The organism is Xylanimonas oleitrophica, from assembly GCF_003244315.1.
GTDB lineage: Bacteria > Actinomycetota > Actinomycetes > Actinomycetales > Cellulomonadaceae > Xylanimonas_A > Xylanimonas_A oleitrophica.
On record NZ_QKWH01000002.1, the window covers coordinates 1 to 55,814 of the forward strand.

Consider the following 55,814-nt stretch of genomic DNA (forward strand, 5'->3'; position numbering starts at 1 on the left):
GCCGCCCTCCAGCAGGCCGTGGCCGAGGCCGCCCGCTGACCTGCTGACGACCGGCTGAGAGACGAGTACGGCCGCGCCGCACGCCGCCTTAGCTCAGCTGGTAGAGCTCCCGTCTTGTAAACGGAAGGTCGTCGGTTCGAACCCGACAGGCGGCTCTCGTCTCGGAGGTCTCCTCGGAGGTCCCCCAGAGGTCTCCGTCAGAGCGGCTCGCCCGGCCGCGTGACCGGGTCGGTCACCGGGTCCGTCGGGGCCGCGGACGCGGGGCCCGGCTCCGGGCCGGGGATCGGCTCTGAGGCGGCCTCCGCGCCGGCGTCGGGGGAAGCCGCCGGGCGGCTCACCGACTCCTCGGACTTCTTGCCCACCCAGCGCGACGCCTCGGCGCCGAGGAGAGCCAGCGCGGCCCCCACGCCCAGCGCCCCGCCGAGGATCTTGCTGGAGGGGCGGTCCTCCGACGAGTACTCCACCGCCCGCTGGTCGGCACGCTCGCGGACGCTCTCGCTCCACCGGGCGGCCCGGGCGGCCCCGGACGCGACCCGGGGTGCGCCCTTGCTCTCCCACGCGGGCCGCGCCTTGCTCATCCCCTCGTCCGCGGCCTTGCGGATCTTCTCCGCGACCCTGTCGGCGGTGCTCGGACGCTGCTGATCGCTCATGGTGGCTCCCTGGTCGACGCCGTTCCCCACCAGGCTAGTGCGGGGGCTGGCGGCAGGAGCGGTGGAGGCGCGCTGCGCTAGGTTGGGGGCGCCGACCCCACGCGACGGAGGCCCCACGATGACGTCCCGCCACACCCGCCCTCACCGCTCGTCGTACCGTGCGATGCGTCTGCTGCGGCTCGGGCCCCTGCTGATCCTGCTGTCCCAGCTCGAGCCGCTGCGCCCGGCTGCGGCCGTGCTGTGGCTGGCGGCGCTCGTCACGATGCTCGTGACGGTCTCCGTCGCCACGCGGGAGCGCTACGCGCCCGCACCGGTCCCGGTCCGCGGCGACGGCGCCCGGCGGCCGGGCGCCTGACCCGGAGACGACGCAGGCCCGCTCCCCGTGCAGGGAGCGGGCCTGCGTGCGTGTCAGGCGTGCGGCCAGCTCGTCGGCTCCGGCCACTTCGGGGCCCGCCCGTCGCCGCTGGAGGTGCCACGGATGCGGCGCTGGACCCAGGGCACCACGTGCACCTTGGCCCACTCGGCGTCGGCCTTGGCCTTGTCCACGAAGGGCAGCGGCGGAGCCGGGTCGAGCGGCACGTCGAAGTCGGCGTCGTCGGGCTCCAGGCCGAGGCCCACGAGCGCACCGTTCATCACGCGGCGGTGCCCCTCCGGGGTGAGGTGGAGGCGGTCGTCGGCCCACAGCCGCAGGTCGCCGAGGCAGCGCATGCCCCACAGGTCGAGCACGTACGCGCCGTGCCGGCGCGCGATCGACCAGATGTTCGTGTTGAAGACGCCCACGCGGCCCCGCGTGAAGCTCAGCGCCCCGCCTGCCTTGAAGCCGGCGGCGAGCAGCACGTCGGCGCCGGTGGCGCGCACCCGCACGACGGCGTCCTCGAGCGCCTCGGAGATCAGGTCGACGTCGGCGTTCGGGCGCAGGATGTCGTTGCCGCCGCCGACCAGTGAGACGAGGTCAGGCTGTGCGGCCAGGGCCACGGGGAGCTGCTCGGCGATGATCGGCCGCAGCTGGCGCCCGCGGATCGCGAGGTTCGCGTACTCCAGGGGCGTCTGGCCCGCTGCGACGCGGCGGGCCGACAGGGTCTCGGCCAGCCGGTCCGTCCAGCCGCGCTGCACGGCGTCGGACTCGACGCCCTCCGGCGCGGGGGTGCCGTCCGGCGAGGGGTACGGGTCCCACAGGCCCTCGGAGAACGAGTCGCCGACGGCGACGTAGCGCGACCACCGGACCGGGTGCGGGTGCTCCTGGTGGGCGGCCGCTGCCGCCGACGCGTGGTCCGGGACGACGGCGGTGGGCTCGGAGGTGCTCGGGGGCGCGGGCTGCTGGTCCGGCTCGGTGGGGGTCACCCGGCCATTGTGCCCCCGGCCACCCGCGGTCAGGGCAGGCGCCAGTCCACGGGCTGCCCGCCCTGCGCCTCCAGCAGGGCGTTGACGCGGGAGAACGGCTTGGAGCCGAAGAAGCCGCGGTAGGCCGACAGCGGGCTGGGGTGCGGGCTCTCCACGTACGGGACCTGCCCGAGCCACGGCTTGAGGGAGGAGGCGTCGCGGCCCCACAGGATCGCCACGAGGGGGCCGCCGCGCGCCACGAGCGCCTTGATGGCCGCCTCCGTCACAGCCTCCCAGCCCTTGCCGCGGTGGGAGGCGGGCTTGCCCGGCTGGACGGTCAGCACCCGGTTGAGCAGCATGACGCCCTGGTCGGCCCAGGGGCGCAGGTCGCCGTTCGACGGCGGCGGAGCGCCGACGTCGTCCATCAGCTCGGTGTAGATGTTCGCCAGGGACTTGGGCACCGGCCGCACGTGCGGCTGCACCGAGAACGACAACCCCATGGGGTGACCTGGGGTCGGGTACGGGTCCTGTCCCACGACGAGCACGCGCACCTGGTCGAACGGCCGCTTGAACGCGTGCAGCACGTCCTCGCCCGCCGGCAGGTAGGGGCGACCCGCCGCGAGCTCCGCCCGGAGGAAGTCGCCCATCCGGTGGATCAGCGGCTCCACGTCGGCCAGCGCGGCCGCCCAGCCCGGGTCGATCACCTCGGCCAGGGGGCGGCGGCCCTGCGTCGGGCCCTGCGCCGGGGTCTGCGCCGGGCCCTGCGTCGGGCTCTCGGCGGGCTGGGGCGCGGTCGGTGCGGTCGGCTCGGTCGTCGGCTCCACGACGGCGAGGCTACCGGCGTCGACGGGTGAAAAGGGCGGCCACCCGGCACGGGACGGCGGCGAATGACACCGTTGTGGTTCGCGCCGTACCCTGGGGGCATGAGCGAGGCCATGGTGCACCAGGCGACGGAGGCTCCGGCCGACGCCGCGGCCGGGCTGTCGGAGCGCGACCGGGAGATCCTGGCCTTCGAGCGGCAGTGGTGGAAGTACGCCGGTGCCAAGGAGCAGGCCGTCCGCGAGCTGTTCGACATGTCGGCCACCCGCTACTACCAGGTGCTCAACGCGCTGATCGACTCGCCCGCGGCGCTCGCGGCGGACCCGATGCTGGTCAAGCGCCTGCGGCGGATGCGAGCCACCCGCCAGCGGGCGCGCTCGGCCCGCAGGCTGTCCGACGACAGGGCCTGACCGCCTCCCCTCGGACGGTCGGGGAGCGGCTACCCTGTCGGGCGTGAGCAAGAGCCAGTACCCGTACCCGCCCGACGAGTTCGACGTCCGCGGGCCGGATGACGCCCCGGTGGGCGTGCACCGCTCCCCGCGCAGCGGGTGGAGCAACGCCTGGCCCTTCCTCCTGGTCGCGGTCGTCTTCGCAGGCATCGCGATCGGCGCGGTGTCCCTGCTCTCCGACGACGGCGGCTCCGCTCCCGTGGCCGAGGGCGAGGTCACCCAGACGGCCCCGGCCGAGGGTGACGCGGTCGACCCGGGCGCCGAGGGCGATGCCGGCGAGGGTGCCGAGGAGCCTCCGGCCGAGGGTGGCACCGAGCTGCCCGAGGGCGAGGAGCCCCCGGCGGACGGCGAGGGCGCCGAGCCCGGGCAGGACATCCAGGCCCTGGTCGCTGCGGGCAGCACCAGCGCGCAGATCCGGGTGCTCAACGACAAGGGGCCGAGCGGCGAGGCCGCCAAGGGGAGCGAGGCGCTCGCCGCCTACGGCTTCACGAACCTCGAGGCCACCAACTACCCGGCCGGCGGTTCCGGCACCTCCGACACGGTGGTCTGGTACAACGAGGGCCGCAGCGACACGGCGGCCGCGGTGGCCGCCATCCTCGGCATCCCGAGCGAGAACGTGAGCCAGCAGAACGTGCGCAACGGCGACGTGGTCGTGGTGATCAACGGTCCGCTGACCCCCGTGCAGTGACCTGCCCGGGCCGCCGGCCGGCGTCGGCCCGTTGCCGAACCCCCAGGTCAGCGCGACGTGAGGGACGGTTCACGCTTTCCTCGTGTGACCGCGGCCACTAGGCTCGCCTCACTCCCGGACGGCGAGCGTCCTGGAGCTGGGAAGTACGAGGAGAAGTTTTCATGGCCCAGGGCACCGTCAAGTGGTTCAACTCGGAGAAGGGGTACGGGTTCATCACCCCTGCTTCCGGCGGTCAGGACCTGTTCGTCCACTACAGCGCCATCCAGACCGACGGCTACCGCACCCTCGAGGAGGGGCAGCAGGTCGAGTTCGAGCTGGGCCAGGGCCAGAAGGGCCCGCAGGCCGAGCAGGTCCGCCCCCTGTAAGGCCGGGCGCCCCGGACGGGCCGGTGCCTGCGGCGTGCTGCCGCGGGCACCGGCCCGTCGTCGTCCGGGGCGACGGTTCTGCCACCGGCGGAGCGTCTTGCACTCTCGTTGGGCGAGTGCCAATAATGGCGTTAGCACTCTCCGGGTCCGAGTGACAGCCCGCCGGCCGCGAGGCCGGGGCGGCTCGCCGCGGAGGGTGGAGTACAACGGCCGACAGGTGAGGCCCGCGTCCGGGACGTGACATGAACGCCCGGTCGCGAGCCGTCCGTCGCGGGCGCCTCGCCGGCCACGACAAAGCCATCCAGCGGAGGACAAGTCCCCATGGCCAAGATCATCGCGTTCGACGAGGAAGCTCGTCGAGGCATGGAGCGCGGGCTCAACGCCCTCGCCGACACCGTCAAGGTGACCCTCGGCCCCAAGGGCCGCAACGTCGTGCTCGACAAGAAGTGGGGCGCCCCCACGATCACCAACGACGGTGTCTCCATCGCCAAGGAGATCGAGCTCGAGGACCCGTACGAGAAGATCGGTGCCGAGCTCGTCAAGGAGGTCGCCAAGAAGACCGACGACGTCGCGGGTGACGGCACCACCACCGCCACCGTGCTCGCCCAGGCCCTGGTCAAGGAGGGCCTGCGCGTCGTCGCCGCCGGTGCCAACCCGATCGCCGTCAAGCGCGGCATCGAGAAGGCCACCGAGGCCGTGACCGAGCAGCTGCTCAACGCGGCCAAGGAGATCGAGACCAAGGACGAGATCGCCGCCACGGCCGCCATCTCCGCCGGCGACCCGGCCATCGGCGAGCTCATCGCCGAGGCCCTCGACAAGGTCGGCAAGGAGGGCGTGATCACGGTCGAGGAGTCGAACACCTTCGGCCTGGAGCTCGAGCTCACCGAGGGCATGCGCTTCGACAAGGGCTTCCTCGCCCGCTACTTCGAGACGGACCCGGAGCGCCAGGAGGCCGTCCTCGAGGACCCGTACGTCCTGCTCGTCGAGTCGAAGATCTCGAACGTCAAGGACATGCTGCCCATCCTCGACCAGGTGATGAAGCAGGGCCGCTCGCTCCTGATCATCGCCGAGGACGTCGAGGGCGAGGCCCTGGCGACCCTGGTGCTGAACAAGATCCGCGGCACCTTCAAGTCCGTCGCCGTCAAGGCCCCGGGCTTCGGCGACCGCCGCAAGGCCATGCTGCAGGACATCGCGATCCTCACCGGCGGCCAGGTCATCACCGAGACGGTGGGCCTCAAGCTGGAGAACGCGACGCTCGACCTGCTCGGCCAGGCCCGCAAGGTCGTCGTCACCAAGGACGAGACCACGATCGTCGAGGGTGCCGGCGACGCCGACCTCATCGCCGGCCGCGTCAACCAGATCCGCAGCGAGATCGAGAAGTCGGACTCCGACTACGACCGCGAGAAGCTGCAGGAGCGCCTCGCCAAGCTGGCCGGCGGCGTCGCCGTCATCAAGGCCGGCGCGGCCACCGAGGTGGAGCTCAAGGAGCGCAAGCACCGCATCGAGGACGCCGTCCGCAACGCGAAGGCCGCCGTCGAGGAGGGCATCGTCGCCGGTGGTGGCGTGGCCCTCATCCAGGCCGGTGCCGCCGCGTTCGAGAAGCTCGAGCTCGAGGGTGACGAGGCCACGGGCGCCCAGATCGTCCAGGCCGCCATCTCGGCCCCGCTCAAGCAGATCGCGATCAACGCCGGTCTCGAGGGCGGCGTCGTGGCGGAGAAGGTCAAGAACCTCCCGGCCGGCCAGGGCCTCAACGCCGCCACCGGCGTGTACGAGGACCTGCTCGCCGCGGGCGTCAACGACCCGGTCAAGGTGACCCGCTCGGCGCTGCAGAACGCCGCGTCGATCGCCGCGCTGTTCCTCACCACCGAGGCCGTCGTGGCCGACAAGCCGGAGAAGACCCCGGCTGCGCCCGCCGGTGACGGTGGCATGGGCGGCATGGACTTCTGATCCACGCCCGCTGAACGACGGAAGGCCCGTCTCCCCTCGGGGAGACGGGCCTTCCCTCTCTCTGACGCGGGGGTCAGCGGGTGGTGAACAGGCGGCTGGCCTGGGCCTCGGCGTCGGCGTAGGTGCGGGCCGCGGACGCGAGCGCCGCCTGGACGGAGTCGAGCGCCTGCTCCACCTGCACCTGCGCCGACTGCCACTGGGTCATGACCCCGGTGAACGCGGAGGCCGCACCACCGTGCCAGCTCGACTGCAGGTCCTGCAGATGGCGCATCATGGCGCCCACCTCGCCCCGGATGTTGGTGACCGATCCGCTGACCGCGGCGCTCGCCTGAGCCACCCGGTCGCTGTCGACGTCGTACCGCATGTCGTCCCCTTCGCGCGGGCGCTGCCCGCCGTCGTGACCCGGACGGTCCGGGCGACGACGACGCTAGGGCCGGCGGGCCTGCCGGCGCAGGCTTCCTCCACAGGCTGTGGATCCCGCGACGGCGGAGGTGCGGGTGCCGGTCAGCGGGGCGCGGCGGCCTCTGCCACGGCGTCGGAGCCCTCCGGCTCCTCCTCCGGCGGCAGGCAGCGCTGCTCCTTGAGCAGCCGCGCCAGCTCCGCCTCCATGTTCTGGCGGGCCGGGTTCTCCCAGGCCGCGCCCATGGGGCTCCAGAACAGGCGCTGGCGCTGCAGCAGCCGTTCGAGGATCCGGACGCGTGCCCGCAGGAAGTCGCGGGTGGGGATGTGCGAGTACTCCGAGCGCACCGCCGCCGCGTACTCCTTGTAACGCTGCGGCTCGGCGGCGAGCACCGACAGGTCGGCGTCGTTGAGCACCTGGCTGTCCGTGTCGCGCGGGTCCGGCGAGTGCGTCAGCAGGGAGTCCACCAGCGCCGCCACCCGGTCCACGTTGCGCTCCGGCATCCCCAGCTCGGTGAGCTCCTTGCGGGCCAGCTCGGCGCTGGCGGTGGTCTGCTCGCCGCCCTTGAGGTCGTACGTCGTCTTGCGGTCGGAGGAGAACACGGCGCCGTGGTACCAGGCCGCCAGGCGCACCAGGTCGGGCTCGTGCGTCTCCTGCGAGAGCTCGTCCACACGGTGCAGCACCGTGGCGAGGTGCTTGAGGTTGTGGAAGTGGCGGTCCGGTGCGGACCAGCGAGCGACGAGCTCGTCACCGAGGTCGGCGATCTCCCGGGCGGGAGCGGTCGCTCCCGCGCCCTGAGCGGCCCGGGAGAACGAGGAGCAGAACCACTGCGGTGCGTCAGTCCAGTTGACGCCCATGGCTATCAGACCTTCGGTCGGTGACTACGGCGTTGTCCTCGTCACCAGCGTATTACTCCCGGGTGCGCCCGTGGGGAGGCGTTACCCGGTCGTGACGGGGCGGTGCCCGCACGCCCGGGAGGGGCTCACGGCACCGGCCGCGGGGGTGACGACGACGGGCCATCGTAGCCATGCTCGGGACCCGGTGCGTCACTCGCTTCCACGCCCTGGGGTGCGAGGGGCAGCCGGACACGCACCGTGAGGCCGCCGCCGGGCGTGGTGCGGGTGTCCACGGCCCCGCCGTGCGCCCCCACGATGGCGGCCACGATGGCCAGGCCCAGACCGGACCCGCCCGAGCCGCGGTTGCGGGAGGAGTCCGCCCGGTAGAACCGCTCGAACATCCGCTGCGCCTGCTCCGGCGTCACACCCGGCCCGTGGTCGCGCACCTCGACGACGGCGGTCGGCCCCGCGAGCGGGTCCAGCACCTGCCCGAGCGCCACCTCGGCCGGGGTCCCCGCGGGCGTGTGCCGCGCCACGTTGCCCACGAGGTTGGTGAGCACCTGGCGCAGGCGGTCGCCGTCGCCGGTGACCACCAGCGACGCCGGTGTGCCGGCGCAGGGCGCCCCCGCGCCGTCGGGCCCCGGCGGAGGAGCGAGCGGGACGACCGTCACCGTGCGGGACGGGTCGAGGGCGCGCAGGTCCTGCACGGCGTCGTCGGCCAGCCGCACCAGCTCGACCGGGTCGTGCCGCAAGGGGCGACCCTCGTCCATGCGGGCGAGGTCGAGCAGGTCGTTGACCAGCGCGCCCATGCGGCGCGCGGCGTCCTCGATACGGCCCATGGTGTCGGCCACCTTGGCGTCGTCGTCCAGGGCGCCCATGCGGTACAGCTCCCCGTAGCCGCGGATCGTCGCCAGAGGGGTGCGCAGCTCGTGGCTGGCGTCCGAGACGAAGCGCCGCATCCGCTGCTCGGACTCCGCCCGGGCGGCGAACGCCTGCTCGATCTGGGCGAGCATCGCGTTGAGCGACGTCGCCAGCGAACCCACCTCGGTCGACGGCGGGGCCGCGGGCACACGGCGGGCCAGGTCGCCCGCGGCGATCGCTGCCGCCGTCGTCTCGATCTGCCGCAGCGGGCGCAAGGAACGGTGCACGAGCAGCCACGCCACGCCCGCACCCAGGAAGATGATGCCGATCCCCGTGGCGGACAGGGTCACCGCCAGGAGGTTCGACGCCTCGTGCACGCGCGTCAGCGGCAGCGCCACGAACGCCACCGCCGGGGTCTGCCGCGGCTCGACGGCCACGTTCACCGCCACCACCCGCCACTGCGTCGGGTGGCTGCCTCCGTTCGAGCCCACGGTGAACGGGACGCCCTGGCGCTCGTCCACCTCGTCCTGCGTCATGGGCGGCACGCTCGGCTCGCCGTAGAGACGCACCGTCGGGTCCCACGTCAGCCGCTGCGACCCGCCCGAGGCGTCCCGCAGCAGCACGTAGTAGTCGCTCGGCCCCGAACCGGAGCCCCCGATCGCCAGGTTGAGCGCACGAGCGCTCGACGCCGTGCGGTCCAGCTGCTCGTCGACCTGCTTGACCAGGTAGCGCGAGACGATCGTCTGCGTCGTCAACGCGGTCACGCCCAGGCCGATCGCCAGCAGCAGCGCGATGATCGTCACCAGGCGGGCGCGCAGGGGCACCGTGTGCAGCCACGCGACGGTCCGGGACACCACCCGGCCGACGGGTCCCGGAGGCGCGGGCGACCGGTCGTCGGTCACGTCAGGCGCGCACCTGCTGCGGGGCGCGCAAGAGGTAGCCGATGCCGCGCTTGGTGTGGATCAGCGGCGGCAGCGGCTGCTCCTGGCCGTCCGGCCCGGGCACCTTGAGCGCGTCGATCTTGCGGCGCAGGTAGGAGATGTACGACTCGACGATGTTGGCGTCGCCGCCCCAGTCGTACTGCCACACGTGGTCGAGGATCTGCGCCTTGGACAGCACCCGGCCAGAGTTGAGCATGAGGTAGCGCAGCAGCTTGAACTCGGTGGGGGACAGCTCCACCTCGACGCCGGCCCGGCGCACCTCGTGGCTGTCCTCGTCGAGCTCCAGGTCGCCCACGCGCAGCACCGCGTCGTCCTCCGGCTGGCCGGCGTGCGTGCGGCGCAGCACCGCCCGGATGCGGGCCACGACCTCCTCCAGGCTGAACGGCTTGGTGACGTAGTCGTCGCCGCCCACCGTGAGGCCCTGCACCTTGTCCTGCGTGTCGTCCTTGGCCGTGAGGAACAGCACCGGGGTGTGCCGGCCGGTCTCGCGCATGCGACGAGTCACCGTGAAGCCGTCCATGTCAGGCAGCATGACGTCGAGCACCACCAGGTCGGGCTCGAGGTCGCGCACCAGCTGGAGGGCGCCCGCACCGTCACCGGCAGCGTGGACCTCGAAGCCCGCGAAGCGCAGGGACGTGGACAGCAGCTCGCGGATGTTGGGCTCGTCGTCCACGACGACGAGCCGCGCCTCCGGGGTGGTGGTGCTCGACATGGATCCAGTGTGCGACCGGTCGCTGGGCGCTGCCTGGGAGAAGACCTGGGGAGAACCTGGGCGTGGCGCGGACCGGTGCTCCGGCCCGCCCGGACGTCACAGGTAGCGCAGCGGGTCGAACTCCTCGAGCGGGATGATCCGCACGCGGGGCAGCATCGTGGTGAACGCGTCCGCGTCACCCTCGAGGTCGAACGTCTCCATGCCGCGCGTCGTGAGCTCGGCGAACCGCGCGTTGACGAACTCGCGGAACGCGAGCAGGCCCACCCTGCGGCCGTCGCCCAGCAGCGCCTCCATCTGCGGCAGGAAGTCGCCGTCGTGGCTGGCGAGCAGCACGTCGCCGTCGCGGTCGGCCAGCGCCTCCAGGGTGCGCTGGATACCGACGTCCACCACCTTCTCCGTCCCGGACCCCGCCAGCGGGATGGGGCGGTACCCCATCGCCAGCAGCGCCTGCACGAACGGCATCGGCATCTGGCCGGACGACGCGTTGAGGAAGAACAGCGGGACGACGTCCTGCCCCCACACCTTGTGGGCGAAGGAGGTGATGCGGTCCCAGCGGGGGCGCTCGTCCGGGTTGGGGCGCCGGCCCAGCACGTTCATGCCCAGGGTGGCGTCGATGTTCTCGCCGTCGACCAGGAGGTACGTCTTGCGACCCCCGGGCCCGTCGGTGGCGGGCGGGGTGGCGGCGAAGGACTGCGACATGGCCCTCAGCGTAGTTGCGAAGCGGCCCGCGTGGTGGGCGGGACCTGCGTCCCGTCTCCGCGGGCCCTCCGGCCCGGTGTGCGAGCCCCCTGCGGGTGTCACCACCTGGGGGCTTGCCACGGGCGCCGGGGACGCGAGTACCTTGTTCGTTCGTGACCGACATCCTCGAGCGACCGGGCATCGCCGTCCCGACGGACGAGAACCTCGGCGGCACGCCCCGCATCACCGTCCTGCAGCACTCTCCCGACGTGCCTCTCGGGCTGCTGGCGTCCTCGCTGGGCGGCGGCGTCCGCGTCGTCCGCCTGGACCGCGGCGAGCCCGTGCCCGCGCTCGACGCGGTGGGAGCCGGCCTCGTCGTGCTCGGCGGGCCCATGACGGCGTACGACGACGAGGTCGCGCCGTGGCTGCCCGCCACGCGCGACCTGCTCGCCGCCGCGGCCCGGGGCGGGGTGCCGACCCTCGCGATCTGCCTCGGCGCGCAGCTGCTCGCCGTCGCCGGCGGGGGAGCCGTCCAGGTCGCCGCGCCCCCCGGGCGGGAGGCCGGCGTCATCGAGGTGCACTGGCGCGACGCCGCCCGGACCGACCCCGTGCTGGGCGCCGTCGTCGCCGAGCTCCCCGGGCCGGCGCACGCCGTCAGCATGCACGCCGACGCGGTCTGCGACCTGCCCTCGGACGCCGTCTGGCTGGGGTGGTCGCACACCTACCCGTACCAGGCGTTCCGCCTCGGCTCCGCCCTCGGCATCCAGTTCCACCCCGAGGCCGGCAAGTCGATCGCCCTGGGCTGGGCCCGGGAGCACGACGACGTCGACTCCGCGGCGGTGGACGCGCAGATGAACGCCCACGCGGCGGAGCTGGCGCGGCTCGTCATCACGCTGGGCGGCGCCTTCGCCGCCCAGGTGGACGCGTACGCCGCGCGCTGAGCCCACCTGGACTCCTGACACGGCAGCGCCCCGGACCTGTGCGGTCCGGGGCGCTGCGGCGTCGCAGAGGTCAGTAGCTCGACTCGGGCTCCGTGACCGACGTCGGCGAGATCTGCGGGGCCGGCGTGCTGCCCTGCTTGAGCGCCGCGAGGCGTGCCTCCAGCTCGATGTCGGCGTCCGAGGCCGCCAGCTCGGCGAACTGGGCGTCGAGCGACGAGGCCGCCACCTCGGCCTGCCCGATCGCCATCGCCTCCTCGCGGCGCACCGCGTCCTCGAAGCGGGCCAGCTCGCTGGTCGGGTCCAGCACGTTGATGGAGCTGATCGCCGTCTGCACCGTGCGCTGCGCCTGGGCCGACTTCTGCCGGGCCACGAGCTGGTCGCGGCGGCTCTTGAGATCGCCCAGCTTGTCCTTCATCGCGGCGAGGCCGTTCTTCAGCTTCTCCACCGTGACGCGCTGCTGCTCGATCATCGGCTGGGCCTGCTTGACCTCTGCCTCGGCGTCGAGCTGCTTGCGCAGCGCCACACGCGCCAGCTGGTCGAACTTGTCGGCGTTCGCCGTGTCGCCCGCGGCGCGGTACTCGTCCGCCTTGCGCGAGGCCGCCACGGCCTTGCCGCCCCACTCACGGACCGCGGCGACGTCCTCGTTGTAGTCCTGCTCCGCCAGGCGCAGGTTCCCGATCGTCTGGGCGATGGCCTGCTCGGCCTCGGCGATGTTGTTCGTGTAGTCGCGCACCAGCTGGTCCAGCATCTTCTGCGGGTCCTCGGCGCGGTCGATGAGCGCGTTGACGTTGGCCTTCGTGAGCTGGGCGATGCGCCCGAGGATGCTCTGCTTCTGCGTCATGGGTGGTGCCTTCCTCGTCCTCGATCAGGTGGTCCCGGAGGGACCAACGCTCGACGTGCCGCTCCCGGTTCCGGGAAGCCGGGAAGCCAGGGGCGCCGTGCGGGCCGGAGGTGCGGGCCGCACTAGAACCTGCCGCCGCGGGCGCTGCGCCCGCCCCCGCCACCGCGGCCCGCCGGGCGGCCCCCGCCGAACCCGGCACCGCCGAACCCGCCACCGACCCGGCCGCCGGGCCTGCCCGACGACCTGCCGGATCGCCCGTACGTGCTGCCGCCGAACCCGCCGCGACCGCCGCCGGAGCGCAGGATCGAGTCGAGCAGGATGCCGCCCAGCACCATGCCACCCACGTCGCCGCCACCCTGCTGCTGGCCCCAGCCCGCGACGTCCTGCTGCGCGGCGCGGGCCGCCGCCTGCGCGTACCGCTCCGCCTGCTGGGCGCGGGCCAGCGCAGCGGGCGGGTCCGCCGGGTGCAACGAGCGCGCCTCGCCCAGCAGCCGTGTCGCCTCTGCCAGGCGGGTGCGGGCCTCAGGCCCGACGGCGCGACGGCGCGTGGCCACGAAGTCCTCCGTCGCCCGCACCTGCGACTCGACCCGACCCACCGTGTCCCGCAGCAGGGCCGTCGCCCGGGCGTCGGCCTCCGCCTTGGCGCGCGCCGGCTCCAGCGCCTTGTCGAGGGCCGCCTCCGCCGCCGTGAGCCGCGCCAGCGCCGCCAGCGGGTCACCGCCGTCCCGCGCCGCGCGCGCCTCCTCGACGGCGGCGCGAGCCTCCGCCTCGGCCGGAGCGACGCTCGCGTCGCCCGCGGCGCTCACCAGGGGCGCCAGGCGGGCGGCGTCCGCGATGTCCTGCGTGATCGAGGCGATGCCGCGCTCCAGCCGCGGCCCCGCCTCCGCAAGGTCCTGCCCGGCACGATCGACGGCGTCCAGCAGCGTCACCGCCTGCCCGAGCGCGTTCTGCGCGCCCCGGGCGTGCGCCACCGCCGTGCCCCGGTCCCTCTTCGCGAGAGCGGCACGGCCCTGCTCCACCGCCGAACGAGCACCGTCCACCAAGGACGCCGCCTGGTCCGGGTTCGCCGACACCGACGCCAGCGCCGAGGCCGGGTACGTGCTCGACAACGTGGCGAGCGCCTGCCGGGAGACGTCGATCCGCGCGGCGATCTCGTCGGCCCGCTGCAGCGTCTCGTCCAGCACCTGCGGGGCCCGCTCCGCGATCTTGCGCAGGTCGTCGAACGCGGCCGTCTGCTCGTCCAGGGCGTCCGCCGCGCCGTCGCACAGCGTGACGATCCGCGTCAGCAGCTCCCGGCGCTGCGGCTCCGCCTCCTGCGTGGAGTCGTCCAGGTGCTGCCGCAGCGCGAACGCCTGCCGCACGTCCTCCCGGGCCTGCGCCAGCGCCCGCTCGAACGCCGTCGTCGCCTCCAGGCCGAACTCGGCCTGCGCGAACCCCAGCTCCTGCTCCGACGTCCGCAGCGCGTCGTCGATCGCCACCAGGGCGCTGCTCGCCCGCCGGTCCAGGTCCTGCGTGGGCAGCCCCGCCAGCTCGTCCGCCGACGACGCCGGGACGCCCCGCTCCTGGCGGCGCCGACGCCACCACAACCAGCCGCCCACGCCACCGGCCACCACGACGGCGCCCCCGCTCAGCGCGAGCGGCGAGACCTCAGGGCCGGAAGACGACGCCAGCGCAGCCCGCGTCGCGTCCGCAGCGACCACCGCCGCCGACCCCCAGTCGGCGTCATCGGCAGGCGCGTCCCCCACCGCCCGCAACCGATCGGCCACGGCGTCCTGGATCACGTCGACGTCCCGCTCCGACAGGTCACCACCGCTGACGTACGACAACCCGAACAGCCGCTCCGCCGGAGCGACCGCCAGCAGCAGGTCCTGCGCCCCCAGCCGGGCGTTGTTCGCGGTCGCGTTCGCCCAGCTCTCGCCGTCCATGTTCTCGAAGTCGTCCACGTACACGACGAACAGCTGGTACCTCGTCTCGTCCGCGAGCCGGTCCAGCGCCGCCCGCACCTGCGCCTCGTCGTCCCCCAGCACGCCCGCACGGTCCGTGATCGCGCCGTCCAGCGTCGTCAGCGGGGGCTCCGCACGCGCCACGCTCAGCAGCCCCGCAGCCGCTCCACCAGGCACGACGGCGGGAGCCACCGCCAGGGCAGCGCCCGTGAGGACGACGGCGGCGGTGGCGGCGAGACGGGCGGGCACGCGGGAGCGCACGTCCGGGAGGGGGCGGGTCACGTCCCGATGGTCGCCCGCTGCCTGCGGGGATGCAATCGCAGGCGGGGCCCGGCGTGTCACGGCCCTCGCGCCGGCCGGCGAGACCGCTCACGGGCCGGCCCTCCGTCCCGGAGCACCGGGCCGGGCCGTGAGCGGCGGAGGTCAGCCGCCCACCACGTCCGTGGTGACCGCCAGAGCCCGGCCGGCCTCGACGTCGGACCTGAGGCTCTGGAGGCGGGCCTCCGCGAAGCCGAGCGAGTCCGAGCCGAGGACCTGGTGCAGCGGTGCGCCTCCCGTGGTGGCGACGGTGATGATCGCGGCGGCAGCCTTCGCCGGGTCACCGAGCTGGGTGCCCGGCATCGCCTGGTGGGCCTCGGTCATCTCCCGGATCGCGGGGTAGGCGTCGCTCGTGGCGCTCGGCAGGCCGAGCGACTGCGGCCGCAGGAAGTCGGTCCGCATGTATCCCGGCTCGATCAGCGTGACACGGATGCCGTGGCCGGCCACCTCCGCGGCCAACGACTCGGTGAGGCCCTCCAGCGCGTACTTGCCGGCGCAGTACAGGCCCCAGCCGGGAAAGGACGTCAGCCCGAGGATCGACGAGACGTTGACGACGTGCCCGCTGCCCGCCTCCCGGAAGCCGGGCAGCACCGCGCGCAGCACGTTCCAGACGCCGAAGACCTGGACGTCGAACATGGCTCGCGCCTCCGCGTCCGTGACCTCCTCCACGGCGGCGAGGAAGCCGTAGCCGGCGTTGTTGACGACGACGTCGAGGCCGCCGAAGCGCTCCGTGGCCGCGGCGACGGCGTCGCGCACCTGCCGCTCGTCGGCCAGGTCCAGCTCCAGCGGGAGCAACCTGGCCGTGTCGACACCGTCGAGCGCCGCGGTGAGGCGCTCGACCGACCGGGTGGTGGCGGCGACCGCGTCACCCCGCTCGAGGAGCTGCGTGACGAGCTCGAGGCCGAGACCGCGTGAGGCCCCCGTGACGAACCACGTCGCCGGGCCGGTGGTGGGGTGGGTCATGTGCTCCTCCTGGAACGTGTACCTGGATCGTGTGCCGGCGGTCGATCGCGCCGTGGATCCAGCGTCACGCCTCAGCCAGGCCACCGGGGGCCCACAACCGGCCCGGCTCGTCCTGGGCGCAGCAACCTAGGACTCGGCGGGCCAGGTCCCACCCGCACCCGGTCTGCCAGCATGGGAAGCATGCCCACGCCGCACGAGGAGATCGCCGACTACCTGCGGCGTGCACGCGCCGCGGCGGACCCCCGGCGCGCCGGGCTGCCCGCCGACGGCCGGGTACGGCGCGTCCCCGGCCTGCGGCGCGAGGAGGTCGCGCTCCTCGCGGGCGTCTCGACCGACTACTACACCCGGCTCGAGCAGGGCCGCCGGATCGTGCCGTCCGTGCAGGTGCTCGACGCGATCGTGCGGGCCCTCGACCTCGACGAGGCCGGACGGACCCACCTGCACGACCTCGTCGCAGCCGTAGGCCGGCCGCGCCCCCGAGCACGCACCACCGTCCAGCGGGTCCGGCCCGGCCTCCACCAGCTCCTCGAGTCGCTCCACACCCAGCCGGCGATGATCCTCGGGCGCCGCACCGACGTGCTGGCCGCCAACCGGATGGCACGGGCCCTGTTCGCGGACTTCCCACGGATGGCTCCCCGAGAGCGCAGCTACGCCCGCTGGATGCTCCTGGCCGACGAGGCACGCGACCTCTTCCTCGACTGGGAGCTGCAGGCACGCAACGCCGTCGAGGCCCTGCGCCTGGACGCGGGGAAGACCCCCGACGACCCCGAGACGCAGCAGCTCGTCGGCGAGCTCTCCCTCGCCAGCCCCGAGTTCCGCCGCTGGTGGTCCGAGCACCAGGTCCACCAGCGCAGCCACGGCACCAAACGGCTGCGGCACCCCGTCGTCGGGGAGCTCGCCGTCGACTTCGAGACGCTCACCCTCCCCGGGGACGCCGAGCAGACCCTGTACGTCTACACGGCCGCCGCAGGCTCCCCCTCGCAGCAGTCGCTGGACCTGCTGGCGAGCTGGGCGCACCCGACGAGCGGCCTCGCCTCGGGCTCCGACGGCCCGCGGCGCACGACGACGGGCTGAGGGGGCTCACTTCACGACGCCCAGGTCCTCTGGGTCCGTGGGTCGGACCTGGGCTGTGTTCCGTGACGGGCGGGTGCCTCGCTGCGCTCGGCCCCCACCCTTCACTTCACGACGCCCAGGTCCTCCGCGTCCACGATGCGGTAGGCGTACCCCTGCTCCGCCAGGAACCGCTGCCGGTGCGCCGCGAAGTCCTGGTCCACCGTGTCGCGCGCGACGACGGCGTAGAAGTGCGCCGTGCGGCCGTCGGCCTTGGGCCGCATCACACGGCCCAGACGCTGCGCCTCCTCCTGCCGGGAGCCGAACGACCCCGACACCTGGATCGCCACCGACGCCTCCGGCAGGTCGATCGAGAAGTTCGCCACCTTGGACACCACCAGCCGCGTCACCTCGCCGGAGCGGAACGCGTCGAACAGGCGCTGGCGCTCGCGGACCGTCGTCGCCCCCGTGATGAGCGGGGCGTCCAGGTGCTCGCTGAGCTCCTCGAGCTGGTCCAGGTACTGACCGATCACCAGCACCTGGTCGTCCGGGTGCTGCGCCACGATCTGCTCCACCACCCGGTTCTTGCCCGCAGCGGTGGCCGCCAGCCGGTACTTGTCCTCCGGCTCGGCCGTCGCGTACACCATGCGGTCGTGCTCCGGCAGGGTGAGGCGCACCTCCACGCAGTCCGCCGGGGCGATGTAGCCCTGCGCCTCGATGTCCTTCCACGGGGCGTCGTACCGCTTGGGGCCGATGAGGGAGAACACCTCGTCCTCACGCCCGTCCTCGCGCACCAGGGTGGCGGTCAGGCCGAGCCGGCGGCGGGCCTGCAGGTCCGCCGTCATGCGGAAGATCGGTGCGGGCAGCAGGTGCACCTCGTCGTACACGACCAGGCCCCAGTCGCGAGCGTCGAGCAGCTCCAGGTGGCTGTACACGCCCTTCCGCTTGGTGGTGAGCACCTGGTAGGTGGCGATGGTGACGGGCTTGATCTCCTTGCGGGTGCCCGAGTACTCGCCGATCTCGTCCTCGGTGAGCGTGGTGCGGCGCACCAGCTCGTCCTTCCACTGCCGTGCGGAGACGGTGTTGGTGACGAGGATGAGCGTCGTCGTGCCGCTCTTGGCCATGGCACCCGCGCCCACGATGGTCTTGCCGGCACCGCAGGGGAGGACGACGACGCCGGACCCGCCGTGCCAGAACCCGTCCACCGCCTGCGCCTGGTAGGGGCGCATCTCCCACGGCTTGGGGGCCTCGTCCGGTGTGCGCGGCGCGGCGACGGGGGACAGCGCGATGGGGTGCTTCTCGCCGTCCACGTATCCGGCCAGGTCCTCCGCGGGCCAGCCGAGCTTGACGAGCACCTGCTTGAGGTGGCCGCGCTCGGAGGGGTGCACCACGACCGTCTCGTCGTCGACGCGCTCGCCCACGAGGCCCGCGGTCCGCTTCGACTTGAGCACCTCGGCGAGCACGGCCTTGTCGGTGGCCTGCAGCACCAGGCCGTGCGTCGGGTGGGAGGTCAGCGTGAGCCGCCCGTACCGCGACATGGTCTCGGCCACGTCCACCAGGAGCGCGTGCGGCACCGGGTACCGGGAGAACTCGATGAGGGTGTCGACCACCTGCTCGGCGTCGTGCCCGGCCGCGCGCGCGTTCCACAGGCCCAGGTTGGTCAGCCGGTAGGTGTGCACGTGCTCGGGGGCGCGCTCCAGCTCGGCGAACGGGGCGATCGCCCGGCGGGCCTCGTCGGCACGCGGGTGGTCGACCTCCAGCAGGAGCGACTTGTCGCTCTGGACGATGAGCGGGCCGTCGGCCAATGCGGTTCCTTCCGTCGGGGTACCAGGATGCCCAACACGGCGTGGCCCTCGGGTGTTCCGCGCTGCGACGGATGGGAGCAGGCGCGGCGCGGGCTTGTCGGGCCTCGGTCGGAGCGCATGGCGGGAAGGCGTCATCGTCATCCTTCCGCCTCACAAGTCCTCGAGTGCGGACCACTCGCCGCTTTATGGTCTGACCATAACGGTCAAGGGGTTCATTGGAAGGAGCGCACGTGCGATTCGGGAGCGTTGTACGGGCTATGGCGGCGGGCTGTGTCGCAGCCCTGCTCGGGGTTGCGTGGGCTGCAGTTGCGCAGGCTGAGCCTGAGTCGGGCGCAGTCTCGGAGGAACCAGCCTTCGCTGGAACGAACGGTGAGTACATCGAGGCCGACTCCCCGGAGGAGGCGGTGCGCGTCTATGAGCAGAGCCGCAGGGGTGGAGCTGCGGTCCAGGCCACCTATGAGAAGGCGCCGTGCAAGCTGACGACTCAACACATGCACACGCGGACATCAGGGAACAAGAAGACGATCGGTCACAAGCCCACCACGGCGTGCTCCGTGCGGGTCAGCAAGATCACGCACGGAAACAGCGCTGACTATCGATGGGGGCCCGGGCTCTGGGTGGCCGCGCACACGCAGGTTGCCTCCCGCAACAACCTGTCAAAGTGGACTCAGACAGATTTCGAGTTCACGTGCGGCAAGATCCCCAGCGAGAACACGTCATGGGTGGGATGGACGGCAGGGACCGTCTTGTGGAACGGCAAGAACTACCACTCGATCATCTCGACACCTCAGGCAGAGCTGAAGTGCAAGCCCTGAACGATGACGGTGCCGGCCCGGCGACGTGCTTCGCGGTGTACGCGCGGTCCCCGAGGAACGAACCCGTGGGCGATGTGCAGATCGACAACGTGGAGCCGGTCGTAGCGATCGCGGTCACCGAGGACGAGGCGCGGGAGCTCGCCGAGTCGATGGAGGCACGCTTCTCTGAGCTCGAGGGACGGTGGGAAGAAGTCCCCCGGGCCGTCGACGGGCACGGCGTCAAGGATGTCACCCACCTCGTCTGCGTGGGCGAACCGCGCATCGCCGACGTCGTCGCGGCATTCGATGATCTGCGAGCTGCCGCGGCGTTTGCCGAAGAGGAGACGGTGCGCCGTGGGGGGCCGGCCCACGTGCTGTCGATGGCTGTGCACGAGCTCCATCTCGAGCGAGTGCCTCGACGGACGAGGTGGGGTTGGCGGTAGCGGCTCGTGCGCGTAGGGGACGAGGCCTAGCCGCCCTCGTCCGGCTCGACCGACGCGATGCGGTGCACCGCCACGGTGAGCTCCGCGCCGCGCGAGGTGTCCAGGGCGCGCAGGCGGCCGGCCTCCAGCCGCAGCGGCCGAACGCGCCGCCGCGCCGGTCTCCCGTGGGCGTCCACCAGCTCGAGCCACACGTGCTCGCCGTCCCGCACGGCCTCCCGCAGGAGGGCCAGCGTGTCGCCCGCGACACCGTCCACCGCTCCCGTGCGGGCGAGGCGGTCGACGGCGGTGGGCGGCGGCAGGATCGCGTGCGCCGCGCCGTCACCCACCGTGGCGCGTGCGGCGTCGGCCCCGGCGGCGGTGCTGGAGAACGGGCTGCGCGTGCCCCCGCCGTCGGCCACCCGCAGGCGCTCCACCAGGGCGCGCCGGCCGTCGTCGGACACCGGCGCGGAAGCGACGGCGTACGCCGACCGCGCCCCTCGCCCGGGCCCGCGATCGATGCGTGGCGGGCGGCGCAGCCGGCCGAGCGGGCGGCCGTCGGGCCCTTCGAGCGCGGCCAGCAGCCCGCGCGAGCGCAGCGCGGCCTGCAGCTCCGCCGCGGGCACCGCTGTGGCCAGCACGGTGGGTGCCAGGCGCACCAGGCCGAGCGAGGCCAGCCGTGGGTCCTCGGCCAGGCCGGCCAGCACGGCAGGGTCGGCGGCACGCACGTACGAGGACGCGGTGCCCACCCGCAGCGCCTCGTGCCGGCGGGCCGTGTCCCGCACCAGGTACTCGAGCGGTTGCGGCACGGGCACGGGGGAGCGGCGGCCGAGCTCGTCGAGCAGGTCGTCCGCGCTCGCCCCCAGGTCGAGCGCCCGGGTCACCGACGCCGCCGAGAACCGCACCGTGGTGGCCCCGCCCCGCGACTCGACGTCGGCAGTCCGTCCGATCAGCGAGGCGAGCGCCCGCGACGGGCGGCCCGGCACGATCCCGGTCAGGTCGCCCTGCAGCAGCACCTCGTCCACCTCGGCCGGCAGCACGGCGCGCAGCGCGCCGGCCAGCGCCGCTGCCGCGCCGCCGTCCGCCGTCGGCTCGCCGGTGACCACGGGTAGCAGCGCGCGGCCGGGTGCGGCCAGGGACCCGGCCCCCGTGATCCCGAGCAGCGCGGCCTCGCGCAGCAGGCCCTCCACCGCGGGCTCGGGCGGCACCGCCCGGGGTGTCCGCCAGGCGAGGTCGGCCAGCACGTCTCCGGTCGACGGGGCGAGGCCCGGCATCCCCGCCAGGGCGGCGAGCACCTGGCCCCGCAGCCGGGGGACCCACGCCCGGTGCAGGTCGGCCGAGAGCGGCGCCCGCGTGGCTCCCTTCTCGTCCCGGGTGCCCGCGAGCCAGGGAGTGCGCCGGCTGGCCGCCCACGCCACGGCGAGCATCGCCCACCGGTCGGCGTCGTCCGCCTCGTCCCAGGCGTCGGCCACCGTGGTGGGCACGTACGACGCCGGGGCGTCGCCGTCGTCCGCCACGAGCCCCGCCGCGGCGGCGAGCTCCACCACCGCGGCCGCCGTCGCCTCGTCCACGTCCAGCGTCTGCGCCGCACGCCGCACGTCCCGCACGCCGAGACCTCCGGCTCGCAGCACGGGCGGCGGGTTCTCCTCCCACGCGGTGACCAGCACGTCCACCAGTCGCACCGCCTCCAGGGCGGCGCTCGCGGACTCGGCGTCGGCGGTGTCCTCGCGCACAGTGCGCGCCGACCGCGGGGCGGGCGGGGCGAGCGCGGGGTCACGGTGGGTGCGCCCGTCGCGCAGCGCGAGGCCGACGTCGCGCGGCAGCACCACCGTGCGCGCCTCGGCGCGCTGCAGCAGCCCGGCGTCGACGAGGGCGTCGACGGCGCGGCGCGCGGCCGTGCCGTCGGGGGGCACGACGCCGGCGGGAGGGCCCCACGCGAGCGCGTCGAGCACCTCGCGGGCGCCCGGGGGCAGCGCCGCCACGGCGCTGTCGAGGCCGGTGAGGTCCGGTGCGGGGGAGCCCGGGTCGCGCCGGGGGCCGAGCCCTGCCGGGTAGGGCCCCAGGACCTCGCCGAGCCCCGGTGCGGGTCGCAGGTCGGGCTGGCCGGCCTCGCCGGCGTCCCAGACGAGGGCCTGCTCGGCGACGGCGGCCAGGAGGCCGCGGACGGCGGCGGCGGCGTCCGGGTCCTGCGCGCCCACGGCGGCGGCGACGTCGTCGGGGCCGACGGCGGGCAGCTCGCCCTCGAGGGCGAGCACCGCCTCCAGCACCTGGAGGGTGGGGGTGTCGGCGTGCACCAGGGCACGCTCGACCGACGTGCGGCTCGAGGCACGGGCCGCGAGGGAGCGCAGCGTCGACGGCGACGGGGAGGCCAGGTCGGGGCGCGCGCGCAGCAGCGCGACGAGCTCGTCGTCGGACCTCTCCCGCACCGCGTCGGAGAAGGTGGCCATCCCGACGATGCTACGCGCGCGGCGCCCCGTGCCGCGGGTGCCGGCGGTGTGTGCGCGCGGGTCAGCGCGCCGGCAGCGGCCTGGGGGCGATGCTGGGGACGATGCGGTGCTGCGCCCCCGCTGCCGGTAACGTTGTCCATCGGCCCGGTCCGCGGGCCGATGGACGCAACGAGCACAGAACGAGGTCACAGTGCCCACCGGCAAGGTCAAGTGGTTCGACGCCGAGCGCGGCTTCGGCTTCATCGCCGCCGACGACGGCGGCGAGGTCTTCCTGCACGCCTCCGCGCTGCCCGACGGTGTCGCCAACCCCAAGCCCGGGGCCCGCGTGGACTTCGGCGTGGCGGACGGCCGTCGCGGTCCGTCGGCCCTCGCCGTCAAGCTCCTGGACCCGGCGCCGTCGGTCGTCAAGGCCAAGCGCAAGCCGCCGTCGGAGATGGCCACGATCGTCGAGGACCTGATCAAGGTGCTCGACCGCGTGGGGGACGGGCTCAAGCGGGGCAAGTACCCCGAGGGGCCTGCCGCCGAGCGCGTCGCCAAGCTCCTGCGTGCCGTGGCGGACGACCTCGAGGTCTGAGGGACAATCAGAACGTGACTGCTGCCGCCGAGGCTCCTGCCCGCAACCGCCGCACGGGTGCGTCTGCCCGTACCGCCAAGGAGGCCGTGCTGGTCGGCGCGGTCGATCTGGCGCGCGAGGCCGCGGTCGAGGTCGCGGAGTCGGCGTCCGACGTCGGCGAGCACCTCGGTGCCGTGGTCGAGGGCGAGCGCCTGGTCTCCCACCGGTTCGCCGCGGGGATGGCGGGGTACCGCGGCTGGTACTGGGTGGTCACGGTGGCCCGCGTGCCGCGCGGCCGTACCGCCACGGTGTGCGAGGTGGAGCTGCTGCCGGGCGAGGACGCCCTGCTGGCTCCCGAGTGGCTGCCGTGGTCCGAGCGGCTGCGTCCGGGGGACATCGGCCCGGGGGACGTGCTGCCCTTCAAGCCGGACGACCCGCGCCTGGAGCCGGGCTGGGAGCCCACGGGCGACGAGGAGCTCGACTCGGTCGCGATCGAGGAGCTCGCCCTGGCGCGGCAGCGCGTGCTGTCGCCGCGGGGGCGCGACGAGGCCGCCCAGCGCTGGTACCGCGGCTCCCGCGGGCCCACCGCCGCGGTGGCGGTCGCCTCGCCCGCCGAGTGCCTCTCGTGCGGGTTCCTGATCCCGCTCTCCGGGCCGCTGGGCCAGCTCTTCGGGGTGTGCGCCAACGAGTGGTCGCCCGACGACGGCAAGGTGGTGTCCCTCGACCACGGGTGCGGCGCGCACTCCGAGACGGACGTGGAGCAGCCGCCGTCCGACTGGCCGGACGCCGACCCGCTGATCGACGAGAACACCGTCGAGGTGGTCGAGCTGGCGCCGGTGAAGATGGCCGACCCGGTGGACACCGCGGCCGGGCCGCTGCCCGTGGTGGAGGCGGACGCCGAGGCTGAGCCGGCCGCGGACGCCACCGAGGCCGAGGCCGAGCCCGAGGCGGAGTGACCGCCGACCCGTTCGGGACGTCGGCGCTGCGAGGCGCCGTCCTGGACGCGTGGCGTGGCTCGGGCACCCGGCTGAGGGAGGACGCGAACCTCGAGGAGGACCACGCCCGCGGGTACTACCGCGACCGGGTGCTGGTCGAGCTCGCTCAGAACGCCGCCGACGCCGCCGCTCGCGCGGGCGTGCCCGGGCGGGTCACGGTTCGTCTGGAAGGGCACCGCTCACCTGCGGTGTTGGTGGTCTCCAACGACGGTGCGCCGCTCGATGCCGCGGGCGTCGCCTCGCTGGCGTCCTTGCGTGCGTCGGCCAAGGGCGCCGGTGCGGTGGGCCGGTTCGGCGTCGGGTTCGCAGCCGTGCGCGGGGTGGCCGACGACGTGACGGTGCGTTCGCGGGCGGGCGGGGTGCGGTTCTCGCTGACCGCCACGCTCGAGGCCCTGGGCCTGCGCGAGGGGCACGTGCCGGTGCTGCGGCTGCCGTTCCCCGCGCCGGCCACGACGCCCGCCGAGCCCGACACCGTGGTGGAGCTCGTGCTGCGCGACGCCGAGGCTCTGGAGGCCGTGCGCACGCAGCTCGACGCCGTCGACGACGCCCTCCTGCTGGCGCTGCCGAGCCTGGACGAGGTGACCCTCGAGCATGTCGACGCGCGCGGTGAACGGCACCGCCGCGTGCTGCGCGACGTCGAGGAACGGTGGACGGTGCACCGCGAGGCGGGCGAGCTCGACCCCGCAGACGTGGCCGACCTGCCGGCCGAGCACCGCCGTACCGACTGGTCGGTGGTGTGGGCGCTGCCGCGCGGGGGCGAGCCGGCTCGCGGGCCCGTGCCGGGGCTCGCGGCGGCGACCTTGCACGCCCCCACGCCCACGGACGTCCCCCTCTCCTTCCCTGCCCTGCTCGTCGCGTCGTTCCCCGTGGACCCGGGACGGCGCCGGGTGCTGCCGGGCCCGGCCACCGAGCGCCTGGCCGTCGCGGCCGGCCGGGCCTACGCGGCCCTGCTGGCCCGGCTCGCTCCCGAGCGAGGCGGTGACGTGCTGGAGCTCGTGCCGGCGGGGATGCCCGCCGGGGACCTCGACGCCGTCGTGCGCGACGCGGCGGTCGACGCCTTGCGCACCGCCCCGCTGCTCCCGGCGGCCGACGCCGGGGGCGCCGGTCTCGTCGCGCCCGCCGACGCGGTGCTGCTCGCCGGCCCGGTGGGAGAGGACCGGGAGGTCGCGCGCGTGCTGGGCGCCGTGGCCCTGACGACCCGGCTCCACGCGCTGGCGCGGATGCTGGGCGCCCGGGTGGTGCCGCTGGCCGACGCCCTCGACGAGCTGCCCGGCGGCATGGCACCGGCGCGGTGGCGCGAGGTGTACGCGGCGCTGGCCGCGCACGTCGTGGACCCCGCCGTCCGCGAGGCGCTCGCCGGGGTGCGGGTGCCGCTCGCGGACGGGCGGCTGGTGCTCGGGCCGCGGGGGACGGTGCTGCCGGACGGGCCGCACGGCGCGGGCCGGCCGGAGGAGGACGACGAGCCCTCGACGGCGGGCGAGAGGCCGGGAGCGCACGACCCCCTGGCGGACGCGGCCGCGGCCCTCGGGGTGCGGCTGGTGCACCCGGACGCCGCGCACCCCGTGCTCGAGCGGGCGGGCGCCGTGGAGCTCGACCCCCGCGCCCTGCTGGGCGACCCGTCGGTCCGGGCCGCTGCGCTCGCCGCGGCGGCCCAGGTGATCGACGACGACGGGGACGACGACGGGGGCGACGACGAGCAGGTCGGCGCCGGCCCGCAGGACGTGGTGGACGCGGTGCTCCTCCTGGCCCGCCTGGCCGTGGACGGCTCGGACGCCCCGCTGCCGTTCTGGCTCGGCGAGCTGCCGGTCGCGACCGCCGACAGGGACGTCGCGCCCCTGCGGGAGTGCGCCCTGCCCGGCTCGTGGGCGGCCGAGCACCTGGACGCCCTCGCCCTCCTGGACGTCGACGAGGTGGTTCGCCACGGGGCGCACGTGCTGCGGGCTGCCGGGGCACACGCGGACCTGGACCTGTACGTCGTGCGCGACGTCGACACGGGCGGGGGAGACGACCCGGGTCCGGACGACCCGGCGGGCTGGCTGGCCGGGTGGGACGACTACCTCGATGCGCTCGCGGAGCGGTGGGGTGAGGACGTGCTGGTCGGGGACCTGGAAGCGGTCGCCGACCTGGACGCGGTGGCCGAGGGGTCGTGGTCGCAGGCGCTGACCCGGGTGGCGGGCGACCCGCTGCTGCGCCGGGCGCTGCTGGCACCGGCCCGCCCGGGTGCGGGGGCCCGGCCCGGCGCGGAGGCAGCGCCGTCGTACACCGCCTGGTGGCTGCGCCGGCACCTGGGCGCGCCGTTCGCCCTGGACGGCGACGTGCCGCTGCTCCCGGCTCCGCCCGCACCGGTGAGGGGGCTGGACCCGGAGGTGCTGCGCGCGCTCGGCGGGGTCGGGTCGCTCGCGGGGCTCACGTCGGAGGACTGGCCCGTGGTGCTGGAGGGGCTGCCCCCGGTGGGCGCTCCGGTCGCGCTCACGGACGCGCTCGCCCTGTGGGAGGGCCTGGTGGCCCTGGCCGTGCGTCTCGGCCCGCACACCGAGGCGCTCGACCCGCTGCCCGGGCGGCTCCCCGCGCTGCGCACCCGCCCTGCTGAGGTCACGCCCGACGTCACGGTGCAGGTCACGGTGGCCGACGCGTCGGACCTCGTCGTCGCCGGTGCGCCGCGGTGGTCGCAGACCGGCCCTGTGGTCCCTGCCCCGCCCGGTGCGGCCGCGGCGCTCGCCGACCTGCTGGACCTGCCGCTGGCCGGTGGTGACGGTGGTGACGACGAGAGCGACATCGAGGGCGATCTCGTCCCCGACGCCCCCGGTGCCCTGCGGGACGTCGACGAGCGGGTGCGGGCCCTCGACCCGCGCCTGCCCCACCGCTGGCGCCACCACGAGCGGCTCACGGTGGGCGGCCGGCGCGTGACCTGGTGGGTGCACGACGGGCAGGCCCACGCCGAGGGCACGGCCGGTCTGGCGCGTGCGCTGGCCGAGGTGCTGGGGGCGCCGTCGCTGGGTCCGGTGCTCGAGCGGGCGCTCGCCGAGCCCGCGCGGGCGCAGGAGGTGTGGGCGGTCAGGGCCTGGGGCTGAGCCCCGGGGGCATGGTCAGCGGTGCCTGCGCGCCCACAGGAGCCCGAGGCCGCCGAGCGCGATGCCGGCCGCGCAGACGGCCACCCCGTCCCAGGGGCGGTTCCCGACGACGGCGAGCAGGAGCGCCACCACGAGCGCGACGGCCCACAGGGCGATGCCGGCCAGGACGACGCGGCGAAGGTTCACCTCGTACGGCGGAGGGCTGGGGCGTCGCCGGTCGGGGTGGGCCAGGAGGCTGGCGATCGACGGCACGCCGCCAGTCTAGGTCGGGGTGGCGGGCTCGTCGCGGGATGCCGTGCGAGCGGCGTGCCGGGCGTCAGAACAGGTAGCGCGCGAGCTCGCGCGGCACCACGCGGCCCATCAGGTCGAGCGCGACGGTGCGGGTGAGCTCGTGCATGTCGGGGTCGTCGAGCAGGTCACCCAGGTCACCCAGGTCACCCAGGTCGTCGAGGCCACCGCTGGGCGAGGCCGGCGTGCTTCCGGCGGCCGACGTCATCGGGGCGAGTCGCTGCTCGATCTCGCGGACCGTCTCTTCCACGCGGAGCAGCAGGTCCGCGGCGGCGTCCAGGGCCGGTCTGCCGCTCGTCATCGGGCGTCGTCCCGCTCGGCGCCGGCGGCCGGGGCGGAGTCCTGGAGGAGCTGCTGGTTGCGGTCGGCCAGGCGGCGGATGTCGGTCACGAGCTCGGTGAGCGCGTGGTGGTGGGCCTGGAGCATGTCCGACCAGGGCGGGGGAGCGGCAGCGGTGATCTCGCCGAGGCTCGCGCCGGGGGCCAGGCCCAGCTCGGTGGCGGCGCCGTCGGAGTCGACGGCCCGGCCCAGGTCGGCGGTGTGCACGGCGTCGAGGGTGCGAGACAGCTCGCGCCCGGCCTGGGCGAGGGCGTGCAGGCGTCCGGACGCGAGGACCAGCTCGTGGACCTCGAGACGGAAGCGCAGCATCTCGAGCAGGCGGCGTTCAGCCCAGAGCGTCTCCGAGAGCGTGCTCAGCGTCACTTCACGCACGACCTTTCTGTCACGCGGGGAGACCCGACGGCGCCCTGCGTCGTCGTCAGGTCAGGGTAGGAGCGGCCCACCGCACTAGCCACGCCGGTGCGAGCGATCAGGGGGTGATTCTTCCCTGACCGGCACGCCCCGGTCGAGGCCCACAAAGAGTGCTCGAGGCACACGAACCCGCAGGTCACGAGCCTGCACCGGGAGGGTGGCCGGCTCGCGCGGGTCCGACCTGCTCCATCGGCCGGACGGCGCCCGGAAAGAGGCGGGGTGAAAGAGGTCACACCTGCTCACGTCTGGGCCGTTCCGTCCGAAATGACTGGAGACAGCAGACCCCGGGACTCGTGCAGAGACCCGGCCGACGACGGTGAGGTGTTCGATGGGCTGGTCGCCAGCGCACCGGTCCCTCGCCGCGTCGGTACCCCGGGAGGGGCGGGATCGTCGGGCCGCAGGGGGGCCCGACGGCCCGTCCCCCCAGGGTGAGGTGCTCTCGTGACCGCCGTCGTCGGCGCCGAGGTCGCCGCCCCGCCCATCGACACCGCCGAGCACCGCGCGCCGGCTCCCGTGCCGGACGACGCGCAGGACTTCCGGCGCGTCGTCGCCTCCGCCGCGGTGGCTGACCGGGTCGGCCGGGTCTCCGAGCGCCTCTTCGGCCCCGAGGAGCCCGTCTCCGCCCGCGTGCAGGCCTGGCGCGGCCGGGTCGCCGCCCGCGCCGCCCTCCTCGAGATGCTGCCCGCTGCCGGTGCACGGGCCACCGGCGCGCAGTCGGCCGCCGTGCTCGACCTGCTCCGGGAGCGCGAGGCCGTCTGGGCCGCCCTGACCCCCGCCCGGCCGCGGCGACCGCGCCCGCAGCCCTGGTGAGAGACCACCCGCGCGCCTGAATGGCGGCGTCCGGCAGGTCGGGGAGACTGGCCGTGGAGGTACCCATGCCCAGAACGATCCTCGTGCTCACGCCGGTGGCCGGCGGAGGCACCGCCGGGGAGATCCTCGACGGCGTCCACCGGACCGCGGCCGCCCTCGGGTGGCACCTCGTCGTCGTCCAGACGAGCGTGCCGTCCCGCGGCGGTGCCACCAGCGCCGCCGACGTGCGCCTGGCCGTCGACCGCGCCGACGGGGTCGTCGTGGTCGGCGACACCGTGGCGCGCACGTACGCCGAGGTCCTCGCCGAGGGTGAGGTGCCCGTGGTGGTGGCCGCCGAGCGGCACGACGACGCCCTGCCCACCGTGGCGCCGGACAACGTGGGCACCGCCAGGGTGCTGGTGGAGCACCTGGCCGAGCACGGGTACGGCCGGGTGGTGTTCGTGGGAGACCTGGCCGACGGTGCGGTGGCCGAGCGGCTCGAGGGCTACCGGGACGCCGTCGCGCGGTCCGGGCTCCAGACCGGCGAGCAGGACGTCGTCGACGCCCCGCCCGGGGAGAGCGGCGGACGAGTCGCCGCGTTCTTCGTCCTGGCGCAGGAGGACCGGCCGAGGGCCGTGCTGTGCGCGACGTCGGCCACCGCGGTCGGCCTGACCCGGGCCCTACGCGCCGCCGACGTCTGCGTCCCCGAGGACATCGCCGTCGTCGGGTTCGACGACGTCTGGGCCGCCGAGTCGCACGACCCCTCCATCACCACCGGCAACCACCGCTGGGACGTGCTGGGCTCCCGCGCCGTGGAGCTGCTCGCGGCCCGGCTCCGCGACGGGGCGGCGGACCCCGGCGCCGGCGCGGCAGCCCCGCCCGCCCCCGCCGTCGTCGGCCGCGCCTCCTGCGGCCCCTCTGCCGCCGTGCCCGACGAGCCCGCCCTCGACGACCCCGCGGCGGACGACCTCGAGACCACCATCCTGACGACCCTGGGGGTCGAGGGGCGCTCCCGCGCCGCGCGAGAGGCGGCGCACGACCTCGCCCAGGAGGTCCGTGCCATCGTCGACGAGGTCGAGCGCACGGGCGCCGAGCCGCAGACCCACGCCTTCGCCACCGCCATGACCCCCCTCGCCGAGGTCCTCGTGCGCCCCGGGATCATGTACGGCGTCGGGCTCGCCGTCGGCGCCTACCTCACGCGGCGAGGGCAGCGTGCCTCGACCGAGATCGAGCCCATGCTGCGCATGATGCGCCACCGAGCCCTCGGCGCCGCGTGGCACCTGCAGGCACGTCGTGGCGCGCAGCGTGTCAACGCGCTGCGCGACGCGCTCCACCAGCAGTACGAGGTCGGTGCGGCGCTCATGGCCGACCAGGAGCAGGCGGCCGAGCTCGGCTGGCTCGCCAGCACCGGCGTGCCCGCCGGCGTCCTGGCCGTGCGCGAGCGCGACACCTACGTGGTGCGCGGCGTCTGGGACCCGCGGGGGAGGGTCGGAGCCGCACGGGGCGACGCCGTCGCCCCCAGCGCCTTCCCGCCTCCCGGCATGCTGGCCGTCGCGGACCCCGCCCACGACATCGTCCTCGTGCTGCCGGTGGGCTCCGCCGAGGGCGAGCGCGGCGTCCTGGCGCTCGTCGTGCCGGGCGCGCAGGGAGCCGTCGGCACCACCTACTCGTACTGGGCGGCCATGCTGGCCTCCACGCTGGAGCACGCCGAGCTCGTCGACGCCGTCGGCGACGAGCGCGAGCGCCTCGGCCTGCTCGCCCTGGCGATGCGCGACGGCCAGTGGGAGTGGGACATCGAGACCGGCCGCATCGCGCTGTCCGCGCGCGCGGAAGAGCTGCTGCAGCTGCGCGCCGACGAGGTCTCCGACTGGTTCGACCGGGTCCACCCGCGCGACGCGCGCAAGCTTCGCGGCCACCTCGCCGCCGTGCTCGCCGCCGACGGCCCCGCCTCGTTCGAGCAGGAGCTGCGGTTCCGCAGCGGAGGCACCTACCGCTGGCTCCTCATGCGCGCCATGACCCGCGGCCGGCGCCCCGGCGGCCGCGACCCGTTGCTCATGGGATCCCTCGCGGACATCCAGGAGCGCAAGGAGCTCGAGGAGAAGCTCGAGGTGGCGGCCATGTACGACCCCGTCACCGGGCTCGCCAACCGCCGCCTGTTCCTCGAGCGGCTCGGCGACGCGATGGAGCGGCACCGCTCCCGGGGCACCGAGTACGCCGTCATGTTCCTCGACCTCGACCGCTTCAAGCTGGTCAACGACTCCCTGGGCCACCGAGCGGGCGACGAGCTGCTGCGGGCGGTGGGCGAACGCCTCGGAGAGACGCTGCGGCCCCACGACATCGCAGCCCGGTTCGGTGGCGACGAGTTCGCGGTGCTGTGCGACAGGATCGTGCCCGACACCGCCGAGAGCGTGGCCCGGCGTCTCCAGGAAGCCCTGACCCGCCCGTTCGAGGTCGAGGGCCGCCACCTGTGGGTCACCGCGAGCATCGGCATCGTCACCTCGCCCAACCGCCACGAGCAGCCTGAGGACGTGCTCCGCGACGCCGACACCGCCATGTACCAGGCGAAGTCGGGCGAGGCAGGCAGCGTGGTGCACTTCGACGAGTCGATGCACGAGCAGGCGCTGGCCGACCTCGCGCTCTACGAGGCGCTGCGCCGCGCCCTCGACGCCCGGCAGTTCTCCGTGCACTACCAGCCGATCGTCACCGTGCGGGACAACCACGTCCAGCCGGTGCGGCGCTTCGAGGCCCTGGTGCGCTGGGAGCACCCTGAGAAGGGCACCGTGGGACCGCACGTGTTCCTGCCGCTCATGACGGAGACCGGTCTGGTGGTGCCGCTGGGCCGGTGGCTCATCGACGAGGTGTGCCGGCAGCTCGCCGCGTGGCAGCACACGGTCTCCGACGAGGTGCAGGTGAGCGTCAACCTGTCGGACCCGGAGTTCTGGTCGGAGGGCCTGCTCGGGTACATCCAGCAGTCGCTGGCCCGCCACGGGGTCCCTGCGTCGGCCCTGACGGTGGAGATCACCGAGGGCGTGATCGTGCGCCGTCCCCGCCAGACGCTCGAGCTCATCACGTCGCTCCAGGACGCCGGGCTGGAGGTCCACGTCGACGACTTCGGCACCGGCTACTCGTCGCTGCACATGCTGCACCGGTTCCCGGTGGACGCCCTGAAGATCGACAGGTCGTTCGTGCAGGAGATGAGCCAGGGGGAGCGCACGGTCGCGCTCGTGCAGGCCATCATCGCGATGTCCGACGCCCTCGGGATCGAGGTGATCGCCGAGGGCGTCGAGGACACCGAGCAGATGGAGCGGCTGGAGGCGATGGGCTGCACCAGCATGCAGGGCTACCTGTTCGGCCGGGCCACCGGTCCCGACGGCGCCACGGCCGCCCTGCAGCGCGAGCCGGTGGGGTCAGGCCTGCTCGATGCGTAGGCGGCGCTGCTCGCGCTGCACCTCGGCCAGGTAGCGGCTCAGCCGGTCCTCGCGCTGGCGGTCGGTGCCGATGAACCGGCACCCGTAGTGCGCGACACCCCCGGACTGCTGGATGCGCACGATCCGGGCACGCACGGGCAGGTCGGTGCGCTCCTTGCCGACGCGGACCACCCCGGGCAGGGTCAGGCGCACCTCGGAGTCCTGCGGCAGCGTCTTGCGGCACGTCAGGCGCAGCCCGTGGGCGCTCAGGTCCTGGATCGTCACCTTGTACGTGCCGGTCTCGCCGGGCTTGCCCTGCACGGGCGGGGCCACCACCTGCGCCTCGAGCTCCAGGTGCAGGTCCACGCGGACGAAGTTGCGCTTCTGGTTGCGGGAGACCTCCGTGACGTCGCCCAGCTCCAGCACCAGGTCGTCGCGGCCGCGCAGGTAGGCGTCGTAGACGCACTCGCCGCGCACGTCGTCGAGCACGTCGACGCGCACGGGAAGGCCCGGCGGCAGGTCGTCCGGCAGGTGGACGACGACGGGGCCGCCGTCCGGCGCGGTGAGCTCGATGCGCATCACGTCGTCCTCGAAGAAGACGACGCGGGCGTCGACGTCGTCGCCGTCCACGTGGGCGACGCAGGGGCGTGACTCGTGCATGGGACCTACCTCTCCTGGAAGGACGGTGACGGGGGAAGGCTCACCGGCCGAGCGCGGCGACCGTCGCGGCGTCGCGCTCCCCGGGGGCGGGTCGTCCGTGCAGGAACCCCTGCACCTCGACGCAGCCCTCCTGGCGCACCTGCTCGTGCTGCTCCTCGTTCTCCACGCCCTCGGCCACCGTGGTGACCCCCAGGCGGCGGCCGAGCTCCGCGACGGCGCGGACGACGGCCGCGCAGTCCGCCCGCTGCGTCGAGTCGCGCACGAACGTGCCGTCGATCTTGATCTTGTCGAACGAGAAGTCCCGCAGGTGCGCGAGGGACGAGTAGCCGGTGCCGAAGTCGTCGAGGGCCACCCGCACACCCAGCTCGCGCAGGCGGCGCAGCTCCTCGGCCGCCGCAGCGCCGTGGTGCAGCAGGGCCGTCTCGGTCACCTCGATCTCCAGCCGCGGGGCGGGCAGCCCGGACGACTCCAGCGCCCGGGTCACCTCGGCCACCAGCGTGCCCGCGCCGATCTGCTGGGCGGAGATGTTGACGGCCACCCGGGCGCCGTCCTCCCAGCGGGTCGCCTCCGCGCACGCCTCGTCGAGCACGTGCCGGTCGAGACGGGCGATGAGGCCGCACTCCTCGGCCAGCGGCACGAACTCGCCGGGCGAGACCCAGCGTCCGTCGTGGTGCCAGCGCACCAGCGCCTCGCGCGCGGTGACGCGGCCCGTGGCGATGTCGAAGATCGGCTGGTAGAAGACGAACAGGTGCTCGGGGCGGTCCAGGGCCTGCTCGAGGGCCTGCTCGAGGCGCGAGCGCTCCTGGATGCGGGCGTCCATGGCCGCGTCGAACACGCCGGTGGCGCCCCGGCCGTCGGCCTTGGCGGCGTACAGCGCGGTGTCGGCGTGGGCCAGCAGCGTCTCGACGTCACGGCCGTGCTCCGGGCTCACGGTGATGCCGGTCGACACGCTGACCCGCACGGTGCGCAGCCGGTCGAGCCGGTACGGGGCACCGAGGGTGCGCACCAGGTCGGCGGCCAGCGCCGTGGCGCCGGCCAGGTCGGCGCCGGGGGCCAGGACGGCGAAGTCGTCGCCCCCGATCCGTGCGGCGACGGCGCCGATGCGGTCGCAGGTGGCGCGCAGGCGGGCGGCGACCTGGGCGATGAGCAGGTCGCCCACCTGGTGCCCGTGCGCGTCGTTGACGTTCTTGAGGCTGTCGATGTCCAGGTACAGCACCGCGAAGCTCTCGGTGCCGCCCGTCAGGGCCGCGGCCACCTCCTCGCGGAACGTGTGCCGGTTCGGCAGGCTCGTGAGGGTGTCGTAGTGCGCCAGGTCGTGGATGCGCTGGGCGGTGGCGACCTTCTCCGTCACGATCTCCCACACCAGCATGGCCGACAGGTAGGTGCCGTCGTCGTCGGTGATGGCCGAGACGGTGATGTCCGCCAGCTCCGGGCCGATCTTGATCCGGGCGTCGTAGGGCAGGCGGCTCGGGTCCTGCAGGAGCCGCCGCTGGTGCTCGGGCATCCGGTGGAACATGTCCAGCGACGTGCCGACGAGGTTCTCCAGGTCGATGGGCAGCACGTGCCCCAGGTTCTCCAGCAGCTCGTAGCAGGCGGCGTTGGCGTAGGTGATCTCGAACGTGCGCGGGTCGGCCGTCATGACGGCGGTCGGCATGTCCTCGATCATGCGCAGCATGCGCGCCTGCTCCTGCTCCCGGAACCGCGCCTCGGACTGGGCCCGCACCCTGCTGCGGAAGTCCTTGTGCAGCGCCAGCACGACGACGGTCGCGGCCACGAGGGCGGCGATGGCGTCCAGGCCCATGGTGGCCAGCGCCGCGCTGCCCGTCGTCACCAGCAGCACCGCGGCGGGCACACCGCCGACGACGGCGATGACGAGGGCGGCCCGGGCGTTCGCGATGAGGCTGGTCATGCTGATCATCAGCGAGAACGTCAGGAACAGGACGACCTGGCCGCGCTCGAGGCCGTCGGCGTACCGCAGCAGCACCGCGGCCCACCCCACCATGCCGAGCGCGAGCAGCGCCGCCAGCACGTCGGCGCGCAGCAGCTGCCGGCGTGCCTCCTGCTCGGTGGGCCGGGCGGAGCGTCGCCGCCGCCACATGACCATGCGCACCGCGTAGACCACGGTGAAGGCGGCGGCCACGCCGACCGTCAGCGCCGCCGGCGCCCGCCCGAGGAACGACAGGGCCAGCACCCACGCGTAGAACGCCAGCACCGTGTACATGAGCGGGATCTGGCGGGAGAGCACCATGAACTGCTCCGTGCGCAGCGCCTCGGCAGCGTGCTCGGGACGCGGTGCCGTGAACCGGGCGGTCGTCGCGGGGCGGGGGGCCGGGCGGCGCGTCGTGGCGTCCGCAGCCGGGCAGGGCGTGTCTGCGTGGTGCCGGGCACCGCCCGTGGCCGAGCCGGGTGCCGCAGCACCGGGGTGCGACGCGGACGGCTCGGGCGTGCGTGTCGAGCCGGCATGTTCGAGGTCGGTCATACCGGCCCCCTTTCGTCCCGTCCGTGCGGACCTGTCCCGTACGGGTGTAGCCCTTGACCTATCGGCGGGAAGAGCCCTGGCGTGAGCAGCCGGGCGGGGGAGAGCGTTCAGCCGAGCGGGGCGCGCAGGGGCAGGTCGGCCTCGAGGATGACCTGCACGGCACGGCCCGAGCGAGGGTCGACCACCAGCGGTGCCACCAGGTTCATGGTGGGCACCTCGTGGGCGTCGTCGGCCGGGTGGATCAGCGCGAGCAGCATCGCCTCGGACGCGCCCTGGAGGCCGAGCTGGCGCAGGGCGTCCGCGGGCAGCCCGGGGGCGTAGTCGGGGAAGAACACCGACGGCACGGCGGCGAAGAGGCGCAGCGGCCTGTCCTGCTCGCCGGCGCCACGCAGCTCGAGCACCACGCCGCTGTCGTCCAGCGGCGTGACCTGGAGCGTGTCGTGCCCGGGCAGGCCGGGCAGCGGCGCGACGAGGCCGAGCATGGCGGGGGCCGCGGTCACGGTGGCGGCGCTCATCGCAGGAAGTCGAGCAGCGACGGCTGGAGCACACGGGCGCCCGCGCTCAGCGCGCCCTTGTACGCGACCTCCTGGACCTGCAGGTCCAGGAGCACCTTGGCGAGGTCGACGTCCTCGATCTCGGACAGGCGCGTGGTGTTGGTCAGCTTCGCGTCCGTGAGGGTGGCCTGCGCGGTCTGCACCTGGCGCTGCCGGGCACCGAGCGCCGAGAGCTCTGTGCGCACCGACTCCATGCGGGAGTCGAGGGCGTCGAGCCTGCTGGTGGGGTTGCCCGTGGGGGTGCGCAGCTCGGCGACGATGTCGTCGAGCAGCGCGAAGACGGAGTTGCCCTGCTCGGGCGTGCCGAACACGGCGCGGCCGTCGGAGTCGACCCGCACGGAGACGGCCTCGGAGATGCGGCGCTCGACCGGCGCGCCCGAGCCCTGGTACGGGTACGTGCCGTCCTCGGCCGCCGCGAAGGCGCCGGCGGCGTTGGACGTGCCCGCGAAGACGTTGCGGCCCAGGTACGAGGTGTTGGCGATGCCCAGCAGGGAGTCGCGCAGACCCTCGATGTTCGTGGCGATCGCCTCGCGAGAGGTCTGGCCCAGCGCACCGTTGCCGCCCTGCACCACGAGGTCGCGGGCGTTGTTCAGCACGGCCAGGGCCGACTGGAGAGCGGTGTCGATCGTGGTGAGCCAGCTGTCGGCGTCGGAGACGTTGCGCTCGATCTGGGCGAGGTCGCCGCGCTCGGTGCGCAGGCGCATCGCGGACGCGGCGGCGGCGGGGTCGTTCGAGGCGACCTCGATCTTCTTGCCGCTCGAGAGCTGCGACTGCAGGTCGCTCATCCGGTGCAGGTTGGCCTGGATGTTGGCCAGGGTGCGCTGCTGGATGGTCTGGTGGGTGATGCGGGTCATGACTACCTCCCGACGACGCCGGTGCGGTTGATGAGCGTGTCCAGCATCTGGTCGATGGCCGTGAGCACGCGGGCGGCGCCCTCGTAGGCACGCTGGTAGGCGACCATGTTGACGGTCTCCTCGTCCAGGTCGACGCTGGCGTTGGCGAGCTGCTGGCTGACGGCCGATGCGCGGGCCACCTCCGACACGGCGGCGCGCGCGCCGGCCGAGGAGGTGCGGCTGCCGAGATCCACGACGAACGCGTTCCACTGGGCGTCGGGGCCGCCCGGCGTCGTGCCGAGCGCCGCGAGACGCGCGGCGACGCTCCCGTCGAGCTGGTCCTGGGCGCTCGCCGAGACGGCGATCCGGCTCGGGTCGGTGATGGCCACGGTCAGGCTCAGCGCCCCCGGCTGGCCGGTGAAGGTGAAGAACTCGCCGCCGGGCTGACCGTCGACGGTGTACGCGCCGGCGTGGAGGTCGTTGACCTGGCGGGCGAGGTCGACGGCGAGCCGGTCGTACCGGGCTGCGGCCTCGGCGAGCGGGCCGCCGGTGCCCGTCTCGTTCGCAGGGGCGAGCACGGCGAGGATGCCGGCGAGCTGACCGCCGTCGAGCCCGGCGGAGGAGCCGGGGCGCGACGCCCACTCGATCGTCACGGCCGTGGCCTCGCCACCGGCGGTGCCCATCACGTGCCCGAACGACGGGGCGCCGGAGACCTTGAGCTCGCGGGCCGTGGAGCCGGCGACCAGCGGGTTGCCGCCCACCAGCACGTCGACCTGCCCGTCGTTGCCGTACTGGACCGTGCCGCCCACGAGGGCGGCGAGCTCGGTGACGGCGAGGTCGCGGGCGTCGATCAGCTCGTTGGCGACGCCGCCGGAGTTGGTGATCTGCTGGATGCGGGCGTTGAGGTCGGCCACGTTGGCCGCCGTCGCGTTGGTCTTGGCCACGAGCGCGACGGCGGTGTCGTACTGCTGGTTCCACTCCGTCCGCGCCGCGGCGTACATCGAGCCGAGCCGGGCGGCGACGGCGCTGGAGGTCTCCAGCACGACGGAGCGGGCAGCCTCGGTGTCCGGCGTGTTGGCCAGGTCGTTCCAGGCGCCCCACATGGCGGTGAGCTGGTCCGAGAAGCCGGTCTTGCTGGCGGACGGCTCGCCGACGGTGGCCTCCAGGGCCTTGAGGCCGTCTGCCACCGCCTTGAGGTACGTGGCCGACGAGGTCTGGACGCGTACGCGCGTGTCCAGGAAGACGTCGCCCAGGCGGGCGAAGTCGGACACCTTGGTGCCGTTGCCCACCCCGTTGGAGACGGAGAACATCGAAGGGACGGTCACGCCGCCCACCGACGTCAGGTTGGCGCGCTGGCGGGTGTAGCCCACCGTGTTGACGTTCGCGACGTTCTGCCCCGACACGTCCAGCGCCTGGCGCTGTGCGGTCAACGAGCTCAGCGCGGTGCTCAGTCCGGAGAAGGTGCTCATCGGTTCCTGGCCTCTCGTCTGGTCAGCCGTGTCAGAGGGATGCGTCGAAGATCTGGCCGCTGCGGTCGATGCTCGCCGCGTGGCCCGTGTCGTCATAGGTCTCGGACTCGCGCCGCAGCGCGAGCAGCGTCTCCTGGGTGGCGCGGTGCGAGACCGCCAGGAGCTCGCGGTTGCCGTCGGCCAGCTCGCTGATCTCCGAGGTGAGCTGGGCGAACGCGTCCCGGTGGGAGAGCAGCAGCTCGTCCCACGGGGCGGGGGCTGCCAGGGCCAGCTCGCCGAGCGGCGTGCCGGGCTCCAGGCCCAGCGCCACCGCGGCGGCGTCGGCCTCCGCGGCGCGGCCCACCTCCGCGGACCGGATCTCGTCCAGGACCTTGGCGACCTCTCGGGCGGCGTGGCCGAGCCAGCGCGAGCGCCCGCTGGTCAGGAGCAGCTGCTCCTCCTCCAGCTTGAAGAGCAGCAGCTCGAGGAGGCGACGCTCCGCCCACAGGACGTCCGACAGGCGCCTGAGCTCATCGTGACTTTCCAAGACTTCCTCCGTGTGCTGCTGCGGCGCCGGTGCCTCCGCCATCCCTGTCCATCGGACGGTGGGGGCCGAGGATGACGGATTCCGGAAGATCGATGCTGCGCGGGTGCCGGGTGGTGCCGGCAGGGCAGGGGGCACACGCTAGGGGCAGGGTCCGACGACGCCCCGCCGGCGAGGCAGCCCACCGGGTGAAGTCCCTGGCAGGGGCGCTGCGGGCGCCCGATAGGGGCGTTGAGGCCGATTTTGGACGAACGCGGGATGTTTTCACCCGCAATGGTTGCGATTCACCCGCCTGCCGCATGGTGTTATGCGCATGAAGTGTCTGAGGCTCTTCATGTCAGAAGTCGAGGCTGCGGACGGGCGCTGTGATCTGGTACGACGCTCGCCGTGGCCGAAGGACGAGCGTGCTCGTCGAGACGAGCGCGAGCCACGCTCAACAGGGGGCGGATCTGTGAGTGATCTGAAGCAGGGACCGGCAGGCGGGGCGGTCGACGAGGCGCGCGTGCGCGTGCTCGTCGAGGAGAACATCGCCATCGTCGGCTACCAGGTGTCCGAGCTGCTGCACCGGGTGCCGCCGACGGTCACGCGGGACGAGCTGGCCTCGGCCGGCAGCCTCGCACTGGTGCTGGCCGCCCGTGCGTACGACGAGTCGACCGGCGTGCCGTTCGCCCGCTACGCCGCGCTGCGCGTCCGCGGGGCCCTGATCGACGAGCTGCGCTCGATGGACTGGGCGTCGCGCGGTGCCCGGACCCGTGCTCGCGAGGTGCAGAGCGCCACGGACGAGCTCACCCACAGCCTGGGCCGGCGCCCGACGCGCGAGGAGATCGCGCAGGTGCTGGGCACCGACCCGGCCAGCGTGGACCAGGCCCAGGCCGACCTCGAGCGCCGTGTGCTGAGCCTCGATGGCACGGACAACCCTGTCGCCGACGTCGTCGCGGACGCCGCGCCGACGCCGGAGGAGGCCGTGCTCACCCGCGAGCGGCTGACCTGGATGCGCGCGGCGGTCGAGTCGCTGCCCGAGCGGCTCAAGACCGTGGTGGTCGCCCTGTTCTTCGAGGACCGCCCCGTGACCGAGGTGGCTGCCGAGCTGGGCGTGACCCCCTCGCGCGTCAGCCAGCTGCGCACCGAGGCCCTGGGCCTCATGCGGGACGGCCTCAACGCGGGCCTGGACCCCGAGCTGCTGCCTACCGTGGAGCGGCGCGACGGCGTCGCAGCGCGCCGCCGCCAGGCGTACTTCGCCCAGGTGGCCGCCCGTGCGGTGCAGGGGCTGCCGTTCGGTGCGCTCACCGCGGCTGGGGCGACCAGCGCGGACCACGAGGTCGTCGCGCGGCGTGCCGGGGTCCAGACCGCCTGACCCCGCTCGTCCGCAGATCGCCGGCGGTGCCGGCCGCTCCGTCAGGGTGCGGCCGGCACCGCCGTCTGCGTCTGCCGCCACGGCAGGTTGCAGGGGGCGGCAGGAGGGGCCGCGGGAGGGCCCCAGGGCTCCGAGGAAAATTGCGTCGCAGAACTCCTCACGCCCGGCAGCGCCTGGGCGATAGGCACGGTGAGCCCACGGAAGGGCACGCCGAGCCGATCTCAAGGAGTGACATCACCATGGCTCTGACCGTCAACCAGAACATCGCGGCGCTGAACGCGTACCGCAACCTCTCCAACACGCAGAACGACCTCTCGAAGTCGCTGGAGAAGCTCTCGTCCGGTCTGCGCATCAACCGCGCCGCCGACGACGCCGCTGGTCTGGCCATCTCCGAGGGTCTGCGCTCGCAGGTCGGTGGCCTCAAGGTCGCCGCCCGCAACGCCCAGGACGGCATCTCCGTCGTCCAGACCGCTGAGGGCGCCCTCACCGAGGTGCACGCCATCCTTCAGCGCCTGCGCGACCTGTCCGTCCAGGCGGGCAACGACTCGAACAACGACAAGGCGCGGGCCAACATCGCGACGGAGGCCAACAGCCTCGTCGACGAGCTCGACCGCATCGGCAAGTCCACCAACTTCAACGGCATCAACCTGCTGGACGGCACGGCTGGCGCGGGTGGCACTCTGACCTTCCAGGTCGGTGCGGGTGGCGCCAACTCCAACTCGACCATCGACGTGGACCTCTCCTCGGCCTCGCTCGCCAGCTTCGCCGCGGACCTTGAGGTCAAGCTCTACGACGCCGACACCGAGGCGTGGGGCGCCGATGGCGTGCTCGATTTCTCCACCGCCGGTGGTGCCCAGGCTGCGGTCGACCTGATCGACGGCAAGATCGAGGCCATCTCGACCGCTCGTGCCGAGCTGGGTGCTTACCAGAACCGCTTCGAGCACACGATCAAGAGCGTCAACGTGGCGATCGAGAACCTGTCCGCCTCGGAGTCGCGCATCCGCGACACCGACGTGGCCAACGAGACGGTGGCCTTCACCCGCGCGCAGATCCTGTCGCAGGCCGGCACCACCATCCTGGCTCAGGCCAAGAACCTGCCGCAGAGCGTTCTCCAGCTGCTGCAGTGATCCGACCCGGCCGGTGACCACCACCCCCACCGGCCGCACCTCCGGCGGTCTCGTCCCCCGTGAGACTGCCGGAACCGTGCCGGCGGCGTGCGTCTCGACGCGCGCCGCCGGCACCACCACACAGACGGAAGGCTCCGCGCAGGGGCCCGACCCGGAGGACGTACCTCGCCATGGCCGGACTCTCTGTCGACGGACTGATCAGCGGTCTGTCCACCTCGGCCCTGATCGACCAGCTCATCGCTGCCGAGGCGGTGCCGCAATCGCTGCTCAAGAGCAAGCAGAGCCAGACGAGCTCGCTCGTCTCGGCTCTCCAGGCGCTCAACACGCGCGTGGCCTCTCTGGCCGAGGCGGCGGCCAAGGCGGCCAAGCCGGAGTCGTGGGACGCGGCCAAGGCGACCTCGTCCTCCACCGACGTCACCACCTCCGTCGCGTCCGCGAGCGCCGCCCAGGCGGGTGAGGTCAGCTTCCGCGTCGACGCGGCGGCCACCAGCCAGGCCGTGGTGACCCGTGGGGCGTTCGGTCTCGCCGAGAACGTGCTCGCCGGGCAGCCTCCCGTGCTCACCCTCACGCGTGGCGACACGACAGTCACGATCGAGCCTGCTTCCGGGTCGCTCCAGGACGTCGTCGCGGCGATCAACCAGAACCCGGAAGCCGGCGTGCGGGCCACCCTGGTGCGGGGCGTCACCGCCGACGGTGCGGTGGGCTACCGGCTCCAGCTGACCGGCACCCAGACGGGCGAGCAGGACGGCGCGTTCTCGGTCTCGGGCCTGGTCGCCGACGAGAGCGCCGAGCTCCAGACCATCCGCACGGCGTCGGACGCCCGGATCACCCTCTATGCCGGCAGCGGCGCCGAGCAGGTGATGACCTCGTCGACGAACACGTTCGAGGGGCTGCTCTCCGGCGTGGACGTGACCGTGAGCGCCGCTGCCGTGGGCGAGGACGTCACCGTGAGCGTCGCTCGGGACGACGCGGCTCTGAAGTCGCTCGCCTCGGGGCTCGTCGGCAGCCTCGGTGTGGTGCTCTCGGAGATCTCCTCCCGCACGGCCACCACCACGACGACGGCCGCCGACGGCCGCACGGTCGTGACCGGTGGTCTGTTCTCGGGCGACTCGACGGTGCGAGGCCTGCAGCAGCAGCTCCAGTCGGCCATGTCCTTCCCTGTCGACGGTGTCTCGCCGTCGACGGTCGGCCTCGTGATCAACCGTGACGGTACGTTCACGTTCGACGAGACCAAGTTCGCCGAGGCGCTCGCCGCGGACCCTGCGAAGGTCCAGAAGGTCGTCGCGGGCGTCGCCCAGCGCGTCGCAGACGTCGCAGAGGCTGCGAGCGACCGGTACGACGGCACACTGACGACGAAGATCACGGGCCAGGAGTCGATCGTGAAGTCCCTGGGGGACCAGATCGACGCCTGGGACCGCCGCCTGGCGCTCCGGCGCGAGTCGCTGGTGCGCACGTACACCCAGCTCGAGACGCAGCTGTCGAGGCTGCAGTCGCAGTCGGCGTTCCTCATGTCGCAGCTCGGTGTGAACAACCAGAACTCGAACTGACGCGCGGAGCGAGGGGATTCCTGTGAACGTCGCCCGACAGCGGTTCCTCGAGGCCACGGTGGCCACGGCGAGCCCGGCCAAGCTGTTGACCCTGCTGTACGACCGTCTGGTGCTGGACCTGCACCGTGGGGCGGAGTCGTTCGGGCGCGGTGACGTGGCCGAGGGGCGCACGCACACCGACCACGCGCAGGACATCGTCACGGAGCTGATGGACACGCTCGACGTCGAGGCCTGGCCCGAGGGGCGACGGCTGCGGGACGTCTACGCCTTCCTGCTCAGCGAGCTCCTCACGGCCTCGACGGACGGCGACGCCGCGCGGGTGAGCGCGTGCTACGACCTGGTGCTGCCGCTCGCGGAGGCGTGGCGGGAGGCTGCCGCGGCGCAGGCGAGTTCCCCGGACCCCGCAGGTACCGCTCCCGGCGGCCTCCTCGGTGTCGGCTGAGGTGGGCACCATGACCTGGCCGGCGGTGCTGGACCGGCTCGAGGCCGACGTCGTCGCCGCGGAGTCGCTCGCCCGCCAGGCGCGCGCCGGCGGTGCGCCCGGCGAGCAGGCACAGCGCACGGACGACGCCGTGCTCCTGGCAGCCCCGGTCCCGTGGCAGCCTCCCGTGGGCCTCGACGCCCTGCCGGCCGCGCTGGAGGGCCGCGCGCGCGAACTGCTCGCGCGCCAGGAGGCGGCCGCCCGTGACCTCGCGGAGGCGGCCCGTGGTGTGCGCCGTCAGCTGGTGGCCACCGACGGGCTCAGCGGCCCCGATCCCGCAGAGCGCCCCGTCTTCCTCGACGTCGAGGGCTGAGCGCTCGCATCACCCGATACCACCGACTTGAACGGTTGAACGGGTGAAAGAGCCTTTCACGCTGCGGAAAACCTCACACCCGCCGCTGTACCTCCGATGGGGCCGACGAGCACGGACCGCTCATCACGCAGGCCATGGATCGGCCGTCCCGCATCGACCCTGACGAGGTAACCCCCGTATGGGCATGTTCGACTCCGTGAGCTTCGTGGCGCTCAGCTCGGCGCTCGACGGCCTCGCGCTGAGGCAGCGAGTGATCGCCGACAACGTCGCGAACCTCCAGACCCCCGGCTACCAGGCCAAGCGGGTGCTGTTCGAGGACGCCTTGGCCGCCGCCGTCGACAAGGGCACGGGTGCGGCCAGCCCGCGCGTGGCCCGGTCGCTGGAGCCGACCCGCGAGGACGGCAACAACGTGAACCTCGACCAGCAGACGCTGGCCAACATCGACACGAACCTGCGCTACCAGCTCGCCACGCAGGCGATCTCGGGCACGTTCTCCTCGATCCGCACGGCGATCGGGGGCCGGTGATGGGCCTCTTCGACGCGATCGGCATCGCCGGCACCGGCATGACCGTCAACCGCAAGTGGCTGGACGCGGTCAGCGACAACCTCGCCAACGCGAACAACGCCACCAGCACGGCCGAGGAGGCCTTCCGTGCGCGCTACGTGATCGCCGCGGAGTCCCCGGACGGCAAGGGCGTGCAGGTGGGCGGCATCGTGCTCGGTGACGCCGAGGGCCGGATGGTCCAGGAACCCGACCACCCCCTCGCCGACGCCCAGGGGTACGTGCGCTACCCCGAGATCGACATGTCCAGCCAGATGACCCAGCTGATCATGGCGCAGCGCGCCTACCAGGCGAACGCCGCGGTCGTGGACCGGGCACGCATGACGTACGAGGCCGCGCTGCAGATCGGACGATCCTGATGTTCTCTCCCGTGGGCGCGGTCAGCGCCGTCACCCCCGTCATGCCTGCCGCCGGCCTCCAGGCCGTGGACCGCACGCCGGCCGCCGACGCGGCCGGCTCGGGCTTCGCCGTCGCCCTGGGCGGTGCGATCGACCAGCTCCAGGCCGCGCAGTCGACGTCGCAGGCCCTGGCCGTCAAGGCCGTGACCGGTGACCTCGACGACGTGCACGACTACACGATCGCCGCCGCCCAGGCCTCGACGATGCTCGAGCTGACCGCCGCCGTGCGCAACAAGGCGGTCGAGGCGTTCACCGAGATCATGAGGATGCAGGCCTGATGCCCGCTCCCGTGCAGGCCGCGCTCGACCGGATGACCGGCTTCTTCAAGCAGTTCAGCGTCGCCCAGCGCACGTTCGCGCTCATCGCGGTGGCGGCGCTGGTGCTGGGCGGTGTGGCGCTGGCGAGCTGGGCGACCAAGCCGACGATGGCGCCGCTGTTCAGCGGGCTGTCCGGCGCGGACGCGAGCGCCGTCGTCGACCAGCTCGACGCCGCGGGCGTCAGCTATCAGCTCACCGACGGCGGCTCCACGGTGCTGGTGCCGACGGACCGGCTGTACCCGATGCGCATCCAGATGGCGGCGCAGGGGCTGCCCGCCTCCTCGCAGGCGGGCGGCTACTCGCTGCTCGACGACATGCCGATGACGTCGTCGGAGTTCCAGCAGCAGACCACCTACCTGCGGGCGGTGGAGGGCGAGCTGGCGCGCACGATCGAGGCGATCGACGGCGTCGAGACGGCGTCGGTCAAGCTGGCGATCCCTGAGCAGACGGTCTTCGTGGAGAACAAGGCCGACCCGACGGCGTCGGTGTTCGTCAAGACGCGCGCGGGCCGCACGCTGAGCACCGAGCAGGTGCAGGCGATCGTGCACCTGGTCTCGGCGGGCATCGACGGCATGAAGTCGAGCGACGTGGCCGTGATCGACGCGTCCGGCCAGGTGCTCTCGGCCATCGGGGCCGAGGGCGGCGGGGCCGGGTTCGACGGCAAGCGGACCGCGGACTACGAGCAGCGCGTCTCCCAGGCGCTGCAGAGCGTGCTGGACCCGATCCTGGGCCCGGGCAAGTCCGCCGTGACCGTCTCGGCAGAGCTCAACTTCGACGCCACGCAGCGCACGGTGGAGGAGTTCAGCGCCACGCCGGACACGCCGCCGCTGACGGAGACGGTGGACGAGGAGTCGTACACCGGCACGGGCGGCGGCGCCGCGGGCGTGCTGGGACCGGACAACATCCAGGTGCCGGGCGGTGCCAACGGCAACGGCGAGTACTCCAGCACGTCGGAGCAGCGCCAGAACGCCGTCAACAAGAGCACCGAGACGACGACGACGGCCCCGGGCCGCGTGGACCGCCAGTCGGTGGCGGTGCTCCTGGACCAGGAGGCGTCCGCGGCGCTGGACCTGGCCACCCTGCAGAACACGCTCGCCGCGGCCGCGGGCATCGACCCCGAGCGCGGCGACACGATCCAGGTGCAGCGCGCGGTGTTCGACACCTCGGCCGCCGACGCCGCCGCCGCGGCGCTCGAGGCCGAGGAGGCCGCTGCGGCTGCCGCGGCCCAGGAGAAGCTGTTCCGCGACCTGGTCATGGGCGGCGTCGGGCTGCTGGTCGCCCTGCTGCTGATCCTGTGGCTGGTGCGCCGTGCCAAGCGCTCGCGGCTGGCGCAGCGTGAGCGGCGCGAGGCCCTCGAGCTCGAGGCGCTGCGCGTCATGGAGCGTGAGGACCCGCTGCTGCTCGACTCCGCGGACGAGACGATCATGCTGCCGCCGGTCCCGGCGCAGCCGCCCGCCCCCGTGGAGCCGCCCCCGGCGGACCGCAAGCGCGCCGAGATCGCCGCCCTGGCGGACGAGCAGCCCGACGAGGTGGCCGAGCTGCTGCGCGGCTGGCTCGCCGGGGCGGGCCGCGGGGGTGACCGATGAGCGCCCCGACGACGGCGGCCCCCGGCGTGGTCGTGCCCGCGATGCCCGCGGCGCGCAAGGCGGCCATGGTGCTGGTGCAGCTCGGCAAGGAGCGTGCCTCGCGCATCCTGGCCCGCCTGGAGCCGGTGGAGATCGAGGAGATCACCGCCGAGATCCTGCGCATGGACCGGGTGGACCAGGAGATCGCGGACGCGGTGCTGGAGGAGTTCTACGACTTCTCGGCGATCGGCCCCGGCATCGGCGGCGGCGTGAGCCTCGCCCAGCAGCTCCTCGAGGCGACGATGAGCGCCGACGAGGCCGCGGGGATGATCGAGCGCCTGCAGAGCTCGCTCGCGGGCCAGCCGTTCGAGTTCCTGCAGCAGGCCGACGCCCGCCAGGTGATCTCGCTCCTGTCGGGCGAGCACCCGCAGGCCATCGCCCTGGTGCTGGCGCACCTGCGGCCGGACCACGCCTCGGTGATCCTGGCGGGCCTGCCGGCCTCGCTCCAGGGCGACGTGGCGCACCGCATCGCGCTGATGGACCGGGCCTCGCCCGACGTCGTCACCGTGGTGGCCGAGTCGCTCCAGCGCAAGGCCTCGACGGTGCTCACGCCCCGCGAGCTGGCTGCTGTGGGCGGGGTGGCGCCGCTGGTGGAGATCATCAACCGGGCCGACCCCACCACGGAGAAGGCGATCCTCGAGGGTCTGGAGACCCGGGACGAGGCGCTGGCCGAGGAGGTCCGCAGCCAGATGTTCGTGTTCGCGGACATCCTGCTGCTGGAGGACCGCGCGATGCAGCTGGTGCTGCGCCAGGTGGAGACCTCGGACCTGTCGGTCTCGCTCAAGGGCGCCGACGACGCGGTGCGCGACAAGATCATGCGCAACCTGTCCGAGCGTGCCCGCGAGAACCTCGCCGAGGAGATCGACATGCTCGGCCCCGTGCGGGTCTCGCAGATCGAGGAGGCGCGCTCCAACATCGTGCAGATCATCCGCCGCCTGGAGGAGTCGGGCCAGATCGCGATCCGCCGCGAGGGCGAGGACGACTATGTCTCCTGAGCCCTCGGTGGCCGTGCGGCCCGTGCTACCGGCCGTGCCCGACGTCGTCGACCCCCACCGCCCCGACGCGCAGCGCGGGGCCGGCTGGGCGGCCGGCTACGCGGCGGGCGCTCGCCGGGCGGCCGAGGTCGCGCGCCAGCGTGCCGAGCAGGACGCCGCGGCCCGTGCCGCGGCGGACGCCCGGCACGCGGCCGAGGTGGCCGGCGCCCTGCGGGCGCTGGCCGCTGCCGCCGCCGGGGTGCGCGCCCTGCGCACCCCCGTGGTGCAGGAGTCGGAGCGCACGCTGCACACGCTGGCGCTGGAGCTCGCCGAGGCCGTGCTGGGCGTCGAGCTGTCGGACGCCGAGCACGGTGCCCGGGCGGCGCTCGCCCGGGCCCTGTCGCGGCCGTGGGACGACGAGGGCGTCACCGTGCGCATGCACCCCGACGACCTGGCCCTCGTGCACGCCGCGACCGGTGCCGACGCGTCGCCGGAGGGCGTGCGGGTCGTCGCCGACCCCACCGTGGCGCGCGGGGACGCCGTCGCCGAGCACGTCGACGGCTGGCTCGACGCCCGCATCGGCACCGCCCTCGAGCGTGCCCGCGCCGCGCTCGACGCCGCGGACGGCGCGCCCGTCCCGGAGGGCGAGCGGTGAGCGCCGCGACGGCGCTGCGCGGCGGCGCGTGGACCCGGGCGCTGTCGGCGGCCGAGCCCGAGGCCGTCGGCACCGTGCGCGGCGCGGTCGGCCTCGTGGTCGAGGTCGCGGGCCTGACCGCCGCTGTGGGGGACATGCTCACGGTGGGGCAGGGGAGCGCCGCCACCCCCGTCGAGGTGGTCGCGGTGGACCGCGAGCACCTGCGCTGCATGCCGCTGGGAGACACCCGGGGGCTCGCCGCCGGCCTGCCCGTGCGCGCGACCGGCGGCAGCCTGCGCGTCCCCGTCGGCGCCGGGCTGCTCGGCCGGGTCCTGGACGGCCTCGGCCGCCCGGTGGACGGCAGGGGACCCGTGGACGCCCAGGCGTGGGTGCCCGTGGACCAGCCGGCCCCCGGACCGCTCGACCGCGCCCGGGTCGACACCCCGGTGCCCCTGGGCGTGCGCGTGCTCGACACCCTGGTGACGGCCGGCCGCGGCCAGCGCCTGGGGCTGTTCGCGGGCTCCGGCGTGGGCAAGTCGAGCCTGCTGTCCATGATCGCTCGCGGTACCGAGGCGGAGGTCAGCGTCATCGCCCTGGTGGGCGAGCGTGGCCGCGAGGTGCGCGAGTTCCTCGAGGACGACCTGGGGCCCGAGGGCCTGGCCCGCTCCGTCGTCGTCGTCGCGACCTCCGACGCCCCGCCGCTGGTGCGGCTGCGCGCCGCGTTCGTGGCCACCCGGATCGCCGAGCACCTGCGCGACGAGGGCCGCCACGCCGTGCTGATGATGGACTCCCTGACCCGTGTGGCGATGGCCCAGCGCGAGATCGGCCTGTCCGTGGGGGAGCCGCCCGCCACGCGCGGCTACCCGCCCAGCACCTTCGCCCTCATGGCCCGCCTGCTCGAGCGTGCCGGCACGGGCCCTCGCGGCTCCATCACCGGCCTGTACACCGTGCTGGTGGACGGTGACGACCACAACGAGCCCATCGCCGACGCCGCACGCTCGATCCTCGACGGGCACGTGGTGCTGCGCCGTGAGCTGGCGGTGGCCGGGCACTTCCCGGCGGTCGACGCCGTCGACTCCGTCTCCCGCGTGGCCTCCCGCGTCACCCGGCCCGACCAGCGCGCCGACGCCGCCGAGCTGCGCGCGGTGCTCGCGGCCCGGCGCCGGGCCCAGGACCTGCTCGACGTCGGCGCCTACGCCGCCGGCTCCGACCCGCGCGTGGACGCCGCCCTGGCGAACGCCGCCGCCATCGACGCCTTCTGCCGCCAGTCGCTGGAGGAGACCGCCCCCGCGGCCGAGTCCTGGCAGCGGCTGCGCGACCTCGCGACCACCTTGAGGGGGACACCATGAGCCGAGCCTTCCCGCTGGCCGGGCTGCTGCGCGTGCGCGGCCTGGAGCGCGACAGCGCCGCCGCGGCCCTCGCCCGGGCCCAGAACGAGGCGCGCGAGGCCGACCAGCGTGCCCGTGCCGCCCGCGAGGCCCTGTACGAGCACGAGATGCCCGCGACCTCCGACGCCCAGACGTGGCAGGCGCAGGTCGCCTCGCGCGCGGCGCTCCTGGCCCTGCTCGACCAGAGCCGCGACATCGCCGCCCGCCGCCAGGCCGAGACCGAAGAGCGCCGGCACGCGTGGAACGAGGCGCGCGGCCGCGTCCGTGTCGTCGAGCGCCTGCACGACCGCCACCGCGAGGCGCAGACGGCCGACGAGCTGCGCGCCGAGCAGAACGTCCTCGACGAGATCGCCGGGCGCACCGCACCCGGCCCCAGCCAGAGGGAGACCCCGTGAGCACCCCGACGATCGCCCCCGCCCCGGCACCGGCCCGCGCCGGTGCGCCTGCGGCCACCGCAGGGCGTGGTGGCGACGGCGCGAGCGGGGGGACGCCCTTCTCCGACACGCTCGCCGACGCCGTGCGCGCGGCGCTCGGCGCCCGGCCGGGCACGCAGGCCGGTGCTCAGGCCGGTGCCGGCTCGGACGCCCAGGCCGGTGCCCAGGACGGGGCGCAGGCCGGCATCCCCACGGGCCAGGCAGGCGCGGACGGGGAGCAGGCAGGCGGCCCGGCGGTCGACGCCGGCGTGCCGGGGGCACCGCTCCCGGAGCAGGCCGCTCCCTCGATCGACGGCGTGGCACAGGTCGTGGCGGGGCTGGTGCAGCCTGCTCCCGCCGTCGTGCCCGGCGCGACGGGCGCCTCGACGCCGGCCGAGGCGGCCGCGACCGCGGTGCCTGCGGCGCCCGCGGTGACGGGCGGTTCCGCGGCAGGTGCTGCCGCGGTGCCGGGTGCGCCCGCTCTCACCGCTGCGGCCACCGCCGAGGCCGCGGCGGACCCCGCCGCCGAGGCGCACGTCCGCGCCGCCGCCCCGGGGGCGGGGGAGGCCGAGGGCCAGGTACCGGCCCGTCCGGCGCAGGCCGGCCCGACGGCGCCCACGCGGACCGGCGGGCAGCCGGCCGGCCCGTCGACCGCCGCGCCCGCCCCGACCGTGGCCGACCCGGCGGCGACGGCCGCCGCGGCCTCGACGGCCGGGACCGTCACCGCGGCGGCGCAGCACCTCGCCGCGCGTGCGGCCGACGCCTCGGGCGGCGAGCCAGTCCCGACCGGCACGCCTGCCGTCGCGGCCTCCGCCGCCCCCGCGCCCGTGACGGCCGCCCCCGTCGCGGCGACGCCCGCTCCGGCCCCGGCGCCGGCCGTGCCCGAGAACCTCGCGGCCCAGCTCGCCGAGGGCCTCGGCGCCCGCCTGCGCCCGGTCGGGAAGCTCGGGGAGGGGCGCCACGTGCTGTCGGTGCCGATCGACCCCGAGCAGCTCGGCCCGGTCCGGGTCGTCGCCCACATCACCGCCCAGCACGTGCGCCTGGAGCTCGTGGGCGCCACCGACCAGATGCGCGACGCCCTGCGCGGCGTGCTCGGCGACCTGCGCCGCGACCTCGCCGACGCCGGGCTCGAGGCGGAGGTGGGCCTCGGCGGGCGCGAGACGCCCGACGGCGGCCACGACAGCACCGACGACGGCACCCGCCACGACGGCGACGCACCCGCTCCTGGGCCGCGCACCGCCGTCCGGCACGACGTCGCCGGCCCCGCCGGTGCCGGGCTGGTCGACACCGGCCCCCGGCGCCCCGGGACCCTCGACCTGCTCGCCTGACCACGACCTGCTCCACGCACGACCGCCACGCACCACACGGACGGAGAACCCATGACCATCGACGCACCCGGCGCGATCGACGTCGCATCGCTGACCACGCCTCGCGCGACGACGGCCAGCGACCGCCCGAACGACCAGCTCGACCGCCAGGCGTTCCTCCAGCTCCTGGTGGCGCAGCTGCGCAACCAGGACCCGAGCAACCCCATGGACACCTCGCAGCTGATGACGCAGACCACGCAGCTGTCCATGACGGAGTCGCTCACCGAGCTCGCCGACACGCAGCGGGAGGCGTTCGCGCTCCAGATGCGCGCCACGGCCGCCTCGCTGGTCGGCCAGCAGGTCAGCTACCTCGACGAGGCGGGCAAGGTCGTCACCGGCACCGCCAGCTCGACCTCCTACGCCGCACCCGTGCCCACCGTCCGCGTCGGCGACGTGGACGTGCCGCTCGAGTCGGTCGCCGGCGTGATCGCCGCCACCGGCACCGGCTCCACGGCGCCCACGGTGCCCGGCACCGACGCCACCGCCTGACCTCCAGCCTCTCGCACGTCCCCCGAAAGGAACCACCATGCTCCGCTCGCTCTTCTCCGGCATCAGCGGCCTGCGCAGCCACCAGACGATGCTCGACGTCACCGGCAACAACATCGCCAACGTGAACACCACGGGCTTCAAGTCGTCCCAGGTGCAGTTCCAGGACGCGCTCAGCCAGGTGGTGCAGAACCCCGCCGGCGCCCAGAACGGCCTCGGTGGCACCAACCCCGCCCAGGTGGGCCTCGGCGTGCGCGTCGCCGGTATCACCACCAGCTTCACGCAGGGCTCGGCCCAGCTCACGGGCCGCAGCACCGACATGATGATCCAGGGCGACGGCTTCTTCGTGGTCCGCAAGGGCAACGAGACGTTCTACACGCGTGCTGGCTCGTTCGACTTCGACGCCACGGGCCAGATGGTGCTGCCCGGCGAGGGCGCGCTCGTCCAGGGGTGGGCCGCCGTGGACGGCGTCGTCGACCCGAACGGCCCGCTGACGGACCTGCGTGTGCCCACCGGCACCGTCATGCCGCCCAGGCAGACCACCGCCGCCACCTTCGCGGGCAACCTCGACGCCGAGGCGGCCACGGGCACCGTGCTCGAGCGCACCACCAAGGTGTACGACGCGGAGGGCAACGCCCGCGAGCTGACCCTGTCCTTCACGCGAACGGCCACCGGCTGGGACGTCTCGGGCACGGGTGTGACGCCCACGTCCCTGACCCTCACCGACGGCGTGCTGGCCCCGCTGGGCACCATCACCGCCGACGGCGTGGCCGTGGACGTCTCCGGCCTGACCGGCTTCGCGGGCGTGGACACGATCAAGTTCGAGGGGCAGAACGGCCAGGCCGCCGGTGTGCTGCAGGCCTTCACCCTGGGCAACGACGGCACCATCACCGGCTCGTTCAGCAACGGCATGAGCCAGGTGCTGGGCCGCATCGCGCTGGGCACGTTCAACAACCCGGCCGGCCTGGAGAAGGCGGGCGGCTCGCTGTTCCGCACCACCGTCAACTCCGGCGAGGCCCAGGTGGGCACCGCGGGCACCGGCGGGCGCGGCGGCCTGTCCGGCGGCGCGGTCGAGATGTCGAACGTCGACCTCTCCAGCGAGTTCACCAACCTGATCGTGGCCCAGCGTGGCTTCCAGGCGAACTCCCGCGTCATCACCACCTCGGACGAGGTGCTGAACGAGCTGGTCAACCTCAAGCGCTGACGCAGGCAGCACGAGCGACGTCTGAGGAGACTCAGTGGAAGCGATCAGCCAGATCGTGGCGCGGGTGAGCGAGCTCTCGACCGTCACCGGGACGGCCCCCGCGGCCGTCCCGGCGACGGCGAGCACCGCCTCGGCCCCGACCGCGGCGGCCGGCACCTTCGCGTCGGCGCTGGCCGCCGAGCTGGCGGGCACGGGCACGACCTCCGCCCTGCCCGGCACCCTCGCGGGCACGGTGCCGGGTGGGGTGCCGGGTGCGCTGGCGGGCCTCCTGCCCGCGGCGAGCGGCAGCACCGCCGGGGGCGGTCTCGCCGCGGCGCTGCCCGCGGCGGCCGGTACGACGTCGCTCGCCCAGCTGTGGGCGCAGGCCACCTTCGGCCAGGCCCGCACCGTGGAGGGTGTGACGGCGGTGCCGGGCGCTCCTTCCGGTGCAGCCGCTGCGGCGGCCGGGGTGTCCGGGGCGGCCGAGGCCGGCCCGGTCTGGCAGCCCGCCGCGCCGACGTCGGACGTCGCCGCGCGCGGCCAGCAGGTCGTCGCCACCGCGCTCGAGCACGTCGGCACGCCCTACGTGTGGGGCGGCTCCACGCCGGCGGGCTTCGACTGCTCCGGCCTGGTGAGCTACGCGTACGCGAAGGTCGGCGTGGACCTGCCGCACCAGTCCACCGCCATCCGCGACTCCGCGCGCACCACCGTGGTCTCCCGCGAGGAGGCGCTGCCGGGCGACATCATCTGGTCGCCGGGGCACGTGTCCGTCTACATGGGCGACGGCATGCAGGTGGAGGCCTCGCGCCCGGGTGGCTGGGACGTGGCCGTGCGCAAGATCTGGCAGCAGGACCCGGTCTTCCTGCGTGTGGTCTGAGAGCCACCGTGACGCCGGCAGCACCGCGCGGAGGGGGAGCGGTGGCCCGGAACCCTCACATCTCACCCTCGCCGGCCGATGAGCAAGGCACGGGCCCACGGAGGGGCCCTGGCCGGATCATCGCCCCGGCCTGCCAGCCGGGACCAGGGACAGGGCCTGCCGTGATCATCGTGACGCGTCTGAACGGGACACCCTTCGGGGTCAACCCCGATCTGATCCAGCGCGTCGAGACCGCGCCCGACACGATCCTGACCCTGGTGGACGGCAGCAAGTACGTCATCACCGAGACCCTCCAGGACGTCATCCGCCTGGTCACCGAGCACAAGGCCACGGTCCTCGCCCACGCGCGGGACATGCCGAGCACGGTCTCCGAGCCGGAGGACACCGCCCCCCACCTCGTGGTCCACGAGGGCGGGAACGGTGACGACCCGCCACCCCCCGTCCCGCTTCGACCGAGGAGCCCGTGATGGATCCCGCCGGAATCATCGGAATCGTCGTCGCCCTGGTAGCGATCTTCGCCATGCTGCTGATCGAGGGCGCCGACCCGATGTCGATCATGCTGCCCGCACCGATGATCCTGGTGTGGTTCGGCACGATGGCCGTGGGCGTCGCCGGTCACACCATGAAGGACGTCGTCGAGTCCTACAAGGCGGTCCCCCGCGCTCTGGGCAGCAAGGCACCGGACCCCGCGGGCACGATCGACGTGCTCGTCGGCCTGGCCGACCGCGCCCGCCGCGAGGGCCTGCTCGCGCTCGAGGACGAGGCGCGCAAGGTCGAGGACCCGTTCCTGCGCGCCGGGCTCCAGCAGGCCATCGACGGCACGGACCCCGACGACCTGCGGGGCATCCTGGAGGACCGGATCGCCTCCAAGCGCACCGCGGACCGCGTGTACTCCAAGTACTTCCAGGACATGGGCGGCTACGCGCCCACCGTCGGCATCATCGGCACGGTCATCTCGCTGGTGCACGTGCTCGAGAACCTGTCCGACCCGTCGTCGCTGGGCCACGCCATCGCCGCCGCGTTCGTCGCGACCCTGTGGGGCATCCTCTCGGCCAACGTCGTCTGGCTGCCCATCTCCAACCGCATCCGCCGCGTCTCCGACCTGGAGTGCATGCAGATGGAGGTCACGCTCGAGGGCCTGATCGCCGTGCAGTCCGGCGCCAACCCGCGCGTGGTGGGCGAGGTGCTGCGCAGCCTCCTGCCGCCGGAGCCGGAGGGCAGGCCCGGCAAGAAGCAGGCTGCCGCATGAGCGGCGGGGGCCGGCGCCGCAAGGCGCACGAGGAGGAGCACGTCAACCACGAGCGCTGGCTCGTGAGCTACTCCGACATGATCACCGTGCTCATGGGTCTGTTCATCGTGCTGTTCGCGATGAGCCAGGTCGACCAGGAGAAGTACGAGGCGCTGCGCGCGTCCCTGCAGGCCGGCTTCCAGGTGGCGTCCGGGTCGGACGGCATCCTCGACGGCAGCAGCGGTGTCATGGACGGCCACGACGCGCCCGACACGCCTCGGGACCCCGCCACGAGCACGGCCGGCATCGTGGACGCCGACGAGGGGCTGGGGCTGCAGGGCGCCGACCTGACCTCGCACGAGCGGCTGGGCACCGACCCGCGCGCCCTGGCGCTGGCCGAGGAGGAGGCCGAGCACCTCGAGCAGATCCGCGACCGGATCCGTGCCGAGCTCGAGTCCGCGCACCTGGCGCGCACCGTGGACTTCCGGATCGACGACCGCGGCCTGACCATGCGCCTGGTGGCCGACGACGTCTTCTTCGCCGCCTCGAGCGCCGAGCTGACCGAGACGGCGCGGCAGGTGCTGGACACGGCGTCCGCGACGCTGCGCGAGATCTCCGAGCACGTCTCGGTCGAGGGGCACGCCAACATCATCCCCGTGTCGGGCAGGTACCCGACGAACTGGGAGCTGTCGTCCGACCGAGCCACGCAGGTGCTGCGCCGGCTCGTGGAGAACGGCGGCGTCCCCGGCGAGCGCGTCATGGCCGTCGGGTTCGGTGACGAGCGCCCGCTCGTCAGCGGCACCGACGACATGGCGCTGGCCGCCAACCGGCGGGTGGACCTCGTGGTGCTGAGCGACGCACCCGAGGCCGTCCGCGACCTGCTTCCCGTGGTCGACCAGGAGAAGGGCTGACCCCTATGCCGCTCGAACAGCGCGTCATCACCCCGCAGAAGATCGGCGGCCCCAAGCCGGCGACGTCGATC

The 55,814-nt window shown here is 74.2% G+C and carries 57 protein-coding genes and 1 tRNA gene (1 of these 58 running past the window's edge); 36 read left to right on the plus strand and 22 right to left on the minus strand.

The window, feature by feature from the left end; genetic code table 11:
* Window positions 1–82: 82 nt before the first annotated feature.
* Window positions 83–155, plus strand: a tRNA-Thr gene (locus tag DNL40_RS03860).
* Between the two features lie 42 nt (window positions 156–197).
* On the opposite strand, the gene DNL40_RS03865 is transcribed toward DNL40_RS03860, so the two are convergent.
* On the minus strand, window positions 198–650 hold the full coding sequence (locus tag DNL40_RS03865; protein WP_111249944.1) for a hypothetical protein: 453 nt from the start codon (window positions 648–650) through the stop codon (window positions 198–200).
* A gap of 163 nt (window positions 651–813) precedes the next feature.
* Here DNL40_RS03865 and DNL40_RS03870 point away from each other — a divergent pair, with 163 nt between their 5' ends.
* Window positions 814–1,005 carry a hypothetical protein gene (locus DNL40_RS03870; RefSeq protein ID WP_146252008.1) on the plus strand — a complete coding sequence of 64 codons (192 nt, stop codon included), beginning with the start codon at window positions 814–816 and terminating at the stop codon, window positions 1,003–1,005.
* 53 nt (window positions 1,006–1,058) lie between these two features.
* On the opposite strand, the gene DNL40_RS03875 is transcribed toward DNL40_RS03870, so the two are convergent.
* Entirely contained in the window at window positions 1,059–1,991 is a 933-nt protein-coding gene (locus DNL40_RS03875; protein ID WP_111249946.1) for an SGNH/GDSL hydrolase family protein, read from the minus strand.
* A 29-nt stretch (window positions 1,992–2,020) separates the two neighbouring features.
* Complete coding sequence (locus DNL40_RS03880) at window positions 2,021–2,683, minus strand: uracil-DNA glycosylase (protein ID WP_111250238.1); 663 nt, start codon at window positions 2,681–2,683, stop codon at window positions 2,021–2,023.
* Between the two features lie 210 nt (window positions 2,684–2,893).
* Between DNL40_RS03880 and napA the strand changes: the two genes are divergently transcribed.
* The 4 genes from napA to groL all read left to right on the plus strand — a co-directional run bounded on the left by napA (window position 2,894) and on the right by groL (window position 6,238).
* Window positions 2,894–3,199: a nucleoid-associated protein NapA gene (napA, locus tag DNL40_RS03890; RefSeq protein WP_111249947.1), complete on the plus strand. Its 306-nt coding sequence runs from the start codon at window positions 2,894–2,896 to the stop codon at window positions 3,197–3,199.
* A 43-nt stretch (window positions 3,200–3,242) separates the two neighbouring features.
* Window positions 3,243–3,926 carry a LytR C-terminal domain-containing protein gene (locus tag DNL40_RS03895; protein ID WP_111249948.1) on the plus strand — a complete coding sequence of 228 codons (684 nt, stop codon included), beginning with the start codon at window positions 3,243–3,245 and terminating at the stop codon, window positions 3,924–3,926.
* Between the two features lie 161 nt (window positions 3,927–4,087).
* Window positions 4,088–4,291, plus strand: coding sequence for a cold-shock protein (locus DNL40_RS03900; protein ID WP_111249949.1), 204 nt, complete (start codon window positions 4,088–4,090; stop codon window positions 4,289–4,291).
* Window positions 4,292–4,612: 321 nt separating this feature from the next.
* Window positions 4,613–6,238, plus strand: coding sequence for a chaperonin GroEL (groL, locus tag DNL40_RS03905; protein ID WP_111249950.1), 1,626 nt, complete (start codon window positions 4,613–4,615; stop codon window positions 6,236–6,238).
* A gap of 73 nt (window positions 6,239–6,311) precedes the next feature.
* Here the strand turns inward: groL and DNL40_RS03910 are convergent, their stop codons facing one another.
* The 5 genes from DNL40_RS03910 to DNL40_RS03930 form a co-directional block, all read right to left on the minus strand.
* A complete protein-coding gene (locus tag DNL40_RS03910; RefSeq protein WP_111249951.1) occupies window positions 6,312–6,602 on the minus strand; it encodes a WXG100 family type VII secretion target in 291 nt (96 codons plus the stop codon).
* A 140-nt stretch (window positions 6,603–6,742) separates the two neighbouring features.
* Window positions 6,743–7,495, minus strand: a complete 753-nt coding sequence (locus DNL40_RS03915) for an HD domain-containing protein (protein ID WP_111249952.1) — start codon at window positions 7,493–7,495, stop codon at window positions 6,743–6,745.
* Window positions 7,496–7,620: 125 nt separating this feature from the next.
* Complete coding sequence (locus DNL40_RS03920) at window positions 7,621–9,237, minus strand: sensor histidine kinase (protein ID WP_111249953.1); 1,617 nt, start codon at window positions 9,235–9,237, stop codon at window positions 7,621–7,623.
* A gap of 1 nt (window position 9,238) precedes the next feature.
* The gene (locus DNL40_RS03925) at window positions 9,239–9,988 is read right to left on the minus strand and encodes a response regulator transcription factor (RefSeq protein WP_111249954.1); all 750 of its coding nucleotides are present in this window, start codon (window positions 9,986–9,988) and stop codon (window positions 9,239–9,241) included.
* Between the two features lie 96 nt (window positions 9,989–10,084).
* Window positions 10,085–10,687, minus strand: coding sequence for an NYN domain-containing protein (locus DNL40_RS03930; protein ID WP_111249955.1), 603 nt, complete (start codon window positions 10,685–10,687; stop codon window positions 10,085–10,087).
* 152 nt (window positions 10,688–10,839) lie between these two features.
* Between DNL40_RS03930 and DNL40_RS03935 the strand changes: the two genes are divergently transcribed.
* On the plus strand, window positions 10,840–11,607 hold the full coding sequence (locus tag DNL40_RS03935) for a type 1 glutamine amidotransferase (protein WP_245885646.1): 768 nt from the start codon (window positions 10,840–10,842) through the stop codon (window positions 11,605–11,607).
* A 70-nt stretch (window positions 11,608–11,677) separates the two neighbouring features.
* Here DNL40_RS03935 and DNL40_RS03940 read toward each other — a convergent pair whose 3' ends face one another.
* The 3 genes from DNL40_RS03940 to DNL40_RS03950 form a co-directional block, all read right to left on the minus strand.
* Window positions 11,678–12,448 (minus strand): PspA/IM30 family protein, encoded by a 771-nt coding sequence (locus tag DNL40_RS03940; RefSeq protein WP_111249956.1) that lies wholly within the window; start codon window positions 12,446–12,448, stop codon window positions 11,678–11,680.
* A 122-nt stretch (window positions 12,449–12,570) separates the two neighbouring features.
* On the minus strand, window positions 12,571–14,673 hold the full coding sequence (locus DNL40_RS03945; RefSeq protein WP_179950929.1) for a TPM domain-containing protein: 2,103 nt from the start codon (window positions 14,671–14,673) through the stop codon (window positions 12,571–12,573).
* Window positions 14,674–14,814: 141 nt separating this feature from the next.
* Window positions 14,815–15,672, minus strand: a complete 858-nt coding sequence (locus DNL40_RS03950) for an SDR family NAD(P)-dependent oxidoreductase (RefSeq protein WP_111249957.1) — start codon at window positions 15,670–15,672, stop codon at window positions 14,815–14,817.
* A gap of 180 nt (window positions 15,673–15,852) precedes the next feature.
* On the opposite strand from DNL40_RS03950, the gene DNL40_RS03955 reads away from it, so the two are divergent.
* Window positions 15,853–16,746 carry a helix-turn-helix domain-containing protein gene (locus DNL40_RS03955; protein ID WP_111249958.1) on the plus strand — a complete coding sequence of 298 codons (894 nt, stop codon included), beginning with the start codon at window positions 15,853–15,855 and terminating at the stop codon, window positions 16,744–16,746.
* Window positions 16,747–16,847: 101 nt separating this feature from the next.
* Here the strand turns inward: DNL40_RS03955 and DNL40_RS03960 are convergent, their stop codons facing one another.
* A complete protein-coding gene (locus DNL40_RS03960) occupies window positions 16,848–18,527 on the minus strand; it encodes a DNA repair helicase XPB (protein ID WP_111249959.1) in 1,680 nt (559 codons plus the stop codon).
* A gap of 230 nt (window positions 18,528–18,757) precedes the next feature.
* On the opposite strand from DNL40_RS03960, the gene DNL40_RS03965 reads away from it, so the two are divergent.
* Both DNL40_RS03965 and DNL40_RS03970 read left to right on the plus strand, forming a co-directional pair.
* Complete coding sequence (locus DNL40_RS03965; RefSeq protein ID WP_146252009.1) at window positions 18,758–19,342, plus strand: hypothetical protein; 585 nt, start codon at window positions 18,758–18,760, stop codon at window positions 19,340–19,342.
* A gap of 65 nt (window positions 19,343–19,407) precedes the next feature.
* Window positions 19,408–19,764 (plus strand): hypothetical protein, encoded by a 357-nt coding sequence (locus DNL40_RS03970; RefSeq protein WP_111249961.1) that lies wholly within the window; start codon window positions 19,408–19,410, stop codon window positions 19,762–19,764.
* 26 nt (window positions 19,765–19,790) lie between these two features.
* On the opposite strand, the gene DNL40_RS03975 is transcribed toward DNL40_RS03970, so the two are convergent.
* Window positions 19,791–22,187 carry a helicase-associated domain-containing protein gene (locus DNL40_RS03975; protein WP_111249962.1) on the minus strand — a complete coding sequence of 799 codons (2,397 nt, stop codon included), beginning with the start codon at window positions 22,185–22,187 and terminating at the stop codon, window positions 19,791–19,793.
* A 190-nt stretch (window positions 22,188–22,377) separates the two neighbouring features.
* Here DNL40_RS03975 and DNL40_RS03980 point away from each other — a divergent pair, with 190 nt between their 5' ends.
* Genes DNL40_RS03980 through DNL40_RS03990 form a run of 3 tightly spaced genes read left to right on the plus strand, consistent with a single transcriptional unit; the run spans window position 22,378 to window position 26,806 of the window.
* On the plus strand, window positions 22,378–22,761 hold the full coding sequence (locus tag DNL40_RS03980; RefSeq protein WP_111249963.1) for a cold-shock protein: 384 nt from the start codon (window positions 22,378–22,380) through the stop codon (window positions 22,759–22,761).
* Window positions 22,762–22,775: 14 nt separating this feature from the next.
* On the plus strand, window positions 22,776–23,696 hold the full coding sequence (locus tag DNL40_RS03985) for a DUF3027 domain-containing protein (RefSeq protein WP_111249964.1): 921 nt from the start codon (window positions 22,776–22,778) through the stop codon (window positions 23,694–23,696).
* Window positions 23,693–26,806, plus strand: coding sequence for an ATP-binding protein (locus DNL40_RS03990; RefSeq protein WP_111249965.1), 3,114 nt, complete (start codon window positions 23,693–23,695; stop codon window positions 26,804–26,806). The genes DNL40_RS03985 and DNL40_RS03990 overlap by 4 nt, the downstream gene beginning before the upstream one ends.
* Before the next feature lie 15 nt (window positions 26,807–26,821).
* Here DNL40_RS03990 and DNL40_RS03995 read toward each other — a convergent pair whose 3' ends face one another.
* The 3 genes from DNL40_RS03995 to flgN (DNL40_RS04005) all read right to left on the minus strand — a co-directional run bounded on the left by DNL40_RS03995 (window position 26,822) and on the right by flgN (DNL40_RS04005) (window position 27,805).
* On the minus strand, window positions 26,822–27,058 hold the full coding sequence (locus DNL40_RS03995) for a DUF2530 domain-containing protein (protein ID WP_111249966.1): 237 nt from the start codon (window positions 27,056–27,058) through the stop codon (window positions 26,822–26,824).
* Between the two features lie 64 nt (window positions 27,059–27,122).
* Window positions 27,123–27,395, minus strand: coding sequence for a hypothetical protein (locus DNL40_RS04000; protein ID WP_111249967.1), 273 nt, complete (start codon window positions 27,393–27,395; stop codon window positions 27,123–27,125).
* Entirely contained in the window at window positions 27,392–27,805 is a 414-nt protein-coding gene (gene flgN, locus DNL40_RS04005; RefSeq protein WP_146252010.1) for a flagellar export chaperone FlgN, read from the minus strand. The genes DNL40_RS04000 and flgN (DNL40_RS04005) overlap by 4 nt, the downstream gene beginning before the upstream one ends.
* A gap of 480 nt (window positions 27,806–28,285) precedes the next feature.
* On the opposite strand from flgN (DNL40_RS04005), the gene DNL40_RS04010 reads away from it, so the two are divergent.
* Together DNL40_RS04010 and DNL40_RS04015 are read left to right on the plus strand one after the other, a co-directional pair.
* Window positions 28,286–28,654 carry a hypothetical protein gene (locus DNL40_RS04010; RefSeq protein WP_111249969.1) on the plus strand — a complete coding sequence of 123 codons (369 nt, stop codon included), beginning with the start codon at window positions 28,286–28,288 and terminating at the stop codon, window positions 28,652–28,654.
* A gap of 65 nt (window positions 28,655–28,719) precedes the next feature.
* Window positions 28,720–32,061, plus strand: coding sequence for an EAL domain-containing protein (locus DNL40_RS04015; protein WP_179950930.1), 3,342 nt, complete (start codon window positions 28,720–28,722; stop codon window positions 32,059–32,061).
* Here the strand turns inward: DNL40_RS04015 and DNL40_RS04020 are convergent.
* The 6 genes from DNL40_RS04020 to flgN (DNL40_RS04045) form a co-directional block, all read right to left on the minus strand.
* Window positions 32,041–32,700, minus strand: coding sequence for a flagellar brake protein (locus DNL40_RS04020; RefSeq protein WP_111249971.1), 660 nt, complete (start codon window positions 32,698–32,700; stop codon window positions 32,041–32,043). The genes DNL40_RS04015 and DNL40_RS04020 overlap by 21 nt on opposite strands.
* 40 nt (window positions 32,701–32,740) lie before the next feature.
* Window positions 32,741–35,179 (minus strand): putative bifunctional diguanylate cyclase/phosphodiesterase, encoded by a 2,439-nt coding sequence (locus DNL40_RS04025; RefSeq protein WP_218925995.1) that lies wholly within the window; start codon window positions 35,177–35,179, stop codon window positions 32,741–32,743.
* A gap of 107 nt (window positions 35,180–35,286) precedes the next feature.
* On the minus strand, window positions 35,287–35,694 hold the full coding sequence (gene fliW / locus DNL40_RS04030) for a flagellar assembly protein FliW (protein WP_111249972.1): 408 nt from the start codon (window positions 35,692–35,694) through the stop codon (window positions 35,287–35,289).
* Complete coding sequence (flgL, locus tag DNL40_RS04035) at window positions 35,691–36,587, minus strand: flagellar hook-associated protein FlgL (protein ID WP_111249973.1); 897 nt, start codon at window positions 36,585–36,587, stop codon at window positions 35,691–35,693. The genes fliW and flgL overlap by 4 nt, the downstream gene beginning before the upstream one ends.
* Window positions 36,588–36,589: 2 nt before the next feature.
* Window positions 36,590–38,035, minus strand: a complete 1,446-nt coding sequence (gene flgK / locus DNL40_RS04040; protein WP_111249974.1) for a flagellar hook-associated protein FlgK — start codon at window positions 38,033–38,035, stop codon at window positions 36,590–36,592.
* Window positions 38,036–38,066: 31 nt separating this feature from the next.
* A complete protein-coding gene (gene flgN, locus DNL40_RS04045; RefSeq protein WP_245885647.1) occupies window positions 38,067–38,561 on the minus strand; it encodes a flagellar export chaperone FlgN in 495 nt (164 codons plus the stop codon).
* A 448-nt stretch (window positions 38,562–39,009) separates the two neighbouring features.
* On the opposite strand from flgN (DNL40_RS04045), the gene DNL40_RS04050 reads away from it, so the two are divergent.
* The 21 genes from DNL40_RS04050 to DNL40_RS04150 all read left to right on the plus strand — a co-directional run.
* Entirely contained in the window at window positions 39,010–39,912 is a 903-nt protein-coding gene (locus DNL40_RS04050; protein ID WP_245885648.1) for a sigma-70 family RNA polymerase sigma factor, read from the plus strand.
* Window positions 39,913–40,151: 239 nt separating this feature from the next.
* Entirely contained in the window at window positions 40,152–41,039 is an 888-nt protein-coding gene (locus DNL40_RS04055) for a flagellin N-terminal helical domain-containing protein (RefSeq protein WP_111249977.1), read from the plus strand.
* Between the two features lie 170 nt (window positions 41,040–41,209).
* The gene (gene fliD / locus DNL40_RS04060) at window positions 41,210–42,586 is read left to right on the plus strand and encodes a flagellar filament capping protein FliD (protein WP_111249978.1); all 1,377 of its coding nucleotides are present in this window, start codon (window positions 41,210–41,212) and stop codon (window positions 42,584–42,586) included.
* 22 nt (window positions 42,587–42,608) lie between these two features.
* Window positions 42,609–43,028, plus strand: a complete 420-nt coding sequence (locus DNL40_RS04065; RefSeq protein WP_111249979.1) for a flagellar export chaperone FliS — start codon at window positions 42,609–42,611, stop codon at window positions 43,026–43,028.
* A gap of 10 nt (window positions 43,029–43,038) precedes the next feature.
* A complete protein-coding gene (locus tag DNL40_RS04070; protein WP_146252011.1) occupies window positions 43,039–43,380 on the plus strand; it encodes a hypothetical protein in 342 nt (113 codons plus the stop codon).
* A gap of 184 nt (window positions 43,381–43,564) precedes the next feature.
* Window positions 43,565–43,906, plus strand: coding sequence for a flagellar basal body rod protein FlgB (locus DNL40_RS04075; protein WP_111250242.1), 342 nt, complete (start codon window positions 43,565–43,567; stop codon window positions 43,904–43,906).
* Window positions 43,906–44,301, plus strand: a complete 396-nt coding sequence (locus DNL40_RS04080) for a flagellar basal body rod protein FlgC (RefSeq protein ID WP_111249981.1) — start codon at window positions 43,906–43,908, stop codon at window positions 44,299–44,301. The genes DNL40_RS04075 and DNL40_RS04080 overlap by 1 nt, the downstream gene beginning before the upstream one ends.
* Window positions 44,301–44,618 (plus strand): flagellar hook-basal body complex protein FliE, encoded by a 318-nt coding sequence (fliE, locus tag DNL40_RS04085; RefSeq protein WP_111249982.1) that lies wholly within the window; start codon window positions 44,301–44,303, stop codon window positions 44,616–44,618. The genes DNL40_RS04080 and fliE overlap by 1 nt, the downstream gene beginning before the upstream one ends.
* Complete coding sequence (gene fliF / locus DNL40_RS04090; protein ID WP_111249983.1) at window positions 44,618–46,243, plus strand: flagellar basal-body MS-ring/collar protein FliF; 1,626 nt, start codon at window positions 44,618–44,620, stop codon at window positions 46,241–46,243. Before fliE ends, fliF begins: the two co-directional genes overlap by 1 nt.
* The gene (gene fliG / locus DNL40_RS04095) at window positions 46,240–47,277 is read left to right on the plus strand and encodes a flagellar motor switch protein FliG (RefSeq protein ID WP_111249984.1); all 1,038 of its coding nucleotides are present in this window, start codon (window positions 46,240–46,242) and stop codon (window positions 47,275–47,277) included. The genes fliF and fliG overlap by 4 nt, the downstream gene beginning before the upstream one ends.
* A complete protein-coding gene (locus DNL40_RS04100) occupies window positions 47,267–47,911 on the plus strand; it encodes a FliH/SctL family protein (RefSeq protein ID WP_111249985.1) in 645 nt (214 codons plus the stop codon). Before fliG ends, DNL40_RS04100 begins: the two co-directional genes overlap by 11 nt.
* Window positions 47,908–49,239, plus strand: a complete 1,332-nt coding sequence (locus tag DNL40_RS04105; RefSeq protein WP_245885649.1) for a FliI/YscN family ATPase — start codon at window positions 47,908–47,910, stop codon at window positions 49,237–49,239. Before DNL40_RS04100 ends, DNL40_RS04105 begins: the two co-directional genes overlap by 4 nt.
* The gene (locus DNL40_RS04110; protein ID WP_111249986.1) at window positions 49,236–49,673 is read left to right on the plus strand and encodes a flagellar export protein FliJ; all 438 of its coding nucleotides are present in this window, start codon (window positions 49,236–49,238) and stop codon (window positions 49,671–49,673) included. The genes DNL40_RS04105 and DNL40_RS04110 overlap by 4 nt, the downstream gene beginning before the upstream one ends.
* Complete coding sequence (locus DNL40_RS04115) at window positions 49,670–51,019, plus strand: flagellar hook-length control protein FliK (RefSeq protein ID WP_111249987.1); 1,350 nt, start codon at window positions 49,670–49,672, stop codon at window positions 51,017–51,019. Before DNL40_RS04110 ends, DNL40_RS04115 begins: the two co-directional genes overlap by 4 nt.
* A 51-nt stretch (window positions 51,020–51,070) precedes the next feature.
* On the plus strand, window positions 51,071–51,547 hold the full coding sequence (locus DNL40_RS04120) for a flagellar hook assembly protein FlgD (RefSeq protein ID WP_111249988.1): 477 nt from the start codon (window positions 51,071–51,073) through the stop codon (window positions 51,545–51,547).
* A 37-nt stretch (window positions 51,548–51,584) separates the two neighbouring features.
* Window positions 51,585–52,748, plus strand: coding sequence for a flagellar hook protein FlgE (locus DNL40_RS04125; RefSeq protein WP_111249989.1), 1,164 nt, complete (start codon window positions 51,585–51,587; stop codon window positions 52,746–52,748).
* A 34-nt stretch (window positions 52,749–52,782) separates the two neighbouring features.
* Entirely contained in the window at window positions 52,783–53,604 is an 822-nt protein-coding gene (locus DNL40_RS04130; RefSeq protein WP_245885650.1) for a C40 family peptidase, read from the plus strand.
* Between the two features lie 170 nt (window positions 53,605–53,774).
* Entirely contained in the window at window positions 53,775–54,071 is a 297-nt protein-coding gene (locus DNL40_RS04135) for a flagellar FlbD family protein (protein ID WP_245885651.1), read from the plus strand.
* Window positions 54,071–54,853 carry a motility protein A gene (locus DNL40_RS04140; protein ID WP_111249991.1) on the plus strand — a complete coding sequence of 261 codons (783 nt, stop codon included), beginning with the start codon at window positions 54,071–54,073 and terminating at the stop codon, window positions 54,851–54,853. Before DNL40_RS04135 ends, DNL40_RS04140 begins: the two co-directional genes overlap by 1 nt.
* Complete coding sequence (locus tag DNL40_RS04145) at window positions 54,850–55,743, plus strand: OmpA/MotB family protein (RefSeq protein ID WP_111249992.1); 894 nt, start codon at window positions 54,850–54,852, stop codon at window positions 55,741–55,743. The genes DNL40_RS04140 and DNL40_RS04145 overlap by 4 nt, the downstream gene beginning before the upstream one ends.
* 5 nt (window positions 55,744–55,748) lie before the next feature.
* A protein-coding gene (locus DNL40_RS04150) for a flagellar basal body-associated FliL family protein (RefSeq protein ID WP_111249993.1) crosses the window boundary here: on the plus strand, window positions 55,749–55,814 show its 5' portion. Its footprint extends 462 nt past the window's final position; only the first 66 of its 528 coding nucleotides appear in the window; it begins with the start codon at window positions 55,749–55,751; its stop codon lies beyond the right edge, outside the window.

Bases quoted from the DNA above. Each gene is read 5' to 3' on its own strand.
- DNL40_RS03865 (WP_111249944.1), bottom strand. From the start codon at position 650: ATGAGCGATCAGCAGCGTCCGAGCACCGCCGACAGGGTCGCGGAGAAG.
- DNL40_RS03870 (WP_146252008.1), top strand. From the start codon at position 814: ATGCGTCTGCTGCGGCTCGGGCCCCTGCTGATCCTGCTGTCCCAGCTC.
- napA (WP_111249947.1), top strand. From the start codon at position 2,894: ATGAGCGAGGCCATGGTGCACCAGGCGACGGAGGCTCCGGCCGACGCC.
- DNL40_RS03900 (WP_111249949.1), top strand. From the start codon at position 4,088: ATGGCCCAGGGCACCGTCAAGTGGTTCAACTCGGAGAAGGGGTACGGG.
- groL (WP_111249950.1), top strand. From the start codon at position 4,613: ATGGCCAAGATCATCGCGTTCGACGAGGAAGCTCGTCGAGGCATGGAG.
- DNL40_RS03910 (WP_111249951.1), bottom strand. From the start codon at position 6,602: ATGCGGTACGACGTCGACAGCGACCGGGTGGCTCAGGCGAGCGCCGCG.
- DNL40_RS03915 (WP_111249952.1), bottom strand. From the start codon at position 7,495: ATGGGCGTCAACTGGACTGACGCACCGCAGTGGTTCTGCTCCTCGTTC.
- DNL40_RS03925 (WP_111249954.1), bottom strand. From the start codon at position 9,988: ATGTCGAGCACCACCACCCCGGAGGCGCGGCTCGTCGTCGTGGACGAC.
- DNL40_RS03930 (WP_111249955.1), bottom strand. From the start codon at position 10,687: ATGTCGCAGTCCTTCGCCGCCACCCCGCCCGCCACCGACGGGCCCGGG.
- DNL40_RS03940 (WP_111249956.1), bottom strand. From the start codon at position 12,448: ATGACGCAGAAGCAGAGCATCCTCGGGCGCATCGCCCAGCTCACGAAG.
- DNL40_RS03950 (WP_111249957.1), bottom strand. From the start codon at position 15,672: ATGACCCACCCCACCACCGGCCCGGCGACGTGGTTCGTCACGGGGGCC.
- DNL40_RS03955 (WP_111249958.1), top strand. From the start codon at position 15,853: ATGCCCACGCCGCACGAGGAGATCGCCGACTACCTGCGGCGTGCACGC.
- DNL40_RS03975 (WP_111249962.1), bottom strand. From the start codon at position 22,187: ATGGCCACCTTCTCCGACGCGGTGCGGGAGAGGTCCGACGACGAGCTC.
- DNL40_RS04000 (WP_111249967.1), bottom strand. From the start codon at position 27,395: ATGACGAGCGGCAGACCGGCCCTGGACGCCGCCGCGGACCTGCTGCTC.
- DNL40_RS04015 (WP_179950930.1), top strand. From the start codon at position 28,720: ATGCCCAGAACGATCCTCGTGCTCACGCCGGTGGCCGGCGGAGGCACC.
- DNL40_RS04020 (WP_111249971.1), bottom strand. From the start codon at position 32,700: ATGCACGAGTCACGCCCCTGCGTCGCCCACGTGGACGGCGACGACGTC.
- DNL40_RS04025 (WP_218925995.1), bottom strand. From the start codon at position 35,179: ATGACCGACCTCGAACATGCCGGCTCGACACGCACGCCCGAGCCGTCC.
- fliW (WP_111249972.1), bottom strand. From the start codon at position 35,694: ATGAGCGCCGCCACCGTGACCGCGGCCCCCGCCATGCTCGGCCTCGTC.
- flgL (WP_111249973.1), bottom strand. From the start codon at position 36,587: ATGACCCGCATCACCCACCAGACCATCCAGCAGCGCACCCTGGCCAAC.
- flgK (WP_111249974.1), bottom strand. From the start codon at position 38,035: ATGAGCACCTTCTCCGGACTGAGCACCGCGCTGAGCTCGTTGACCGCA.
- DNL40_RS04055 (WP_111249977.1), top strand. From the start codon at position 40,152: ATGGCTCTGACCGTCAACCAGAACATCGCGGCGCTGAACGCGTACCGC.
- fliD (WP_111249978.1), top strand. From the start codon at position 41,210: ATGGCCGGACTCTCTGTCGACGGACTGATCAGCGGTCTGTCCACCTCG.
- DNL40_RS04070 (WP_146252011.1), top strand. From the start codon at position 43,039: ATGACCTGGCCGGCGGTGCTGGACCGGCTCGAGGCCGACGTCGTCGCC.
- DNL40_RS04075 (WP_111250242.1), top strand. From the start codon at position 43,565: ATGTTCGACTCCGTGAGCTTCGTGGCGCTCAGCTCGGCGCTCGACGGC.
- DNL40_RS04080 (WP_111249981.1), top strand. From the start codon at position 43,906: ATGGGCCTCTTCGACGCGATCGGCATCGCCGGCACCGGCATGACCGTC.
- fliE (WP_111249982.1), top strand. From the start codon at position 44,301: ATGTTCTCTCCCGTGGGCGCGGTCAGCGCCGTCACCCCCGTCATGCCT.
- fliF (WP_111249983.1), top strand. From the start codon at position 44,618: ATGCCCGCTCCCGTGCAGGCCGCGCTCGACCGGATGACCGGCTTCTTC.
- fliG (WP_111249984.1), top strand. From the start codon at position 46,240: ATGAGCGCCCCGACGACGGCGGCCCCCGGCGTGGTCGTGCCCGCGATG.
- DNL40_RS04100 (WP_111249985.1), top strand. From the start codon at position 47,267: ATGTCTCCTGAGCCCTCGGTGGCCGTGCGGCCCGTGCTACCGGCCGTG.
- DNL40_RS04110 (WP_111249986.1), top strand. From the start codon at position 49,236: ATGAGCCGAGCCTTCCCGCTGGCCGGGCTGCTGCGCGTGCGCGGCCTG.
- DNL40_RS04120 (WP_111249988.1), top strand. From the start codon at position 51,071: ATGACCATCGACGCACCCGGCGCGATCGACGTCGCATCGCTGACCACG.
- DNL40_RS04125 (WP_111249989.1), top strand. From the start codon at position 51,585: ATGCTCCGCTCGCTCTTCTCCGGCATCAGCGGCCTGCGCAGCCACCAG.
- DNL40_RS04140 (WP_111249991.1), top strand. From the start codon at position 54,071: ATGGATCCCGCCGGAATCATCGGAATCGTCGTCGCCCTGGTAGCGATC.
- DNL40_RS04145 (WP_111249992.1), top strand. From the start codon at position 54,850: ATGAGCGGCGGGGGCCGGCGCCGCAAGGCGCACGAGGAGGAGCACGTC.